General features: G+C 35.8%; 61 protein-coding genes and 1 other annotated feature (2 of these 62 only partly in view). Of the genes, 14 read left to right on the plus strand and 47 right to left on the minus strand.

Annotation, left to right across the window (positions count from 1 at the left end; translation table 11 throughout):
• The 6 genes from MHB70_RS21015 to MHB70_RS21040 form a co-directional block, all read right to left on the minus strand.
• On the minus strand, positions 1-256 hold the 5' end (the start) of the coding sequence (locus MHB70_RS21015; protein WP_001126732.1) for a GerMN domain-containing protein. 791 nt of this gene lie to the left of the window's left edge; 256 of the gene's 1,047 nt are visible here — the first part of the coding sequence; the start codon lies at positions 254-256; its stop codon lies off the left edge, out of view.
• A gap of 180 nt (positions 257-436) precedes the next feature.
• Positions 437-1,243 (minus strand): glutamate racemase, encoded by an 807-nt coding sequence (gene racE, locus MHB70_RS21020; RefSeq protein WP_000773999.1) that lies wholly within the window; start codon positions 1,241-1,243, stop codon positions 437-439.
• A gap of 323 nt (positions 1,244-1,566) precedes the next feature.
• Positions 1,567-2,238, minus strand: a complete 672-nt coding sequence (locus MHB70_RS21025; protein ID WP_061529667.1) for a type 1 glutamine amidotransferase domain-containing protein — start codon at positions 2,236-2,238, stop codon at positions 1,567-1,569.
• Between the two features lie 107 nt (positions 2,239-2,345).
• Positions 2,346-2,570 (minus strand): spore germination transcription factor GerE, encoded by a 225-nt coding sequence (gene gerE / locus MHB70_RS21030; protein ID WP_000659484.1) that lies wholly within the window; start codon positions 2,568-2,570, stop codon positions 2,346-2,348.
• A 165-nt stretch (positions 2,571-2,735) separates the two neighbouring features.
• Positions 2,736-4,031 (minus strand): purine/pyrimidine permease, encoded by a 1,296-nt coding sequence (locus MHB70_RS21035; protein WP_002109269.1) that lies wholly within the window; start codon positions 4,029-4,031, stop codon positions 2,736-2,738.
• A gap of 98 nt (positions 4,032-4,129) precedes the next feature.
• Positions 4,130-5,371 (minus strand): amidohydrolase family protein, encoded by a 1,242-nt coding sequence (locus MHB70_RS21040; RefSeq protein ID WP_000219583.1) that lies wholly within the window; start codon positions 5,369-5,371, stop codon positions 4,130-4,132.
• A gap of 225 nt (positions 5,372-5,596) precedes the next feature.
• Here MHB70_RS21040 and MHB70_RS21045 point away from each other — a divergent pair, with 225 nt between their 5' ends.
• Positions 5,597-5,746 carry a PspC domain-containing protein gene (locus MHB70_RS21045; protein ID WP_002003587.1) on the plus strand — a complete coding sequence of 50 codons (150 nt, stop codon included), beginning with the start codon at positions 5,597-5,599 and terminating at the stop codon, positions 5,744-5,746.
• Positions 5,747-5,814: 68 nt separating this feature from the next.
• Here MHB70_RS21045 and MHB70_RS21050 read toward each other — a convergent pair whose 3' ends face one another.
• Positions 5,815-6,387 (minus strand): helix-turn-helix domain-containing protein, encoded by a 573-nt coding sequence (locus MHB70_RS21050; protein ID WP_000658048.1) that lies wholly within the window; start codon positions 6,385-6,387, stop codon positions 5,815-5,817.
• A 100-nt stretch (positions 6,388-6,487) separates the two neighbouring features.
• Between MHB70_RS21050 and MHB70_RS21055 the strand changes: the two genes are divergently transcribed.
• Both MHB70_RS21055 and MHB70_RS21060 read left to right on the plus strand, forming a co-directional pair.
• A complete protein-coding gene (locus MHB70_RS21055; protein ID WP_001201643.1) occupies positions 6,488-7,453 on the plus strand; it encodes a DMT family transporter in 966 nt (321 codons plus the stop codon).
• Positions 7,454-7,594: 141 nt separating this feature from the next.
• Positions 7,595-8,260: an aquaporin gene (locus MHB70_RS21060; RefSeq protein WP_000913214.1), complete on the plus strand. Its 666-nt coding sequence runs from the start codon at positions 7,595-7,597 to the stop codon at positions 8,258-8,260.
• Between the two features lie 59 nt (positions 8,261-8,319).
• Here the strand turns inward: MHB70_RS21060 and MHB70_RS21065 are convergent, their stop codons facing one another.
• From MHB70_RS21065 to MHB70_RS21075, 3 genes are all read right to left on the minus strand, one after another.
• Positions 8,320-8,751, minus strand: a complete 432-nt coding sequence (locus MHB70_RS21065; RefSeq protein WP_000512996.1) for an Rrf2 family transcriptional regulator — start codon at positions 8,749-8,751, stop codon at positions 8,320-8,322.
• A 118-nt stretch (positions 8,752-8,869) separates the two neighbouring features.
• Positions 8,870-10,096: an ABC transporter permease gene (locus tag MHB70_RS21070; protein ID WP_001224994.1), complete on the minus strand. Its 1,227-nt coding sequence runs from the start codon at positions 10,094-10,096 to the stop codon at positions 8,870-8,872.
• Between the two features lie 2 nt (positions 10,097-10,098).
• Entirely contained in the window at positions 10,099-10,983 is an 885-nt protein-coding gene (locus MHB70_RS21075) for an ABC transporter ATP-binding protein (protein WP_000058105.1), read from the minus strand.
• Between the two features lie 342 nt (positions 10,984-11,325).
• Here MHB70_RS21075 and MHB70_RS21080 point away from each other — a divergent pair, with 342 nt between their 5' ends.
• On the plus strand, positions 11,326-12,153 hold the full coding sequence (locus MHB70_RS21080; RefSeq protein ID WP_000782783.1) for a 5'-nucleotidase, lipoprotein e(P4) family: 828 nt from the start codon (positions 11,326-11,328) through the stop codon (positions 12,151-12,153).
• Between the two features lie 29 nt (positions 12,154-12,182).
• Here MHB70_RS21080 and motB read toward each other — a convergent pair whose 3' ends face one another.
• Together motB and motA are read right to left on the minus strand one after the other, a co-directional pair.
• The gene (motB, locus tag MHB70_RS21085) at positions 12,183-12,968 is read right to left on the minus strand and encodes a flagellar motor protein MotB (protein ID WP_001256739.1); all 786 of its coding nucleotides are present in this window, start codon (positions 12,966-12,968) and stop codon (positions 12,183-12,185) included.
• Positions 12,958-13,752: a flagellar motor stator protein MotA gene (motA, locus tag MHB70_RS21090; protein WP_000344856.1), complete on the minus strand. Its 795-nt coding sequence runs from the start codon at positions 13,750-13,752 to the stop codon at positions 12,958-12,960. Before motA ends, motB begins: the two co-directional genes overlap by 11 nt.
• A 264-nt stretch (positions 13,753-14,016) precedes the next feature.
• Here motA and MHB70_RS21095 point away from each other — a divergent pair, with 264 nt between their 5' ends.
• Positions 14,017-14,796 (plus strand): M15 family metallopeptidase, encoded by a 780-nt coding sequence (locus tag MHB70_RS21095; RefSeq protein WP_000720189.1) that lies wholly within the window; start codon positions 14,017-14,019, stop codon positions 14,794-14,796.
• 38 nt (positions 14,797-14,834) lie between these two features.
• Here MHB70_RS21095 and MHB70_RS21100 read toward each other — a convergent pair whose 3' ends face one another.
• The 4 genes from MHB70_RS21100 to sdhC all read right to left on the minus strand — a co-directional run bounded on the left by MHB70_RS21100 (position 14,835) and on the right by sdhC (position 18,559).
• The gene (locus tag MHB70_RS21100; RefSeq protein WP_061529668.1) at positions 14,835-15,281 is read right to left on the minus strand and encodes an acyl-CoA thioesterase; all 447 of its coding nucleotides are present in this window, start codon (positions 15,279-15,281) and stop codon (positions 14,835-14,837) included.
• A 90-nt stretch (positions 15,282-15,371) separates the two neighbouring features.
• Entirely contained in the window at positions 15,372-16,133 is a 762-nt protein-coding gene (gene sdhB / locus MHB70_RS21105; RefSeq protein ID WP_001291830.1) for a succinate dehydrogenase iron-sulfur subunit, read from the minus strand.
• Complete coding sequence (sdhA, locus tag MHB70_RS21110) at positions 16,126-17,919, minus strand: succinate dehydrogenase flavoprotein subunit (RefSeq protein WP_000676745.1); 1,794 nt, start codon at positions 17,917-17,919, stop codon at positions 16,126-16,128. Before sdhA ends, sdhB begins: the two co-directional genes overlap by 8 nt.
• Positions 17,920-17,932: 13 nt before the next feature.
• Complete coding sequence (gene sdhC / locus MHB70_RS21115; RefSeq protein ID WP_000678354.1) at positions 17,933-18,559, minus strand: succinate dehydrogenase cytochrome B558; 627 nt, start codon at positions 18,557-18,559, stop codon at positions 17,933-17,935.
• Between the two features lie 299 nt (positions 18,560-18,858).
• On the opposite strand from sdhC, the gene MHB70_RS21120 reads away from it, so the two are divergent.
• Positions 18,859-19,308, plus strand: coding sequence for a YslB family protein (locus MHB70_RS21120; protein ID WP_000042215.1), 450 nt, complete (start codon positions 18,859-18,861; stop codon positions 19,306-19,308).
• 114 nt (positions 19,309-19,422) lie between these two features.
• On the opposite strand, the gene uvrC is transcribed toward MHB70_RS21120, so the two are convergent.
• From uvrC to MHB70_RS21160, 8 genes are all read right to left on the minus strand, one after another.
• Positions 19,423-21,207, minus strand: a complete 1,785-nt coding sequence (uvrC, locus tag MHB70_RS21125) for an excinuclease ABC subunit C (RefSeq protein WP_000544286.1) — start codon at positions 21,205-21,207, stop codon at positions 19,423-19,425.
• Positions 21,208-21,355: 148 nt separating this feature from the next.
• Positions 21,356-21,670 carry a thioredoxin gene (trxA, locus tag MHB70_RS21130; protein ID WP_000974757.1) on the minus strand — a complete coding sequence of 105 codons (315 nt, stop codon included), beginning with the start codon at positions 21,668-21,670 and terminating at the stop codon, positions 21,356-21,358.
• Between the two features lie 211 nt (positions 21,671-21,881).
• A complete protein-coding gene (gene etfA / locus MHB70_RS21135; protein WP_000101960.1) occupies positions 21,882-22,859 on the minus strand; it encodes an electron transfer flavoprotein subunit alpha in 978 nt (325 codons plus the stop codon).
• A gap of 36 nt (positions 22,860-22,895) precedes the next feature.
• Complete coding sequence (etfB, locus tag MHB70_RS21140) at positions 22,896-23,669, minus strand: electron transfer flavoprotein subunit beta (protein WP_001029031.1); 774 nt, start codon at positions 23,667-23,669, stop codon at positions 22,896-22,898.
• A 79-nt stretch (positions 23,670-23,748) separates the two neighbouring features.
• Positions 23,749-24,525 (minus strand): enoyl-CoA hydratase, encoded by a 777-nt coding sequence (locus tag MHB70_RS21145; protein WP_061529669.1) that lies wholly within the window; start codon positions 24,523-24,525, stop codon positions 23,749-23,751.
• Positions 24,526-24,536: 11 nt separating this feature from the next.
• Entirely contained in the window at positions 24,537-25,124 is a 588-nt protein-coding gene (locus MHB70_RS21150; RefSeq protein ID WP_000742218.1) for a TetR/AcrR family transcriptional regulator, read from the minus strand.
• A gap of 106 nt (positions 25,125-25,230) precedes the next feature.
• A complete protein-coding gene (locus MHB70_RS21155; protein WP_000414726.1) occupies positions 25,231-26,916 on the minus strand; it encodes a long-chain-fatty-acid--CoA ligase in 1,686 nt (561 codons plus the stop codon).
• A gap of 189 nt (positions 26,917-27,105) precedes the next feature.
• The gene (locus tag MHB70_RS21160; RefSeq protein ID WP_061529670.1) at positions 27,106-28,125 is read right to left on the minus strand and encodes a BclA C-terminal domain-containing protein; all 1,020 of its coding nucleotides are present in this window, start codon (positions 28,123-28,125) and stop codon (positions 27,106-27,108) included.
• A 356-nt stretch (positions 28,126-28,481) separates the two neighbouring features.
• Here MHB70_RS21160 and MHB70_RS21165 point away from each other — a divergent pair, with 356 nt between their 5' ends.
• Entirely contained in the window at positions 28,482-29,456 is a 975-nt protein-coding gene (locus MHB70_RS21165; protein WP_000722817.1) for an ABC transporter substrate-binding protein, read from the plus strand.
• A gap of 7 nt (positions 29,457-29,463) precedes the next feature.
• Positions 29,464-31,500, plus strand: a complete 2,037-nt coding sequence (gene fhuB, locus MHB70_RS21170) for a Fe(3+)-hydroxamate ABC transporter permease FhuB (RefSeq protein WP_001087100.1) — start codon at positions 29,464-29,466, stop codon at positions 31,498-31,500.
• 36 nt (positions 31,501-31,536) lie between these two features.
• Here fhuB and MHB70_RS21175 read toward each other — a convergent pair whose 3' ends face one another.
• Together MHB70_RS21175 and MHB70_RS21180 are read right to left on the minus strand one after the other, a co-directional pair.
• Positions 31,537-32,205: a hypothetical protein gene (locus MHB70_RS21175; protein ID WP_061529671.1), complete on the minus strand. Its 669-nt coding sequence runs from the start codon at positions 32,203-32,205 to the stop codon at positions 31,537-31,539.
• Positions 32,198-32,752: a sigma-70 family RNA polymerase sigma factor gene (locus MHB70_RS21180; protein ID WP_061529706.1), complete on the minus strand. Its 555-nt coding sequence runs from the start codon at positions 32,750-32,752 to the stop codon at positions 32,198-32,200. The genes MHB70_RS21175 and MHB70_RS21180 overlap by 8 nt, the downstream gene beginning before the upstream one ends.
• Before the next feature lie 185 nt (positions 32,753-32,937).
• Between MHB70_RS21180 and MHB70_RS21185 the strand changes: the two genes are divergently transcribed.
• Together MHB70_RS21185 and MHB70_RS21190 are read left to right on the plus strand one after the other, a co-directional pair.
• Positions 32,938-33,441, plus strand: coding sequence for a DinB family protein (locus MHB70_RS21185; RefSeq protein ID WP_000284956.1), 504 nt, complete (start codon positions 32,938-32,940; stop codon positions 33,439-33,441).
• A gap of 137 nt (positions 33,442-33,578) precedes the next feature.
• Positions 33,579-33,911, plus strand: a complete 333-nt coding sequence (locus tag MHB70_RS21190; RefSeq protein WP_001093291.1) for a YfjL-like protein — start codon at positions 33,579-33,581, stop codon at positions 33,909-33,911.
• A 62-nt stretch (positions 33,912-33,973) separates the two neighbouring features.
• On the opposite strand, the gene MHB70_RS21195 is transcribed toward MHB70_RS21190, so the two are convergent.
• The 7 genes from MHB70_RS21195 to MHB70_RS21225 form a co-directional block, all read right to left on the minus strand.
• Entirely contained in the window at positions 33,974-34,669 is a 696-nt protein-coding gene (locus MHB70_RS21195; RefSeq protein WP_061529672.1) for an ABC transporter permease, read from the minus strand.
• A 26-nt stretch (positions 34,670-34,695) separates the two neighbouring features.
• The gene (locus MHB70_RS21200; RefSeq protein ID WP_061529673.1) at positions 34,696-35,568 is read right to left on the minus strand and encodes a DUF4097 family beta strand repeat-containing protein; all 873 of its coding nucleotides are present in this window, start codon (positions 35,566-35,568) and stop codon (positions 34,696-34,698) included.
• Positions 35,569-35,603: 35 nt separating this feature from the next.
• Positions 35,604-36,308: an ABC transporter permease gene (locus MHB70_RS21205; RefSeq protein WP_061529674.1), complete on the minus strand. Its 705-nt coding sequence runs from the start codon at positions 36,306-36,308 to the stop codon at positions 35,604-35,606.
• 34 nt (positions 36,309-36,342) lie between these two features.
• Positions 36,343-36,504, minus strand: a complete 162-nt coding sequence (locus tag MHB70_RS21210) for a hypothetical protein (protein ID WP_165497421.1) — start codon at positions 36,502-36,504, stop codon at positions 36,343-36,345.
• Positions 36,497-37,420 (minus strand): ABC transporter ATP-binding protein, encoded by a 924-nt coding sequence (locus MHB70_RS21215; protein ID WP_000221075.1) that lies wholly within the window; start codon positions 37,418-37,420, stop codon positions 36,497-36,499. Before MHB70_RS21215 ends, MHB70_RS21210 begins: the two co-directional genes overlap by 8 nt.
• A gap of 126 nt (positions 37,421-37,546) precedes the next feature.
• Entirely contained in the window at positions 37,547-38,482 is a 936-nt protein-coding gene (locus tag MHB70_RS21220) for a HAMP domain-containing histidine kinase (RefSeq protein ID WP_061529675.1), read from the minus strand.
• Position 38,483: 1 nt separating this feature from the next.
• Entirely contained in the window at positions 38,484-39,176 is a 693-nt protein-coding gene (locus MHB70_RS21225) for a response regulator transcription factor (RefSeq protein WP_000018038.1), read from the minus strand.
• Between the two features lie 168 nt (positions 39,177-39,344).
• Between MHB70_RS21225 and MHB70_RS21230 the strand changes: the two genes are divergently transcribed.
• Positions 39,345-39,518: a hypothetical protein gene (locus MHB70_RS21230; protein ID WP_001293579.1), complete on the plus strand. Its 174-nt coding sequence runs from the start codon at positions 39,345-39,347 to the stop codon at positions 39,516-39,518.
• The gene (locus MHB70_RS21235; protein ID WP_001014310.1) at positions 39,519-39,713 is read left to right on the plus strand and encodes a YwbE family protein; all 195 of its coding nucleotides are present in this window, start codon (positions 39,519-39,521) and stop codon (positions 39,711-39,713) included.
• Positions 39,714-39,752: 39 nt separating this feature from the next.
• Here MHB70_RS21235 and MHB70_RS21240 read toward each other — a convergent pair whose 3' ends face one another.
• Positions 39,753-40,952, minus strand: coding sequence for a class I SAM-dependent rRNA methyltransferase (locus tag MHB70_RS21240; RefSeq protein ID WP_001255942.1), 1,200 nt, complete (start codon positions 40,950-40,952; stop codon positions 39,753-39,755).
• Between the two features lie 286 nt (positions 40,953-41,238).
• Between MHB70_RS21240 and isdG the strand changes: the two genes are divergently transcribed.
• Complete coding sequence (isdG, locus tag MHB70_RS21245; RefSeq protein WP_000587821.1) at positions 41,239-41,562, plus strand: heme oxygenase; 324 nt, start codon at positions 41,239-41,241, stop codon at positions 41,560-41,562.
• A gap of 66 nt (positions 41,563-41,628) precedes the next feature.
• On the opposite strand, the gene srtB is transcribed toward isdG, so the two are convergent.
• The 13 genes from srtB to zapA form a co-directional block, all read right to left on the minus strand.
• Entirely contained in the window at positions 41,629-42,393 is a 765-nt protein-coding gene (gene srtB / locus MHB70_RS21250; protein WP_002106599.1) for a class B sortase, read from the minus strand.
• Between the two features lie 32 nt (positions 42,394-42,425).
• Positions 42,426-43,196 (minus strand): ABC transporter ATP-binding protein, encoded by a 771-nt coding sequence (locus tag MHB70_RS21255; protein ID WP_000403763.1) that lies wholly within the window; start codon positions 43,194-43,196, stop codon positions 42,426-42,428.
• Positions 43,186-44,169, minus strand: a complete 984-nt coding sequence (locus tag MHB70_RS21260; RefSeq protein ID WP_061529676.1) for a FecCD family ABC transporter permease — start codon at positions 44,167-44,169, stop codon at positions 43,186-43,188. Before MHB70_RS21260 ends, MHB70_RS21255 begins: the two co-directional genes overlap by 11 nt.
• Before the next feature lie 27 nt (positions 44,170-44,196).
• Positions 44,197-45,078 (minus strand): heme ABC transporter substrate-binding protein IsdE, encoded by an 882-nt coding sequence (gene isdE / locus MHB70_RS21265; protein ID WP_002093211.1) that lies wholly within the window; start codon positions 45,076-45,078, stop codon positions 44,197-44,199.
• Between the two features lie 69 nt (positions 45,079-45,147).
• A complete protein-coding gene (locus MHB70_RS21270) occupies positions 45,148-47,877 on the minus strand; it encodes an NEAT domain-containing protein (RefSeq protein WP_341343694.1) in 2,730 nt (909 codons plus the stop codon).
• A 29-nt stretch (positions 47,878-47,906) separates the two neighbouring features.
• Positions 47,907-48,365, minus strand: coding sequence for an NEAT domain-containing protein (locus tag MHB70_RS21275; RefSeq protein WP_000476174.1), 459 nt, complete (start codon positions 48,363-48,365; stop codon positions 47,907-47,909).
• A gap of 23 nt (positions 48,366-48,388) precedes the next feature.
• On the minus strand, positions 48,389-49,087 hold the full coding sequence (gene isdC, locus MHB70_RS21280; RefSeq protein ID WP_000714743.1) for a heme uptake protein IsdC: 699 nt from the start codon (positions 49,085-49,087) through the stop codon (positions 48,389-48,391).
• 488 nt (positions 49,088-49,575) lie between these two features.
• A complete protein-coding gene (brnQ6, locus tag MHB70_RS21285; protein ID WP_061529678.1) occupies positions 49,576-50,901 on the minus strand; it encodes a branched-chain amino acid transport system II carrier protein BrnQ6 in 1,326 nt (441 codons plus the stop codon).
• A 114-nt stretch (positions 50,902-51,015) separates the two neighbouring features.
• Positions 51,016-51,271, minus strand: a binding site (T-box leader).
• 108 nt (positions 51,272-51,379) lie between these two features.
• Positions 51,380-52,069 (minus strand): 23S rRNA pseudouridine(2604) synthase RluF, encoded by a 690-nt coding sequence (locus MHB70_RS21290; protein WP_000700727.1) that lies wholly within the window; start codon positions 52,067-52,069, stop codon positions 51,380-51,382.
• 193 nt (positions 52,070-52,262) lie between these two features.
• Positions 52,263-54,623 carry an endonuclease MutS2 gene (locus MHB70_RS21295; protein ID WP_000893740.1) on the minus strand — a complete coding sequence of 787 codons (2,361 nt, stop codon included), beginning with the start codon at positions 54,621-54,623 and terminating at the stop codon, positions 52,263-52,265.
• 19 nt (positions 54,624-54,642) lie between these two features.
• Entirely contained in the window at positions 54,643-56,361 is a 1,719-nt protein-coding gene (gene polX, locus MHB70_RS21300) for a DNA polymerase/3'-5' exonuclease PolX (protein ID WP_000867522.1), read from the minus strand.
• A gap of 55 nt (positions 56,362-56,416) precedes the next feature.
• Positions 56,417-56,956 (minus strand): CvpA family protein, encoded by a 540-nt coding sequence (locus tag MHB70_RS21305; RefSeq protein ID WP_000565405.1) that lies wholly within the window; start codon positions 56,954-56,956, stop codon positions 56,417-56,419.
• A gap of 2 nt (positions 56,957-56,958) precedes the next feature.
• Positions 56,959-57,228: a cell division protein ZapA gene (gene zapA / locus MHB70_RS21310; RefSeq protein ID WP_000082703.1), complete on the minus strand. Its 270-nt coding sequence runs from the start codon at positions 57,226-57,228 to the stop codon at positions 56,959-56,961.
• 123 nt (positions 57,229-57,351) lie between these two features.
• Here zapA and rnhC point away from each other — a divergent pair, with 123 nt between their 5' ends.
• Positions 57,352-57,671: the beginning of a ribonuclease HIII gene (gene rnhC, locus MHB70_RS21315; protein ID WP_000071617.1), read on the plus strand. The gene runs 616 nt beyond the window's last position; 320 of the gene's 936 nt are visible here — the first part of the coding sequence; its start codon is at positions 57,352-57,354; the stop codon falls past the right edge of the window.

Consider the following 57,671-nt stretch of genomic DNA (forward strand, 5'->3'; position numbering starts at 1 on the left):
CATTCGCTTTCGGAGTAGGCATTGCGATTGTTTGCGGTACAACATATCCATTTTTATCAACTAAGTATATTTCTCTATTTATCGTTTGCCCTTGTTTATTTTTAGCCGTCCCTTTCTTTTCACCATCTGTATACGTAACTTTTTTTGGTGGATCAATTTGTTCGGTCGCTTTCTCCTGATTTATGAAGCCGCACCCTGTTAATAAAACAGCACTTACCGTAGCACCAATAACCCATTTAAAAGTGGATTTAGGCATGCCTTTCCCCCCTAAAAACTAAGTTTGTACTATTATGTATACGAGCTATTTCACGTTTTAGAACAAGCTGTGCTTCTTATAAAGTGAAACTTTAATCAGCAGGGTCTTACTGCCCGGCAAATAGCGGGATAAACAAAAAACCCCTAATTTCTCAGGGGTTCACTTATATGAATTCTATTATTATTCTTCTAAATGAATATGCTTCACATTTTCAATCGGCTGACCGAACCATTTTGATGCAATTTCTTTAAATAGGCCTATTTTCCCTGTTGTTAAGAAGAGATGATCACTTTGTTCCTCTCCCTCATTCAACATTTTACTATGATATAAAATTGTACTTACTTCACGCGCTGTTTCATCACCAGAACTAATTAGTTGCACTTTATCTCCCATTACCTTTTTAATAACAGGACCTAAAATTGGATAATGTGTACAACCTAAAATAAGTGTATCAATATCGGTATTTTTCAGCGGTTGCAATGTTTCTCTTACAACTTCATACGCCATTTCACTTTCGAAATTCCCACTTTCTACAAGTTCGACGAAAGGCGGACATGCTAAACTTTCTACCATAACACGGTTATTAATAGACTTTAACGCTTCTTCGTATGCACCACTTTTCACCGTTCCAATCGTACCAATAATCCCAACATGATACGTATTTGTCACTTTTAAAGCTGTACGTGATCCTGGGTGAATAACTCCCACTACCGGAATTGGTAATTGTTTCTGCATTTCTTCTAATACAACCGCAGTTGCTGTATTACACGCAATAACTAACATCTTGATATTTAAATCTAGTAAATGCTCCGTCATTTCCCACGTAAATTGACGCACTTCTTCTCGAGAACGTGGACCATAAGGGCAACGCGCTGTATCCCCTAAATATATAATACGCTCTTTCGGCAACTGACGAATTAATTCCTTCGCTACAGTTAAACCACCAACTCCTGAATCGATAACACCGATTGCTCTATTCAACTTCATCACCCGTTTTCTCATTCATCATCTTATTTTATCATTATATTTTACACACTTTAAGTTCGCTCACTTAAACTGCTTCTGTATGAAAATTTTCATTTGTACCTGTATAGACTAGGACCTTTTTTATTTTGCTCCTTTTTTTCATAATTTGCAAGACAGAAAAATAACCGACCTTCTATACGAAAGTCGGTTTCTTCTATATAAAGTGCATATTTACCTCGCTATTTGCCGGGCAGTAAGACCCCCACTAATTAAAGTTTCACTTTATTGCTCCATCTTTTTTTGGAAAGAAGACATTCCTATTAATAAGAAGAAATGAGCAGAAATTAAAAGGACGATAATTTATTTACAGCCCTTTTTATAGCCTTACCTATTTCCACGCTAGACTGCGGATTTTGCCCTGTAATTAAACGACCATCCACTACAACATGTGGCGTAAAATTAGGAGTGACATAAAACAAAGCCCCTTCTTCTTTCAATTTACTTTCTAGCAAAAATGGAACTCGCTTTTCTAAATGTACAGCTTTTTCTTCATCGTTTGTATAACCTGTTATACGCTTACCGGCAACAAAAAACGAACCATCTTTATTTTTCACACCAACTAAAGAACTTACCCCGTGACAAACAGCCGCTACAATCCGGTTATTGTTATACATATTCTCAATTAAATTTGCTACATATGGATTACCTGGAAAATCTACAATCGCCCCGTGTCCACCACCAAATAATACCGCATCATACTCTGAAGAATGGACAGTTGAAATCGCCCTCGTATTTTGCAATAAAGAAGCGACATGCTTAAATTCACGAGGTATGCCATTCGGAATAGATACTCTATCAATCGGCACTCTTCCGCCTTTTATAGAAACAATATCAACATCGAACTTAGCTTTTTTAAATAAAAGATAAGGAGCTGCGAGCTCTTCCAGCCACAAACCAGTCGGGTGTCCATTCATATCATGAGCACTTGTTGAAACTAACAGTATCCTTTTCAACATATCCCCTCCTTATTACCTATTTATGTATGAAACGTTTTTATCATTCATATAGCACGTGAAACAAACAGAAAAATAGCCGACCTTTCATATAAAAGTCGGCTGCTTTCTTATAGTTCGAGCTCTCCCATGCGAAGAAGCTCAACAACTGCTTGTGAACGTCCTTTAACCCCTAGCTTTTGCATTGCGTTTGAGATGTGGTTGCGAACTGTCTTTTCACTTATAAAAAGTTCACCTGCAATTTCTTTCGTTGTTTTATCTTGAACCAGTAATTCAAATACTTCTCTCTCTCTCTTTGTGAGTAAAGGTTTAGATTGATACGCTTTTTCCTTCAACTGGTATAACCCTCCTTGCTTAAGCCAGAGCTGTGTATGTGTAAGTTGGGTGTTTATTTAGTCAAGATATTGTATGAACGAAATGTGCAGGTGGTGAATAAAAATGGGCTTTATTTCCTATGTTATTTTAGACTTTTATACAGTGCGGACACTCTTTTTATCCACTTACTTTCCAGTACGCCATATTTGTTCTAGCAATATACTTACAACTGTACCTACAAATAAACCATTCCCGAATATATATTGCATAACAGACGGCAATGATTGGAGTGCTCCAGACGGTAAAAACATAACGCCGCTGCCAAATAATACTGCAACGCCTAAAATCATTATATTCCTTTCACTCATCGGCACTTGTTTTATATTATTAAATCCAATTCCAATTAACTGTACGAACGAAGCCATTAACACTGCAGATGCGACAGCGGATGGCAACGATGCTAAGTAACGAATAATACTCGGAAACAGCGACATTACGACTAGTAATATACATGCTAGTAAGAACGATCGTATATACTTTTGTTTTGTTAAACGTATAAATCCCGCTGTCGCCGGTAGCGGCACGACACCTACAGTTGAAAATACGGACGAAATGATATGTGAAATCCCTCCAACCCACGTACCATCCTTCAACTGTTTTTGTTCAATAGTCGCTTTATGAATCGTAGCTTGATTAATCGCTATAATAGCTGCCACTGTATTTGAAACTAAAATACATACCATAACGAAACTCGATACAGCCATCCCTGTATTCCACTTTGGAAGACCCCAAGCAAATATTTGTGGAAGTTGCACAAAATGAGTTACTTGAGATGGGATTGTCACTTTCCCTGCAATGAGAAAAATAATCCACCCACTAATTAATCCTATTAAAACGGCATAACTTTTAACGAAACCTTTTCCAAAATTAGATAGTATAATAACGAACAGAAATATACTAAACGCGATTATTGCTGTAAATCCATCAATTTGAGAAATAGTAGCTGTAATTCCTAGCATTCCTTTTAAAAATACACCACTTAATTGTAAACATAATAAAAGTAAAAACGTCCCTGTCACAACCGGCGTAAATAAAAATAAAATACGTCCAATAAAACCAGTTACTCCTAATCCTATTAAAATAACACCGGAAATGATCATTCCTAATTCCAAAATTTGCAGTGTACTATGTAATTGATCCTGTCCGGCCGTTGCATAAGCAAGTACGGTAAATACACCAACCCAAGATCCAGCTGGCCCATCCGCAATTGGTAGTCTATGTCCAATCCATCCTTGTAAAAAAGAAGATATACCAACTACAAAAAACGTACGCTGCATTAAATAAAATATTTCTTCCGTCGTAAGATGAAATAACCCACCAACGACAATTGGTAGTGCGATTGAATTCGCTAATAAAAATATAAACCATTGCAAAGTTCCCATAATATGATTTTGGTTATGTTGATTGTCCAAATTTTTCATCCCTTCTAGCTTTCCTATACGAAATATATTGTAAGAATAAAAAAGAAGAGTTCTATATTCTCAATTAGAACCCTCCTCAAATTATTTAAACGATTCTTCTACACAAGATTATTTAATTCCACCTCATTTAAACTTCCAACAACAATATCCCCTTTATACACGACTAAACGCTTTTCTGTTTGACGCGCTACCGCTTCAGCAGTACATGTTGCATTCGTTAAAACAAAGCTCGCTTCATCTCCTACATTTGGCCAAGCTCGTTTCCCTTCCTTGTTTAACGTTTCTTTTCCTCCCGTAATAAAGCGAAGTGCTTTTCCTAAAGACCTTTCGTCACTCCACCCAAAACGCTCTGCTAATCGATTTGCCTTTTGAAGCATATCGCCAGTTCCAAACGGCGACCAATGATCTGTAATACTATCATTTCCTAATGAAACTTTAACACCTTTTTTATCTAATAACGGAATTGGAATTACTTGTTTACCAATTGGCACCGTTGAAGTAATATCAATACTTAAAGCTGCTAGTCTTTCTGCCACTTCTTCAGCTTCTTTATCAGTAACACCACCAAGTCCAAGCGCATGACTAATTGTTACACGACCTTGCCACCCTGCTTCTTCTGTTAAGCTTGCCAACCTCTTCATCGTAAACGTTCCTAGATTATTCGCATCATGCAAATGAATATCAACATCTGCATTAAATTCTACTGCGATATCCATAATCGTATGTAATGATTTTTCGATATCATTATCCACTGTAGCTGGATCCACTCCACCGACTAGATTCGCACCCATACGCATCGCATCTTTCACAAGTTGTACAGAATTACTGCGCAATAATCCATGTTGCGGAAAAGCAACGATTCTACCAGACATCCGATTTTTATATGTTTCTAATGCAGCTAACGTCGCCTCCAAATTATGAAGTCCAATAATTGGATCAACATTACAATGCGTTCTAATATTCGTTGTACCATTTCGAAGTAGTAACTCTAGCATATTTTCCGCCCTGTCTTGAGCAGTTATTACTTGCTTTGGCAAAATCTTCTCTTCCTCATTAAAACGTGTAAAAATACTGTCTGCTGGCATACAAGCTTTCCAAGGCCCACTATAATATGTTTTATCAATATGAATATGCATCTCTTCGAAAGACGGCAAAATTAATAAGCGATTCACATCAAGAGTTACTATCCCTTCCTCTTGAACAATCCCTTCTATAATTTTTTTAATTCGTCCATCTTCAATGAGTAAACTACATAATTCTGTTTCTGTTCGTGAAATTGCCCCTTCTTCATATGTATACCTTGATTCAAGCATTACATTAGTCAACCAATATACTGTCATTTCTATTTCCCCACCCTTTATTAAAAATCGCCTCATACCTCTTACTATAAGTTTAATATCCGCTGAAAATTAAGACAATTAATATGATCGTTTCTCTAAAAAAATGTAATACAACCTCATAGTCTTCTCATAAATTTCCATATAGAATAGAAGTATATAGCTTCATATAAAAAAGGAGTTGATCGTTATATGTCAAAAAAATTATGTTAATCCGAAACTGATAAAATGCTATTTGGTATATGTGGTGGTTTAGGAGAATATTTTGATATTAGTTCTACTCTCATTCGTATCCTTTGGGTCATTGCTATTTTATGTTTTGGAACGGGATTTTTAGTTTACTTTATTTGTTTATTACTTATGCCACGTTCGTACTAATGGCATCACTTCCTATACTTAAGAAGAGCATATAAAAAATCACCTATAGAATTCTATAGGTGATTTTTTCATGAAGAGTATTTCATCGTTAAATGTAATACAGCCACTTCATCTTCTTCATTTTTATAGCTATGTTTCTTATTCGCTTCAAATTGAATGGAGTCAAACTCGTTTAATTCGTATACATCATTCTCCACTTGAATGGATACTTTCCCTTTCATTACCGTTACAAGCTCAATAGCACCTTCATGATGAGCTTCCGGTTCATATATACTATTCGCTCTTAAACAAGCACGGTGCATTTCCATCCCTGTTTCTTTCGTGTAACGGAACATCGTTTCTAAATGCCATGCTTGTCCTACATCTACTGCAAATCCTTCTCCGCAGCGCGCAACAGCTACAGGTTCTCCAACAACCATTAATCTCGATAAAGGTATCGATAACCCTTTCGTTATTTTCCAAATGACAGCTAACGTTGGATTCGTTTCACCTCTCTCAATTTTCCCTAATGTTAATTTACTAACTCCTGTTTTTTGGGCTAATTCTTCTAAACTTAATTTTTGTTCATTTCGAATTTGTCTTAATAGCTGACCTACTTGCTGAATGACTTCTTTCGTTTGCATATCTTCATGTTCTTTCATCTATAAAACCACCTTAAAGTATAAAATAGTTTACTTTTATTATCTTAAAGTATATTATACTATACATAATTATTTATTTCCAAAAGGAGTGTTATATTTCATGCGTGCAATATTATTAGGCCTCTTATCATCAGCCTTTTTTTCTGCAACTTTTATTATTAATAGAGCAATGAATGTATCTGGAACGAGCTGGGCTTGGACAGCTTCCTTCCGCTTTTTATTCGCTCTCCCTATTTTATTCCTTATCGTTTTATTTCGCAAAAACTTAGGTGGGTTATGGGCAGAGTTAAAAAAACATCCATTCGCATGGATCGGATGGGGTTCCGTTGCAGGGATTGGTTTCTATTCTTTATTAAGTTTCGCAGCTGTCTTCTCTCCGGCTTGGCTCGTTGCCGGAACTTGGCAAGTTACGATATTAGCAGGTTTACTTTTATCACCACTATTTTTCGTAAAAATAGAAACGAAGTCAGGTACAAAACTTGTACGCGGAAAAATTCCGCTTCGTAGTTTATATGTAGCATTATTTATTTTACTAGGTGTAATTTGTATGCAAACAACTGCAGCTGGACACATTACAATAACTCAGTTCATTTCAGGGTTTTTACCTGTCGTATTAGCTGCTTTTTTATATCCGTTCGGCAACCGAAAAATGATGGAACTTGTGGGGGGACGTCTTGATACATTCCAGCGTGTATTAGGAATGGCAATAGGCAGTCTTCCTATTACAATTTTACTTGGTATATACGGATTTTCTACTACTGGTATTCCAACATCCAGCCAAATGCTGCAAGGATTTTTGTTAGCTTTATGTTCCGGCGTCATTGCGACGATGACATTTTTCTTTGCCACTGACTTAGCAAAAGACAACCTCGCTTTACTTGGTGCCGTTGAAGCAACACAAGCTGGAACGATGGTCTTTACAGTACTTGGTGAAATTGTGTTCTTGAACGGTTCATTCCCTGGTGGCCTTTCCCTATTTGGAATGATTATTATTATGTTAGGAATGGTTGCAAATAGTATTTTAAACCGTTCTGTTCCAGTCATTAAACAGAAAAAGTCGGCATAACAAAAGATATGGTTCTTCTTCATAGAACCATATCTTTTTTATTGTCCCCCTATTTCGCCTTATCAGAATAGTATTTCATTGGCTGTTTATACGAAAACCTATGTTATAATACGTTTCATGCGCATTAATAGGAGGTAAATTATGTTAAAAAAAGCAATCGCTGAATTTATTGGTACATTTGTACTTGTATTATTCGGAACTGGAGTAGCTGTCACTGGCGGCGGAATTGAAGGAATTGGAACATTAGGAATCGCTATGGCTTTCGGTCTATCTATTGTAGCTATGGCATATAGCATTGGAACAATTTCTGGATGTCACATTAACCCAGCAGTATCGGTAGCTATGTTCATTAACAAAAGAATGAACGCTATGGAACTTTGTTATTATGTATTAGCTCAAATTTTAGGTGGTTTATTAGGAACTGCAACGTTAGTAACGATTTTACGCTCTGCTAAAACACCTTTAGATAATTTAGGACAAAATGGTTTCGGAACTCTTGGTTTATCTGGAGCATTTTTAGTTGAGTTCGTTTTAACTTTCGTATTTATTTTAGTTATCATGGCTGTAACAGGTAAAAAAGGAAGTTCTTCTTTAGCGGGACTAGTAATTGGTTTCACATTAGTTTTAATTCACTTATTAGGAATTCCTTTAACTGGAACATCTGTTAACCCTGCTCGTAGTATCGCACCAGCTTTATTTGTTGGTGGAGAAGCACTTTCTCAACTATGGGTATTCATCGTAGCACCAATTCTTGGTGGTATCGTAGCAGCTATCGTAGGTAAATTCATTTTAAATACTGAAAAATAGAATTTTCAATATTTCTGAATAAAAAAAGGCGAGCCCTCATTATGAGGAAGCTCGCTTTTTTATTCTTTTATTTTAGACTTTAAATTTGTAACTAATTGCTCTACCGTTACATTTGCAAGTACGTTTTCCATCGCTTCTTGCGCTTGCATTAAAATAATTTCTAATACTGATTGAATATTAGCTCCTACTGGACATTCAATGTTGGGATTTTCATGGAAGGAAAATAGATGTCCTTCTTCTACAACTTCCACTGCTTTATATACATCAAGTAATGTAATTTCTTCTAAATCACGAGCAAGTGTCGTACCACCTTTACCGGCTTGTACATCAACAAGTCCTGCTCTCTTCAACATTCCTGTAATGCGACGAATCACAACTGGATTTGTATTCACACTACCAGCAATCCATTCAGAGGTACAGCGAGAGTTTCGATCTATCGCAAGTAAAGTCAACATATGAACACCTACTGTAAAACGACTACTAATTCCCATCTGCACACCCTCCTTTGTATTCATTCTATTAAAAGACAACTCTTACTATTATATACTATTTTTAATTTATACATAAAGAAAAAGCATGATTTCAATAGAAAATCATGCTTTTCTCTCATTATTGACGCTTAATAAATTTTGCTAAATCTTTAAATTTCACTTTGTCTGAGTAATTCATTACACCATTTACATAGATACGACTTGTAACAGCGTTTAATATACCAATCGTCGCCAATAAGACTACTAATGTTATCGTAATTTCTAACATGCCTGCTTCACCGGCTACAATACGTGAGAAGGTAACCATCGGTGTAAAGAACGGAACGTAAGAACTTACAACAACGATAGTACTATTCGGATCACTTAATGATTTAATACTAATGAAGAATGCAGCCATAATTAAAATCATTATCGGGAAAGATACAGCTTGTAAATCCTCCGTCTTAGAAACAACAGCGCCAGCTGCAGCGTACATCATCGCATAAAGTAAATATCCCGTAATGAAATACACAAGGAACATACTTATAACTTTTGCATCTAATTTTGTAAAGTCAATTGGAATTCCAAATAATGAGGCGTTTTCTAAATCGACCCACCCTAACAAATAAGGAATAAGATAACCGCACGCTAATATGACCAGTTGTAATAAAGCTGTTGAAACAACTGCTAATATTTTCGCATACATCATCGTAAGCGGTTTTACTTTCGGCAGCATGACTTCCATTACACGTGACGCCTTTTCTGATGCAATATTCATTGCAATTGTATTTCCGAACGCGACAATAAACATATATAAAGCAAATGTAAAGAAATAGGCAATTCCGAAAGAAGAAGAGCGATCTTTTATTGCTTCTTGTTTCACTGAAATTTCAGTTTGCAATTGCTGTGCAATTTTTGGTGAAACATTATGCTTTGCAATTGTCACCATTGTATATTGTTGTTTGAAATAACTTGCCATGATTGCAGAAGTTGCTTGGCTAGGAAATCCATTATACATATACGTAACCTCTGGAGCTCCATTCTTTTCTATTACATGAAACAAGCCATCCAGCTCACCGTCTTCTACTTGTTTATGCAGTTTATCAAAATCTGCTTTTGAACCAACCGTTATTTTTGCTGATGGTAATAGCTTAGTTAACTCTTCTTTTTGTACGTTGTATGTGGAACTTTCTGTTACAACTGCAATTTTATCTTTATCCTTACTTTTATCATTCCCTGAAGTAAAATGATTAAATGCAAAAATCCCAAATACAACTAAAAATAATATAGCACTCGTAATTAATGATTTTTTAGATAAAAACGCTTCTCTAAAATAAAATGAAAATACATGAGAAAATTTACGCATCGTTATTTCGCCCTCTCTACAAAGATTTCATTTAACGTCGGCTCTAACATTTTAAATTGGCGCAAGGTAACACCTTGTTCTTGCAATTGTTGTAAAATCTTTAGAGCTTCTGCATCGTCTTGTACTTTTATATAAAGAAGGCCTTGTTGTTTTTCATATGAAACATGTATAGCTTCTAATCCCTTTTCATTCTCTGCTGTATCTTCAATCGTTAAATTACGGAAACCATATTCTTTCTTAATATCACTTAACTGTCCTTTGACAACTGCTTCGCCTTTTTTCAAAATACATACATGTTGGCAAAAAGCTTCTACTTGTTCCATACGATGACTGGATAAAATAATTGTCTTCCCGCTCTGTACTTGTTCTTCAATAATGCTAGCTAACATCCCAGCATTGACTGGGTCAAGTCCGCTAAACGGTTCATCTAAGATGAGAAGTTCAGGATTATGAAGAAGAGCAGCAATTAATTGAATTTTTTGCTGATTCCCTTTTGAAAGCTCTCCTGCCGTTTTAAATTTGTATTCTGGAATTGCTAATCGCTCTAACCAGTGGTCAATGGCAAGATCTACTTCTTTTTTCGTCATTCCTTCTAATCTACCAAAATATCGCAGCTGGTCTATTACTCTACTTTTTGTATATAAACCTCTTTCTTCTGGTAAATAACCAATCGTTACCCCACTAGTCCCAAATGATTTTCCATCCCATGTAATAGAGCCTTCATTAGGCGTTAATAATCCGAGAAGCATTTTGATTGTAGTTGTTTTCCCTGCACCATTTCGTCCAAGTAATCCTAGCACTTCACCTTTTGGTAACGAAATTTGCAAACCGTTAACTGCTTTTGATTCCCCAAATAGTTTCGTTAAGTTTTGAATTTGTAAACTCAAAGTATAAAGCCTCCCCTTTATTATCATTCGTACTCTCTTTCAAAGATTATGTTTATTTAGGATAAAATATAGCACTACGCTTCATCCTCTTATATATAACATTACCTTTAATCCATCATTTGTTCTATTTAGTTAAAATTGTAAATAATAAAGGTTTATTTGTCAATTATAATTGTCATTACGACAATAAAACCTGTCAAAATGACTATCATTATTTTGCTCATCTTTCTAATATAGGACACACTACTATATATACAAAAGACAATATGCAAATGTTCATAAAAAATTTTTATATTTTAATATATAATATAAGATGATTTTCTAACATCAAGGAGGATACATATGAAGATGAAGAGGGGCATTACCACTTTATTATCTGTAGCGGTTCTATCTACATCGCTTGTAGCATGTTCAGGAACGACAGAGAAAACAGCGTCCAAAGAAGAAAAAGTAAAATTAACAGAACAGCAATTAATGGCTGATTTATGGTATCAAACAGCTGGCGAAACGAAAGCACTTTACTACCAAGGGTACAATATCGGTCAATTGAAGCTGGATGCAGCTCTTGCAAAAGGGACAGCAAAAAAACCTGCTATCGTACTTGATTTAGATGAAACTGTTTTAGACAACAGTCCTCATCAAGCAATGAGTGTAAAGACAGGAAAAGGCTATCCTTACAAATGGGATGATTGGATTAATAAGGCTGAAGCTGAAGCCCTTCCAGGCGCAATTGATTTCTTAAAATATACAGAGTCTAAAGGTGTAGATATTTACTACATCTCAAATCGTAAAACGAACCAACTAGATGCAACTATTAAAAATCTTGAGCGCGTAGGTGCTCCTCAAGCAACGAAAGAACATATATTATTACAAGATCCGAAAGAAAAAGGGAAAGAGAAACGCCGTGAACTCGTTTCTCAAACACATGATATTGTCTTATTCTTCGGTGATAACTTATCTGATTTCACTGGTTTTGATGGTAAATCGGTAAAAGATCGCAATCAAACAGTTGCAGATTCAAAAGCACAATTTGGTGAGAAATTCATCATTTTCCCTAATCCAATGTACGGTGATTGGGAAGGCGCTTTGTATGACTATGATTTCAAAAAATCAGATACGGAAAAAGATAAAGTCCGTCGTGACAACTTAAAATCATTTGAAGCAAAATAAAAGAGGATGGCATTTGCCATCCTCTTTCTTTATTGCATATTTCTCGTTAAAGGTAAAATAAACACTTCTACACGTCTATTTTTTGCTTTTCCTTCCGGTGTATCATTTTGTGCAATCGAACGGTATTCTCCATAACCAATTGCACTAAATTTTCCTGGTTGCAAATCTTTATTTTGAAGTAATACCTGCATAAAATTAACGGCACGCTGTGTACTTAACTCCCAGTTTGATGCAAACTGAGCATTTGCGATAGGAACAGTATCTGTATGACCAGATACTGTAATCTCACGAGGTGATGCGGAAACAAGCAGGTTAGACATCTCTTTTGCAATCCCTAACGATTCTAATTTCACATCTGCTTTCCCCGAGTCGAATAGTACATTTTCTAATATTGTTACCATTAATCCTTTTTCAGTTAAATCGGTTTTAAAAGAAGACGATAATTGCTTTTCCTCAATATATTTATCAATACCTTTTTGTACCGCTTTTAATTCATTCATTTCTTGCTGCTTTACTTCAGCCTCAGCATTCTTTTTAATCTGCTCAGATTCTAAACTATTTGCTGACAACTCTTTCTCTTCATTCGGCTTCTGGTCACTTAAAAACTCTTTATTTCCTGTTCCACCTGCTAGTTCACTCCGAAAAGCTACTGCCATCTGTTTAAACTTCGCAGCATCTATACTACTCATTGCGAATAATACGATGAATAATGCAAATAACAACGTTAACATATCAGAATACGGAATTAACCACGTTTCATCGATATGCTCATCATGTTTTTTCTTTTTACCTCTTCTATTTTTTTTACTCCGCATTTTTTTCTGCTCCTATTTCTAGCTTTTTACGCTCAGTTGCAGAAAGTGCACCTAAAATACGGTTCTTCATAATAAACGGATATGTACCTTCTTGTAACATTAATAAACAATCAATAATTAAACGTTTTTTCTCGATTTCAGCTGCAGATTTTTGCTTTAACTTATTTGCAAATGGATGCCATAGTACATAACCTGAAAAAATACCAAAAATCGTTGCAATAAACGCACCTGAAATAGCATGTCCTAACTTGTCAATATCAGTTAAATTACCAAGCGCAGCTACAAGACCAATAACAGCACCTAAAACCCCTAATGTCGGTGCATACGTACCAGCTTGTGAAAAAATCGCCGCTCCTTTTGCATGCCTTTCTTCAATTGCTTCTAATTCAGCTTCTAAAATCTGCTCTAAATCTTCTGCGGATACGCCATCAATCACAAATTTCATACCACGTAAAAGAAATTCATCTTGAATTTTGTCTAATTGTTGCTCTAAAGACAAAATACCGTATTTTCTACTTTCAGATGTCCAATGAACAAATAATTCTAGCAACTGTTCGTAACTTAAATCCTTTTTATTTGAACCAAAAAGAACTTTAAATAATTTTGGAACCCTTTTTAGTTGATTCATCGGAAATGCAATACAAACTGCGGCAAATGTACCGATGAAAATAATTAATGCTGCGGCAGGATTCAATAAGGCTGTTACGTCAGCGCCCTTGACGACCATCCCTACTACTACCGCTACAAATCCTAAAATGAGTCCAATAATTGTTGCAAAATCCATTCCCATTCACTCCTAGTCTATACAAGAAGTTCTTTATTCTCGATAATCGCTACATCTTCTTATGTATATATATTACATAAAAAATTCAATTCATGAAAGATAAGAAATGAATTATATGAAAAAATACTACAATTTCACACATTTTCTGACATTTTCTTTGCATTTTCATTACGTTACGGCTCTTATATTTCTTTTTCAACAAACTAAACTTATAATAAAAACAATACATATTTTATTAAGAAAGGACTGTGATTACAAGGCATCATGAAAAAAATAATAATTATTTCTGCCGCTACTATTGTAATCGGTATCACATCTTTCGCTTATTTCAGTTCTGAATCACCATTACAAAATGGGGCGAAAGCTGTCGAAAGTCAAAAACATAGTAATCATCCAAAAGAAGAGATTCCTGCTTTTCCAAAAGCTGATCATAATGAAAAAAAACTAGATGATAATTTTTCCGTTGTAACAAATCCGGATTCTGCTCTTGTATTAGTCAATAAACATCGTAAATTACCAGATGGGTATATTCCAGAAGATTTAAAGAAACCGAACGTACCATTTACTAGTCCAAAAGATAAAGAGAAAACATTACTTCGTAAAGATGCTGCAGATGCGCTTGAGAAAATGTTCCAAGCAGCGAAAAACGAGGGGATAGAACTTACAGCAGTTTCAGGTTACCGTTCTTACAAACGTCAACAGTCATTACATAATACCTATATTAAGCGCCAAGGAAAAACTGAGGCTAATTCGGTAAGTGCAATTCCAGGAACAAGTGAGCATCAAACTGGTCTAGCAATGGATATTAGCTCAAAATCTGCTAAATTCCAATTAGAACCAATCTTTGGCGAGACAACAGAAGGGAAATGGGTTGCAAAACACGCCCATGAGTTTGGATTTGTCATTCGTTATTTAGAAGATAAAACAGAAACAACAGAGTACGCATACGAACCATGGCACTTACGCTACGTTGGTAATCCATATGCCACATACATATATAAACACCATCTAACATTAGAAGAGGCAATGAAGGATAAAAAATAAGAGAGCGATTCGCTCTCTTATTTTTGTATTCTCTTCTATTATTTTAGTAATTTCATCTTCCATTCTTCAGGCCATGGCTCGCCTCTTCCTGTTTTTTTCGATGCTTGTACCATCATACCGCGTCCAACTAAACAAACTTCCCCTTCTGCATTTTTGACCATATAGTGCAAATCTAAAGAAGAATTCCCAACTGTTGCTGCCTTTACATATACTTTCAACTGCTCATCAAAATATATTTGTTTGATGAAATTACATTGTAAATCTGCAACAACGATCATCGTTTCTGATGATTCATTTGTCCATTCTTGCATAAATCCAAGTTCTTTAAACAATGCGATACGTGCTTCTTCAAAATATGTAAAAGCAATGACATTATTTACATGTCCAAACATATCTACTTCACCGAAACGAACTTTTACAGGATTGTAAAACGAAAAACCACTTTCCCATTTCTTAAAGTCTTCAATATAAGAAATTCTCTTCATCGTTTTCTCTCCTTTTCAATTACTAATATACAGAATAAACTGAAAAATAACCTTATAAATATTGCCCCTTCAAATGAAGAGGCATATTTATTAATAGTTATTATCGCTACCAAAGAAATCTTTGAACGATTGAATTGTTGTATCACGGTTTAATGCTGCGATTGAAGTTGTTAATGGAATACCTTTCGGACATGATTGCACACAGTTTTGAGAGTTACCACAGTTTGCAAGCCCTCCATCTCCCATAATTGCACGTAAGCGATCTGCTTTGTGCATTTCACCTGTTGGATGCGAGTTGAATAAACGAGCTTGTGATAACGGTGCTGGTCCAATAAAGTCAGATTTACTGTTTACGTTTGGACATGATTCTAAGCAAACACCACATGTCATACATTTTGAAAGCTCATAAGCCCATTGACGTTTCTTCTCCGGCATTCTTGGTCCTGGACCTAGGTCATACGTACCATCGATTGGAATCCAAGCCTTAACGCGTTTTAATGCGTTAAACATACGACTACGGTCAACTTGTAAATCACGTACAACCGGGAATGTCTTCATCGGTTTTAAGCGAATTGGCTGTTCTAATTGATCAATAAGGGCTGTACATGATTGACGTGGTTTTCCGTTAATAACCATCGAGCAAGCGCCACATACTTCCTCTAAACAGTTCATATCCCATGCAATCGGAGTTGTTTGGTTCCCTTTTGAATCAACAGGATTACGGCGAATTTCCATAAGTGCCGAAATAATATTCATATTTGGACGATATGGAATTTCAAACTCTTGGTCAAACTCTTGTGCATCTGGTCCATCTTGTCTCGTAATGATGAGGCGGATTGTTTTCTCAGACATGTTGCTTATCCCCCTTCTCTTCACCCTTAGCAGCTACATCATGTTTTGAAGAATAGTCACGTTTACGTGGTTTAATTAATGAAACATCCACTTCTTCGTAATGGAATGCTGGTGCATTTCCTTCTCCCTCAAATTTTGCCATTGTAGTTTTTAAGAAGTTTGCATCATCACGATTTGGGAATTCCGGTTTGTAATGCGCTCCGCGGCTTTCATTACGGTTATATGCCCCAATTGTAATAACACGAGCTAGCTCAAACATATTTGCAAGTTGACGTGTAAATGAAGCACCCTGGTTACTCCATCTTGCTGTATCGTTAATGTTAATGCGTTTGTAACGCGCCATTAACTCTTCAATTTTTGCATCTGTTTCTAATAACTTTTTATTTTCACGAACTACTGTAACGTTATCTGTCATCCATTCTCCCAGCTCTTTGTGAAGAACATATGCATTTTCGTTACCATCAAGCGTTAAAATATTGTTAAATTTCTCTGTTTCGATTAATTCATTTTGCTCATATACACTAGAAGAAACAGCATCAGATGATTTAGAAAGACCTTTCATATACTCAATTGCGTTCGGTCCTGCTACCATACCACCGTAAATTGCTGATAATAGTGAGTTCGCACCAAGGCGGTTACCACCGTGCATAGAATAATCGCACTCACCTGCTGCAAATAAACCTGGAATGCTTGTCATTTGCTTATAATCAACCCATAGCCCGCCCATTGAATAGTGAACCGCTGGGAAGATTTTCATTGGTAGTTTACGAGGATCATCTCCTGTAAACTTCTCATAGATTTCAATAATTCCACCAAGTTTAATATCTAGTTCTTTCGGATCTTTATGAGAAAGATCTAGGTACACCATGTTTTCACCGTTAATACCTAGTTTTTGCTCTACGCAAACATCAAAGATTTCACGCGTTGCAATATCACGAGGTACAAGGTTTCCGTAAGCAGGATATTTCTCTTCTAAGAAGTACCATGGCTTACCATCTTTATATGTCCAAACACGCCCACCTTCACCACGTGCAGATTCACTCATAAGACGTAACTTATCGTCTCCAGGAATTGCCGTTGGATGGATTTGAATAAACTCACCGTTCGCATAATATGCACCTTGTTGATATACAGCAGACGCTGCTGTACCTGTATTGATAATAGAGTTAGTTGATTTTCCAAAGATGATACCAGGGCCCCCTGTTGCCATAATCACGGCATCAGCTTGGAAACTTTTAATCTCCATAGTTTGTAAGTCTTGTGCAACGATTCCTCGGCACACACCTTCATCATCAACAACAGCTCGTAAGAAATCCCAACCTTCATATTTCGTTACAAGTCCTGCTACTTCGTGACGACGTACTTGCTCATCTAATGCGTATAGTAATTGCTGTCCAGTTGTTGCACCAGCAAATGCTGTACGGTGATGTTGTGTTCCACCAAAACGACGGAAATCAAGAAGTCCTTCTTCCGTACGGTTGAACATAACACCCATACGGTCCATTAAATGAATAATACCAGGTGCTGCTTCACACATTGCTTTAACTGGTGGTTGGTTCGCTAAGAAATCCCCACCATAAATTGTATCGTCAAAGTGGATCCATGGAGAATCCCCTTCACCTTTCGTATTTACGGCACCGTTAATTCCGCCCTGAGCACATACAGAATGTGAACGTTTTACTGGTACTAATGAAAACAGTTCAACATTTACTCCTGCTTCTGCCGCTTTAATCGTTGCCATTAAGCCAGCCAAGCCACCGCCGACTACTATAAGTTTCCCTTTCATGCTCTCCCACTCCTTACTGGTTTGCTAGCTGTGGATCGATGAACGCTAATAATGCACTCACACCTACATAAGATAGACCTAAGAAAATAGCTAATGTTACATAAGTAGAGATTCTTTGTGAACGTGGAGACACTGTAATTCCCCAGCTAATGCAGAATGTCCATAGTCCATTTGCAAAGTGGAAAATTGTTGAAACAACACCAACTAAATAGAATGCAAACATAGCTGGATTGTTTAAAATATCTGCCATCATATCGTAGTTTACCTCTTTACCTAACATTGCTTGAATACGAGTTTCCCAGACATGCCAAGAAATGAAGATCAGCGTAACGATACCTGAAATTCGTTGGAAGACGAACATCCAGTTACGGAAATAACCGTAAGATACCGCATTGTTCTTAGCTGTAAATGCAATATATAAGCCATATATAGCATGGTACAGTATAGGTAAAAAGATGATGAAAATTTCTAGCGCATACCGGAATGGAAGGAGCTCCATAAAGCCTGCAGCTTTGTTAAAAGCCTCTGCTCCTCTTGTTGCAAAGTTGTTTACAATTAGATGTTGCGTCAAAAAGACACCAACCGGGATGACCCCCATTAATGAGTGCCACTTACGAAACGTATACTCGCGGCCTTTCATGTCCCCATTACCCCCTTGAATGTTTGACTGCTGTTTTCAGATTAATTTACAACAATAATGTTTTTTCACTATTGGCATAAGAAAAACTGAAAAAATTATTCGAAATATTTCAGCATAATTTGATACCAAGTTCATTTTACTCCTATTTTTGTCGAAGCGTCAAGAAAACGTATACATAATTTGCATATAATTTGCCAATTCTTTTTTTCTTCTTATATATTCAGATTTTCCTAAAGAAAAATCTGTTTTTATAAATGAGAAATGTTATATAATAAGCCCTATAGAAAGAGGGGAATATTGTGAGCAAAAATACAATCGATATAACATCTTTAGAAGATGTTTCATTGAACGCCTTCGCTTATGAATTGCTACGTGAAGAATTACTACCTGATTTAATTGGTAACGATTTAGATGGTATTTTATACTGGTCCGGTAGAAACCTTGCAAGAAAATATCCGCTAGAAACAATTGAAGAAGTCATTCAGTTCTTTGAAAAAGCTGGTTGGGGCACTTTAAGTATTATTGAGCATAAACGTCGTGAAATGCAGTTCCAACTTAAAGGCACTCTCATTGCTGAACGTCAAAAACAAAACAGACATTCTTCTTATCAATTAGAAGCTGGATTCATTGCTGAGCAAATTCAGAAGCAACGAAACGTCGTAGCAGAGTCATACGAAGAAAAGAAAAAACGTTCAGACTCTATTACATTTCTTGTGAAATGGGATATAAAAGATCTCATTGAAGTGTAGCCTTACCTACAGTCAACTAGACATATAAGTTTAGTTGACTTTTTCGTATTTTCATTCAGATGCGTTTATTTTAAATCTTCAGAAATTATACCAAAAAACAGAAGACGTTGTAAACTACAACGTCTTCTTATCTGTTAAATACGTATAAATTGTTTCTGCGACATTTTTCGGCATACCCGCTTCGACAAATTCTGCTACAGAAGCTTCTTTCATCTTCTTTAATGAACCAAAATGTTTTAACAATACCTTTTTCCGTTTATCACCGATTCCTGGAATATCGTCCAGTGCTGATTGAATGACAGATTTCCCGTGTAATTGACGATGGAATGTAATCGCAAATCGATGCACTTCATCTTGAATGCGCTGCAATAAATAAAATTCTTGGCTATTCCTCTCAAGTATCACCGGTTCAGGTGGATCCCCAATAATTAAATGGGATGTTTTATGTTTGTCATCTTTTACAAGGCCTGCCATCGGAATATATAACCCAAGCTCATTTTCTAGAACATCACTTACAGCTGCCAGATGACCTTTTCCCCCGTCAATAATGATTAAATCTGGTAATGGTAAATTCTCTTTAAGCGCCCTTGTATAACGGCGCCTCACAACTTCTCTCATAGACTCATAATCATCTGGTCCTTGAACCGTTTTAATTTTATATTTCCTGTACTCTTTCTTCGCTGGTTTCCCATCGATAAAAGCAATCATTGCAGAAACGGGATTTGTTCCTTGAATATTTGAGTTATCAAACGCTTCAATACGATACGGTGTTTCAATCCCGAGCTGCTTTCCTAACTGATCTACAGCTTTAATCGTTCGCTCTTCATCACGTTCAATTAAGTAGAATTTCTCTTCAAGTGCAATTTTCGCATTTTTATTTGCTAATTCTACAAGATCTTTTTTCTTACCACGTTTCGGCTGCGTCGCTTCAACTTCTAAAAAGCGCTCTACTAATTCTGAGTCTATACTTCCTGGAACAACAATTTCTTTCGGTTTAAAATGACTGCTGTTTTCATAAAATTGACCGATAAACGTTAAAAATCCCTCTTCTGGTTCATCATAGATTGGAAACATAGAAACATCACGTTCAATTAGCTTTCCTTTTCGAACGAAGAAAACTTGAACGCACATCCATCCTTTATCAACTGCATATCCAAATACATCACGGTCCACTAAGTCACTCATAATCATCTTTTGTTTTTCCATAATTGCATCTATATGAGCAATTTGATCTCGCAATTCTTTCGCACGTTCAAATTCTAGTTTCTCTGAAGCCTCATACATCTTTGTTTCTAATTCTGAACGAATTTCTTTATGTCCACCATTTAAAAACTTAATAATTTCATCCACAATTTCTTTATTTTGTTCTTCCGTCACTTCTTTCACACAAGGTGCTAAACATTGGCCCATATGATAATATAAACACACTTTATCGGGCATGTTTGAGCATTTGCGAAGCGGATACATGCGATCTAATAGTTTTTTCGTTTCATGAGCTGATTGTGCATTCGGATAAGGGCCAAAATACTTTCCTTTATCCTTTTTTACGTTACGTGTAATGAGTAAGCGCGGCTGTTTTTCAGCGGTAATTTTAATAAAAGGATATGTTTTATCATCTTTTAATTGAATATTATATTTTGGATCATACTTTTTTATTAAATTTAACTCTAAAATAAGAGCCTCCAAATTTGAAGAGGTTACGATATATTCAAAATCTACAATTTCTCCTACAAGCCGAAGTGTTTTCCCATCATGCGAACCAGTAAAGTACGAGCGCACACGATTTTTTAACACTTTTGCCTTCCCGACATATATAACCGTTCCTTGCTTATCTTTCATTAAATAACAACCAGGTTGATCTGGTAAAATAGCCAATTTCTCTTTCAAATGTTCGTGCACTCGCCTACCTCCATTTCTACATGCTTATCATTGCAAATTCAAAATAAAAACATACAATGACAAAACACCCAACATACGTTCTTTTATTGTAACGGAAAGGTTTAAAAAAGGAAAATAAAAAAAGCTACCAAATGGTAGCTTCTTTCTTTTAGAAGTGTTTAGAAACTAATTCTACTAACGCTTCTTTCGGTTTGTAACCTAACGCTTGATCAACTACTTTACCGTCTTTTAATACGAAAAGAGCTGGAATGCTCATTACTTCAAATTGACGAGCAGTTTCTTGGTTTTCATCAACGTCTACTTTTACTACTTTTACTTTTTCACCTAGTTCTGAATCGATTTCCTCTAATACAGGAGCGATCATTTTACAAGGTCCACACCAAGGTGCCCAGAAATCTAATAATACAACACCTTCGCTAGTTTCAGCTGCGAAGCTTTGGTCATTTGCGTTTATAATTGCCATTTTATTTCCTCCTTCAAGTATATTCTACCAAGAGTATATCATTAACTTATATACGTGGCGAATAATATGTATCGTTATGTATTGTAACAAAAAAATGTTCCTTTATACTATATAAAAATATGGATGAAATACTAAAAAGGTGAGGGACAGGGGATCCCTCACCTTTTTCTATATATAGGGGTACTTCACTTGGAACTCAAGGGTACTCAAATCATGAATGTACTTTTAACTTTTTAAACTCTTCTGTTAAAAGAGGTAAAACTTCGAATAAGTCACCAACAATACCATAGTCAGCTACTTTGAAAATACTTGCTTCTGGATCTTTATTAATTGCAACGATTATTTTTGAGTTAGACATACCAGCTAAATGCTGAATCGCACCAGAAATACCGCATGCAATGTATAGATCTGGCGTAACGACTTTACCCGTTTGACCAATTTGTAATGAGTAATCGCAATACTCAGCGTCACAAGCACCACGAGATGCTCCAACAGCGCCGCCTAGTACATCAGCTAACTCTTTTAATGGCTTAAATCCATCTTCACTCTTCACACCACGTCCGCCAGCGATAATAACTTTCGCTTCTGAAAGATCAACGCCTTCTGCAGTTTTACGGACAACATCTTGAATAATTGTACGTAAATCTTTCACATCTACTGTAATAGAAGACACGTCACCTGTGCGAGACTCGTCTTTTTCAAGAGTTGCAATGTTATTTGGACGCACTGTCGCAAATAAGATACCATCTGTTACAATCTTCTTCTCAAACGCTTTACCAGAGTAAATCGGACGAGTGAAGATAACATTTCCACCTTCAACTTCTAAAGCAGTTACATCAGAAATTAGACCAGCTTCAAGTTTCGCTGCTAATTTTGGTGATAAATCTTTACCAAGTGCTGTATGTCCAAATACGATACCTTCTGGCTTTTCTTCAGCATATACAGCTAAAAACGCTTGTGCGTAACCATCAGATGTATATGATTTTAATTTATCATTTTCAACTGTCACAACGCGATCTGCACCGTAATGAATCAATTCATTTGCAAAAGAGGCAACGCTGTCTCCAACTAGAAGACCTACCACTTCACCGCCTTCTGCAATTGTTTTTGCTGCTGCTACCGCTTCAAACGAAACGTTACGTAGCGATCCGTCACGAACTTCACCCATTACTAATACTTTACGAGCCATAGATTTTCCCTCCTGCATATATAATTTCGTATTTTATTAGATTACTTTCGCTTCTGTATGGAGCAACGATACAAGTTCTTTTACTTGATCTTGCAGCTCGCCTTGTAACACTTTTCCTGCATCTTTCTTAGGAGGCAAATAGATTTCAATTGTTTTTGTCTTTGCTTCCACATCATCTTCTTCTAAATCTAAATCATCTAATTCTACTTCTTCCAGTGGCTTTTTCTTCGCTTTCATAATACCTGGAAGCGATGGATAACGCGGTTCGTTTAAACCTTGTTGTGCTGTTACTAAAACTGGTAATGACGTTTCAATAACTTCTGTATCACCTTCAACGTCACGCTCAATCTTCACGTTTGTACCATCAATCTCAAGTTTTGTAATTGTCGTTACGTACGGAATATTTAGCGCTTCAGCTACGCGTGGACCAACTTGTCCAGATGCACCGTCAATCGCAACGTTTCCGCCTAAAATTAAATCTGCATCTTTATCTTTTAAATATTCAGCAAGTACTTTTGCTGTTGTAAACTGATCGCCATTTTCAACATCATCTTCAATATTAATTAATACCGCTTTATCACAGCCCATCGCTAATGCTGTACGAAGTTCTTTCTCACTATCTTCGCCACCAACTGTTACGACAGTAACTTCTCCACCTTGTGCGTCTCTTACTTGAATTGCTTCTTCAATCGCATATTCATCGTAAGGGTTGATGATGAATTCCGCTTCGCCATCGTAAATTGCACCGTTTTTAATTACGATTTTTTCTTCTGTATCAAATGTTCGTTTCATGAGTACGTAGATGTTCATTCCATTTACCCCCTTATTTTTTCAGAAAGATTCTATCAATTTTAAAATTCTGTTAATTTATATTAAAAAAATAATTGAACTACCTACCACTAAACGAAGGCTTACGTTTTTCTAAAAACGCTGCTACACCTTCTCTTCCATCTTCACTCGTAAATACTTCACCGAAGATTTGAGCTTCGCGCTGTACACCTTCGTAATAATGAGACGATTTTGTCGTTTGCAATAACTCTAACACAGCACGAGTTGTTGCTAGACTTTTTCCAGCAATTTGTTTTGCAACTTTAAGTGTATCGTCTAAAAGTGTTTCTTCAGAAAACACTCCGTTAACAAGTCCCCATTTTAATGCTTCTGCACCAGTAATTGGTGTACTCGTTAACATCATTTCACAAGCTTTCGCTTTCCCAACATAACGTGGTAAGCGCTGTGTACCTGCAAAACCAGGAATTAATCCAAGTGTTAATTCAGGTAAACCAAGTTTTGCACTTTCAGTTACAAAGCGCATGTGGCAAGACATAGCAAACTCAAGGCCGCCGCCAAGTGCCGCTCCATGAATTGCCGCGATAACTGGTTTTGAACATTTTTCAACACGCTCAAATGTAACTTGTCCAAGCTGTGCTAATTCTGTCGCTTGCTTCGCTTCAGTAAGAGATGTAAATTCTTTAATATCTGCTCCAGCTGAGAAGAAGCGCCCTTCACCGTGAATAACAACAACACGAATGTTATCATCCTTCTCCACTTGATCAATTAACTCAGTAACGTCATGCATAACTTGTGAAGACATCGCATTCGCTGGCCCGTGATTTAACGTCGCCACCGCAATATGGTCTTCAACTCTTACAGATAGGAATTTCAACATGATCCCTCCCATTATTGACGATAACCACAAGCCGCAATAAGTAGCCCATGTACCGTTTTTGAAAGTGCGACCAGATCATACTTATGATCGCTCATTACCCAATTGGTCACAACTTCATCTACTGTTCCAAAGATCATTTGTCTTGCCACACGAACATTTAAGTCCGCCTGAAACTCACCTTGCTTTATTCCTGTCTCTAAAATTTCATCCATAACTTGTAAGTAGCCTTTTAATACTTCATTTATTTTAAGGCGCAAGTCTTGATTGGACTGTCTTAGCTCTAATTGCGTAACGATAGCAAGAGGATCATTTTGTGATAACAGCAAGAAGTGCGTTTCTACCAACATGAATAACTTCGCTACAGCGCTTTCAATTCCTGCTGTTTTTTGACGAATTGTTTCAACAAATTCTCCCATCTTCTCTTGGAATAAGGATATTAATATATCTTCTTTATTTTTAAAATATAAATAAATCGTGCCATCAGCTACCCCAGCTTGCTTTGCAATTTTAGAAACTTGCGCTTGATGGTATCCATTCTCTGCAATCACAATGACTGCCGCATCAATAATTTGATTGTATTTCGGTCTATTTTTCTTCACTTTACTGTCCCCTTCAAGAAGATGACTGAATGAATAGTCATTCATATTCTTATAATACTGACTATTTAGAAAAGTGTCAATCCTATTTTTTCAAAAAGAAAGGGCCTTAGCCCGTTTGCTCATCCTCATTCTTCCTCTTCTCTTCATCTATTAGGACGCGGCGCAAAATTTTCCCTACTGTCGTTTTCGGCAATTCATCTCTAAACTCGTATACTTTCGGTACTTTATAAGCCGCTAAATATTTACGTGCAAACTGATCTAATTCCTCTTCAGAACATTCAGCGCCTTCTTTCAAAACAACAAATGCTTTTACAGTTTCCCCTCTGTACGGATCAGGAACACCGATCGTCACTACTTCTTGCACCTTTTCGTGTTCATATAACACTTCTTCTACTTCACGAGGATATACGTTAAAACCGCTAGCAACAATCATATCTTTCTTACGATCTTTCACATAGAAAAAGCCATCCTCATCCATGTATCCTACATCACCTGTATGAAGCCAGCCATCTTGCAATACAGCCGCCGTTTCTTCTGGCTTATTCCAATACCCTTTCATAATTTGTGGGCCTTTAACAACTATTTCACCGATTTCACCTGGAGGTAATGCCTCTCCTGTTTCAAGTGACATGATGATTGACTCCGTATCTGGCCACGGTACCCCAATACTTCCTGGCACACGTTTTTCCCACAAGAAATTCCCATGTGTAACGGGTGATGACTCCGTTAATCCATAACCTTCTACCAGTTTACCACCTGTAACGCTCTCAAACTCCTCCTGTACTTCTACAGGAAGCGGTGCAGAGCCACTAATACAAGCCTGAATAGAAGAAATATCATATTCTTTTAAAAGAGGGCTATTTAATAGAGCAATATAAATGGTCGGCGCTCCTGGAAATAGTGTAACTTTATGTTTTTTAATTGCTTCAAAAACCATTTTCATATCAAACTTCGGAATAAGCACCATTTTATACCCTTGCATAATACTTAAATTCATTACAGCTGTCATTCCGTATACATGAAAAAACGGAAGGACACCAAGGATCACTTCTTCTCCCTCTTTACAATTATATAACCAATGTGCTCCCATTAAAGTGTTCGAAACGAGGTTTTTATGCGTCAGCATAACCCCTTTTGGAAATCCTGTCGTTCCCCCCGTATACTGCAAAAGAGCTAGATCATTTTCAGGATCACAGGGAACCTCAACATCAGCAGTACTTTCCCTTTCTACTGATTTCCATAGATGAATCGTTTCGCTTTCCGACACATTCACAACAAGATTCGCCTGCTTTTTTTGTACAAATGGATAAAGTAAATTTTTAGGGAATGGTAAGAAATCTGCAATACGAGTTACGATAATGTGCTCCAGCTTTGTGGCATTTTGAACATTAGTAACTCTCGGAAACACTAAATCAAGGCAAAGAATGACTTTTGCCCCAGAGTCATGAAGTTGGTACTCAAGCTCTCTTTCTGTATAAAGAGGATTCGTTTGTACGACAATCCCCCCGGCAAGCAAAGTACCATAATAACCGATTACAGATTGCGGACAATTCGGCAACATAATTGCAACTCTATCTCCCTTTTCAACACCAAGACTTTGCAGATAATTCGCAAACTTCTTTACCTTGTCATGGAAATCTGAAAATGTAACATCTTTACCTAAAAAATGAAGCGCTTTCTTTTCTGGATAACGAGAAGCTATTTTCTCTAAATATCCATGAAGTGGCTGAATATCATAAGAAATAGTACTAGGAATTTCCTCTGGATAACTTTTTAACCAAGGTTTTTCCACCTTCATTCCCCCTTCAAATACATAAAAAATAAATGAATGTTCATTCATGATAGTTGTTTTCATTATATTATAGTCATAACAACGTTACAATCATAATATTCTGACTTTTATATAACTATGCCTTACCTCATTAACTTCTTATTATATGTACAAACTCTCTTACTCTTAAAAGAGTAAGAGAGTTATTATTTAACTTAGTCTTATAATTGTTAATACCGCTCCTGGAGTAGTCGTTGATAACGTCGCAACAGCTAACAAGCCAAATAATTGCAAACTAATTGCACTCCCCGCCGCAAGAGTCGTAATAATTGTTGCACTAAACGATGTGGTTGCTACTGCAGGGGAATTGATCGTCCCAGCAAGCGGTGCCCCATTAATTGTAATTCGCGAACTGACTAATAATGAAGCCGTTATATTAATCGAATATGAAATATAATAATTCCCTGCATTTGCAGCCGTAAATACTGTGTTCCCCCCAGACACTGTAATACCTGGACCGATATTCTGATTGTTTGGAAGCGGGACATTTGTTCCACCAAGTAATACCGATATTGCTGTACCCGACGTATTATTTGCAAATGCGTATGTTGCCGTTATACTTGTGCCGGTTGCTCCTGTTGGGCCTGTATCACCGGTTGCCCCCGTTGGACCTGTTGCTCCTGTTGCTCCTGTTGCTCCTGTTATCCCTGTCGCTCCCGTTGCTCCTGTTGAGCCTGTATCACCGGTTGCTCCCGTCGGACCCGTTGCTCCTGTTGAACCTGTTGAACCTGTTACTCCCGTCGGACCCGTTGCTCCTGTTGAACCTGTCGCTCCTGTTGCTCCTGTTGCCCCCGTTGGACCTGTTGCTCCTGTTATTCCTGTCGCTCCTGTTGGACCTGTTGCTCCCGTTGCTCCTGTTATTCCTGTTGCTCCCGTTGGGCCTGTATCACCGGTTGCTCCTGTTGAACCTGTTGCCCCCGTTGGACCTGTTGCTCCTGTTATTCCTATCGCTCCTGTTGGACCCGTTGCTCCTGTTATCCCTGTCGCTCCCGTTGCTCCTGTTGGGCCTGTATCACCGGTTGCTCCTGTTGAACCTGTTGCCCCCGTTGGACCTGTTGGACCAAGCTTAGGTACTGTCCCATCGCAACTAAAACAACATGAATCAACATGTACACCATTTTGATTATTACACCCACAATATCCATTTGTATTATTGAGCCATGAAGACATGTTGATCCCTTCCTTCAAATTCAATCTTTTCAGTACAAACAACGAATTATAAAACAACTATCCAATAATAAAGAAATACTTTATTCCGTACATTCTAATAATTATTACATGCGACACCCTTCCCTTTTGCTTGTACATTCGCCTTCCTGCTTAAACGAAATTCCTTTTCTGCATTTTCATATACATATAGATTTCAACCTCATATATTGAAATCTGTATAATTCGTTATTTTTCGTCAAAATTTTAAAAATATATTGACACTTAAAATATCATCATAGTATGATTTGGATGTTGTAATTGATAACGATTTTCAATATCGTACATTGCAAATTAAATAATTTATTTGGGGGCAGAAGATGAAGAAAATTCTCAGTATTTTCATAGTAATTCTTCTATTCGCTGTTGGATGCGGACAGCAAAAAGAGGAGAAAAAGGAAACAAAAGCGGACAATAAAAATCAAACTATAACAATTAAACACGCTGAAGGGGAAACGAAGTTAGATAAACCAGCGAAAAAAGTTGTTGTACTTGAGTGGGTATATTCAGAAGACTTATTAGCACTTGGTGTTCAGCCAGTAGGGATGGCAGACATTAAGAATTATAATAAATGGGTAAATACAAAAACAAAACCGAGTAAAGATGTTGTAGATGTAGGGACACGTCAACAACCAAACTTAGAAGAAATTAGCCGTCTAAAACCAGATTTAATTATCACAGCATCATTCCGCGGTAAAGCAATTAAAAACGAATTAGAGCAAATTGCTCCTACAGTTATGTTTGATCCATCAACTAGCAACAACGATCATTTTGCTGAAATGACAGAAACATTTAAACAAATTGCAAAAGCTGTTGGAAAAGAAGAACAAGGTAAAAAAGTATTAGCTGATATGGATAAAACATTTGCTGATGCAAAAGCAAAAATTGACAAAGCAGGCTTAAAAGATAAAAACATTGCAATGGCACAAGCATTTACTGCTAAAAACGTGCCAACATTCCGCATCTTAACTGACAATTCTACAGCTTTACAAGTTACAAAAAAATTAGGTTTAACAAACACTTTTGAAGCGGGTAAATCAGAGGCAGATGGTTTCAAACAAACAACTGTAGAATCATTACAAAGTGTACAAGATTCAAACTTCATTTACATTGTAGCGGATGAAGATAACATTTTTGACACTCAACTAAAAGGCAATCCTGCTTGGGAAGAATTAAAGTTCAAAAAAGAAAACAAAATGTATAAATTAAAAGGCGACACTTGGATTTTCGGTGGTCCTGAGTCTGCAAAATCTTTAGCAACACAAGTAGCAGATGTAATGACAGCGAAGAAGTGATTACACGATGAATAGCTTACAACATACACTTCGAGCAAGTCTTGTATTCGGAGGAGGAGCAGCTCTCTTGCTCCTCCTTTTCTTTATTCATATCGGACAAGGTCAAGCAAATATTTCCTATAGTATGATTATCGATGCTCTTATCTCACCGAACCAATCACTAGAGCACCAAACTTTAATCATGCTTCGATTACCTAGAGCCGTAATTGCTATTTTAGCTGGAGGTGCTCTTGCTGCATCTGGGGTCATTTTGCAAACATTAACAAAAAACCCACTTGCTGAATCAAGTACAATGGGAATTCACTCTGGCGCATATTTCTTTCTAGTAGCGGCTACAATTTTCTTACCGAAAGGTCTGCAAATTAACTCACTTCTTTTCACATTTATCGGTGGTGCTATTACTGCTTTATTTGTATACCGTATTTCTGGTGGGAAAAAGGGAACCCCACTTAGAATGGCATTAGCTGGGATGGTCGTTACATTAATGCTTTCTGCTTTTACTGGAACGATGCAGCTTTTCTATGAAAATGAAACGGCTGGTTTATTTTTATGGGGAGCTGGCTCTCTTATCCAAAATAACTGGGATGGCGTTCAATTTGCTTTTCCATTTATCATTATTTCTTTCCTAGTTTTACTATTTATGTCTCGTAAACTCAACATCCTCTTACTTGGTGACGATGTTGCTGTTTCTCTTGGTGAAAAAACAGCAGTAACACGTCTTATCGCCTTCATTGCTGCAATCTTTTTAACAGCAGTAATTGTCACTGTCGTTGGACCGATTGGGTTTGTTGGCTTAGTTGCACCACACTTAATGCGCCTTATTGGTTACCGGCAACACTTTACTCTTCTTCTTTCCTCATTCTTATGGGGAGCAGTATTATTACTTGGGGCAGATGTCGTCGGTAGATTAATAGATCCAACTGGTGCAGAACTTCCTGTTGGAGCAGTCACAGCAATGATTGGGTCACCTTGGCTTATTTATTTAGTGTATCGTATGATGAAGTCGAAACAATATATGAATGATAACGGTGCGAATGCAGCTGGAGCTAGTTCCCGCTATTACTCTTATAAAAAGGTAATCATCATATCTATCACGCTTTGTATTGTGACGATTGCTCTTGGTGTTACAATCGGTAGTAATGCTTATATCGAAAGCATTACAAATGTTATAACAGGGCAATTAACGCAATTTGATAAAAATATGATGATGAACCTTCGTTTACCAAGAATGCTCGTTGCCGCTATTGCTGGCGCATGCCTTGCAATAAGTGGGCTTGTCTTCCAAGGAATATTACGAAACCCACTTGCCGACCCTTCGATTATTGGTATTTCGTCTGGAGCAGGTGTCGGTGCTTTAACTATTATGTATGTTTTCCCTGCACTTCCAGGTTTCTTCCTACCAATTGGTGCATTTATCGGCGGACTACTTGCAGTTGGAATTGTCCTCTTCTTCTCATGGAAAGCAGGATTTAGTCCAACAGCTCTTGCTTTAATAGGGATTGGTATTTCGGCTCTCGGCTCAGCAATTATTCAAATCTTTATCGTTAGAGCGAATTTGAATGTTGCTGCTGCTTTAACATGGCTATCAGGCAGTACGTATGCAAGAGGATGGAATCACTTAGAAAATATCATTCTATATCCATCACTTATTCTTATACCAATTATCTTTTTCTTAATGAAACAACTTGATGTCCTTGTACTTGGAGACGATTTAGCAACTGGACTCGGACAGCCTGTAAATAAAACGCGTCTTGCTCTAATTGTACTAGCGACACTTCTTGCATCTATAAATATCGCGGCTGTCGGTACAATCGCCTTTTTAGGCCTTGTCGCTCCTCACTTAGCAAGAATTGTTGTTGGTATGAATCATCAAAGATTATTCGTTTGTTCCGCTCTGTTTGGAGCAATCCTTCTTTCTGTTGCTGACTTACTTGGACGTACAATCGCATATCCGAAAGAAATTCCCTCTGGCCTTGTCGTTGCTGTACTTGGGGCACCTTATTTCTTATGGTTGATGAGGAAGAGTGGGAAGAAAGTTAATTAAAAGACGGCTTCATATATATGAAGCCGTCTTTTCCTATTATGGCATAAAATTAATATAAGCTTTGTACAGAATATACATAACAAGTGCATACATGATTATATTGAATACACTTCGTTTTAAAGTTAACTTTCTCTTTAATTTCTTATCCTGTAATTTTAGTTCTATTCCATTTGCTACTTTCAGTCTACCTACCATTTTAAATAACTCTCTGTAATCATCAGCATTTCCCAATAATACGTACTCCTTATCATTTTTATACTTTATATGTAGAAATTCACTCCCACCTTTACGGTCTAATATTGTTCTCATAGAAGCTATTTCATTTAATACACATACTTTTATATCAACTTCATTATAATAACGATCCACAAAAAATACATACAACCGTTTATTTGTAACGATTAGCACAGTATTAATACCGAAGTTCATCGCAAGAACGTCTACCCCTAATGTCATGGCTGTGCCTGTCTGCCAATTTTTCACACGAGGATTTTCGACAAGCATACTATATAAAATCTCTTCGCTTCCCTGTAACTCTTCTTGTACAACCTCATAACAACGTTTCATTAAAATTGTTTTTGTTACAACTTCTTTTGTACGATTTATTTTCTTTTTATCTATTTTCTCATCATTTCTATAATCATCTACAAAATTATCGCTATACTGCAAGTTATTTAATTCCTGAAGTAACTTTTCTTTATTCATTTCTTCCCCCCTCCAACAGCTTCTTCAATTTCTTTCTCCCTCTTGAAAGCCTGCTATATACCGTATCTCGTGTCATACCGAATTCAAGCGCTATTTCTTGTACGCTATATTCATCTAAATACCTTTTTATAAAAATTTTCTTATCTTCTTCATTCAATTCTTTAATTAAAACGTAAAAATTATAATCTCGCTCTTCTTTTGTTAAATTGACATTTTTTCTATCTTCATATATTTCTTGCTGAAGCTCTTGTAATTGATAAGCCTTATTACTTTTTCGTTTATAATCAATAGCTTTAAACTTAGCGACAGATATAAGCCAGTTTCTAAACTTCCCACGATTTTCATCATAACTACTAATGTTGTACCAAACGATTAATAAAATATCGTCAACACATTCGTCCACTAATACCTTGCTCTGTGCCGTATCTAAAACACTATGAACCACCTTATAAATTAAATCCCCATATCGATCAATTGCTGTATGTAATGCTAACATGTCTTGTTTTCGAAGACCTTCTACTATTTCTATATCCTTCACCCTTATCACCACTCTTTATCCCCTTCTTTATTCATTATATATACGAATGAACACATTCGTTTCCTGACACTTTTACAAATATTTTCTAATTGTTTTCATATTGTAGCAAATACTTAATTAATTATTTCTTGTGGAACAGGGATTATATTATCTCTCACGAATTTAATCTATGAACAAAAATAGGAGGGATAACAATGTACCAAACAATTGAAGGCTTCTTTCAATCATGGACTTACGAAGCAGAGTCTACTCAGAAAATGCTTAATTCATTAACCGATGCATCTTTATCACAAGAAATTGCGCCTGGGCATTGGACATTAGGAAGAGTTGCTTGGCATATCGTAACGGCAATTCCTGTTATACTATCTGGCACAGGCCTAAAGTTTGAAGGAGAAACGAAAGATTATCCTGTTCCAACTTCTGCAAAAAAAATTGCAGATGAATACCATAAAGTGAATGCAGCTTTCGTTGAAGCACTTCAAAACGAATGGAATGATAAAGATTTAGCAACGATTAATGATTTCTTTGGTCGTCCTATGCCGAATTCTATATTTTTAATGACACTTATTAATCATCAAAATCACCACCGCGGACAAATGACGGTTTTAATGAGGCAAGCTGGCTTAACAGTTCCTGGCGTATATGGTCCTGCAAAAGAAGAATGGGCTGCCGCTGGAATGGAAGTTCCTAAAATGTAAAAACAAAAAAAGACAAGGTGTTTACACATCTTGTCTTTTTCTGTAACTTGTTTCATGTGAAACTATTTTTTCTAAATGGTTGTTTTATGGAAAAGATAGATTAAAATGAATACATATTACGAAGAGGAGTAACCAAATTGAATACAAAAAATAAAAAAATAGCTATGGGAACTATTTTACTAACTTCTATTATTGGAGTGATTAGTGTATCTCTTTATTTCACCTATTATGGCACCCCTTGGGGAAAACAAGCAGCAATTACGGAATCAAAAGAATATATTACAAAATATTTTAATCTAGATGCAGAAGTCAAAAATACTTCTTACGATGCTAAAATGAATAGCCATGCAATCTCCTTTGAAACAAGTACCGACGGAGAGTTTACTATCGAATATAAAAGTCCTAATAACTTTAACATTTCTCCAGGAGTGCAAGAGTATTTAAGCACACACTCTAAATTTACAGAGTAGTAACGAAGCATACATATACAAAAAAGAGTTGGTGTAACGCCAACTCTTTTTTCTTATTCTTGTCATACAGTTATATCTTCCTTCTCTATATTTTTAATTCCGTAATATGCAATCACAACTCCAATTGCTGCGAGTGCTAGTTGAAGGGGAAGAAAAGTTGCTATAGGAAACATTGGGTTGCCATTCATTGCAATTGATACAACGATAAGAGATGAAACAATTGTAGTTGGCACTGAACGTTTACGCATTCCAAAATATAATGGGATTAAACTCATTCCCGCAGTTGCAACGGCTAAAGGAACCAGTTTTATTCCTTCTTGCATCAATTGATCTACTGTAAATGAATTAGGAAGAATTGAAAAATAACTATCTATACCAAAGAAAACTCCTACTACTAAAATGTTAGATACAATAACTGTTATAAATGTTACTATTGCTGCAATAGCCAACTTACTAATCATCAATTTCTTCCGATTAATAGGATAAGAAAACATAAGTAGTATTGTTTTATTTTTATATTCACCAATTATTAGCCTTGCGATTAATACACTACCAAAAACAATAAACGTTGCTCTTACTATTGTGCTAGCCATTAACAATATCGTCTCTGGATTCCTTATTTCTGCATCACCTTCTACTTGAGCGATGATGCTCACAAAGATTATTAATGCCAGTATAACAATATTTGCAATAATTGCTCTCTTCACGTACCAACCAAGCTTAAACTTTTTCAATTCTAGCTTCATTAAATGTAGCATGATAGTATCCTCCTTCCTCCTAAGATTTAATCAATATAAATGACTCCTGTTTCATTTAAAATCTTCGCTTCATTTTTTGCCTCACCAATAGTTCCTTCTTTTATTTTTTCTGTACTTTTATCTTTCTTAAATCCTTTTAAATCCACTATTACGTCAGCCGAATTACTTTTAGCCATAAGCTTCAATGATGCCGGGACACCTTTATACCGTACGCCAATATCCCCTGATTTTGTTTCTACAAATAATGATTTTCCTTCTGTCATATCTTTCAGTAATACTTCCCCAGATGTTGAAGTGATGTTCATATTTTCGTTTTTTACATTTTTTACATAATTATCACCAGTAGTGGAAGTTATATTTACTTCTTGTAATGAACTATCTTTTAACATTAAATCCCCGCTTTCGGATGTAAATTCACCCTTCTCTGCCGATAGTCCTGTAATCATTCCATCTCCAGATTTGCCTCTTGTCACGATGCTTTTTACTACTATATCGTTTATTTTCACATCACCCGATTTATTATTTAATACAATTTTATCTATTTCTTTCTTCGGAATAGCTATAGATATACTATTTTTCTTCCTAAACGTAAAACCATAAAAAAATCTGTTCACCTTTTGTTTTTGCTTAATCACAAGTTTATTTTCATCATTTTCTATTTTGACGGGATCTATCTCTTTATCTGCTTGTTCACCTTGAGCGGAAATTACTATTTTATTAGCGTCTGTACTTTTGAATTCAATATCCCAGTTTTCATTGTCTACTTCTATTTCTTTTATATTATTGATTTCAAAAGACTTTTCTTTCTTAAAATCTTTCCCCTGAAATACCTTAATACCAAAAACTATACTAGCAATTGTAATGAATAATATTGCAATTACTATTATTTTTTTCACCATTCATACCCCAGTTCGTTTTTTGTTTTAGGCTTGCTTCACGCCACATCGATCTTGTCGATTTTACGAAACGATAGATAACTAATGAAAATTCCTAATAAACAGAGCACGATTGGGATAGCTATAAAATCAAACATACTTACTTGACCGTTTCCAGAACCAAAGTTACCACTAATCAGCATACCAATTATTACTGCCGAAGTAATCGTTGTCGGTGTCGATTTCTTTCTCATTCCAAAAAACAAAGGAATTAAACTTATCCCAGATATCATAAATGCACTTATAATAGTACCTGGAACGATAGCTATTATTTCACCTATCGTAGCAGGTGTTTCAATCAGTCCCATCATTGGACTCACAAAATATACGAGCAAACTAATAATGAAAGTCGCGATAATCGTGCTCACAAAACAAAAACAAAAAACAATTGTTAATTTCGCACTCATTAGCATTTTCCTTTGTAGCGGATACATAAATGATAGTTGTATCGTTTTGTTCTTATACTCATCAATTACTAAACGTGATAAAATGACCGAACTAAAAATAATGAATGTTATCCTAATAAAAATATTTGCTAAAGCCATGTTCTGTGTGAAGTCAGAGAAGAGCACGTCTCCCTCGGCTTTCATTCCCAATGCCATAAGGCTTACTACAGCGAAAATTGCTATAATACAAATTGCTACACTTTTAAAGTAACTAGATAATTGATGTTTCTTCCATTCGAGCTTCATTAATTTAAACATATAAACCACGCCTCCATTCTTTATATACCTGTCTCTACACTGCTAACATTCTAATTCCAGCAGTAACTACGCTTAACATTCCTATCACTAGTAGAATTAACAACCATTTCCGCTCTGGTTTCCTATAATATAAAATTCCACTTATTAGCATTACGATAAATCCACTTACCAGGTTCAGCCACAGTTCATTAAGCATGAATACCCTCTCCATCCATTACATTTAAGAAATATTCTTCTAAGGAACTATGTTTCTTATTAATACTTTCAATTTCCACATCGTTCATAATAAGTGCTTTTGAAATGGCCTGCTGAGACGCTGACGTATCATACACACGAATCATGGTTCCACTCATTATTTTGTAGTTTTTTATACCAAGTTTATCTTCTAAAATATAAGCTGCACGTTTCACATCAGGAACAGTGATTTCAATGTACTCTGTTTGTTTTCCGTTAATACTCTTCATTGAAACTTCTTTTATTAGTTTTCCATTTTGAATCACACCAATTGTATCCGCCATTAGTTCCATCTCACCTAAAATATGACTAGAAACTAATAATGTAATACCGTATTCTTTGCAGAGCATTTTAAATAAGTCTCGTAACTCTTTAATACCAATTGGATCTAAACCGTTAATTGGTTCATCTAAAATGAGCAATTCTGGCTTTGTCACGATTGCCCTTGCAATACCGAGTCGTTGTTTCATCCCTAATGAAAAATCTTTTATTTTTTTATTGTCTATGCCGTGTAGTTTCACTAAATGTAAAGCATGATCAATGCCGTTTTTATCGTAATAGCCCATATATTCACAATGTAATTCTAGGTTTTCCTTCGCCGTTAATTTATCATAAAAGATTGGATATTCGATAATTGTTCCCATTCTTTTTAATACTTCATAAGATGTGTCTGTTAACTTCTCACCGAAAATTTCAATATCGCCGCTCGTCGGTTTTATTAAATTTGCAATCATTTTCATAATTGTTGTTTTACCAGCACCATTCGGTCCTAAGAAACCGTATATCTCTCCTTTTTTCACATGCATGTTAACGCTAGAAATAACTTCTTTTCCTTTAAACACTTTCGTTAACTGGTTCGTTTTTAATATATATGTCATGTCATTTTCCCCTTTCGCGCTGCTCTATATTTCTATAATAGACAACGGAAATCTCTTTTTTCTTACTCGTTCCTTACAAATTCCTTACGCTGAAAAAAAAGCTTGTAGAATTTACTTCTCTACAAGCTAAAACTTCATCTTTGTTAATACAACTGTAAAAATCGTTTTTTCATATGGCTTACTAGAAAGATGAATCTTTCCATCCATCGCTTCCACAAGCCTTTTCGTAATCGTTAATCCCAGGCCGCTTCCTTGGTACAATTTATTTCTTGAGTCTTCAAGTGTATACATACGTTCAAACACTTTATCAATATGAGATTCATCAATTCCTTTTCCTTTATCCCATACGTCTATATACACACTCGTTTCATCATCTCTTAACGTCATACCGAGTGTCTTTCCAGCCTCTCCATATGTAATTGCATTTGATATTAAATTATTTAACACTCTGCCTAATACTTCTGTATTTCCAAGTGCATATATATTTCTTTCAGGTATATCAATATGAACATGAAATCCTTTCGTCGTCACTAAATCATAAAAAGATAAAATCTTCTCGCGGCAAACTTCATTCATATTTACTTTTGTTATCTCTATTGCCTTGTCACCAGATTCTAATTTTGCTAAATCAAAGAACTTATGAATTAGTTCCATCACTTCCAGCGTTTTTATATGAACCTTTTCAAGTAATATTTTCTGTTCTTCTTCACTTATCGTTTTATCCTTATTTAACATTTCTGTATATCCAAGAATAACTGTTAGTGGTGTTTTCAAGTCATGCGAAATATTTGAAAGCATTTTTCTCATCGAAATTTCTACTTTTGCATGATCTGCATTCGTTTTCTGTTTTGCATCTAATAATTGATTAATTGCCACTAATAATTTTTGCAATTCTAGATCATCTGTCATAACGAGTAACGTCTCGCCTGTTTTTTCATTTACAATACTTTCTAATTTTTCATATGTGTATCGTAAGTTTTTGCTACTATTTTTTCTCATCTTATATTGTATGTAAATGATACATAACAATATAAAAATAATGCCCATTAACAGATTGGTCATATTACATCACTTCCAACTTATAGCCGATGCCCCATAACGTTTTAATATATTCTGGATTAGATGGATCACTTTCAATTTTCTCACGCAATCTTCTCATATGAACATTAATAACGTTATCATCACCGTAATATTCTTCATTCCAAACTAACGTATAGATTTGTGCTTTTGTAAATACACGATTTTGATTCTTTACGAACAGTTTTAAAATCTCAAATTCTTTTAAAGTAAGTTTGAGAGGGTTCCCGTTTTTTTCTACAGTAAAATTAATTGGATCGATTGTTAAATCACCAATCTGAATCATCTTTTCTGTTGTTTCCGTAGTCGAATATTTTGTAGACCTCCGAATACCCGCTTTTACACGTGCAGCTAATTCAATCATAGAAAATGGCTTACAAATGTAATCATCTGCCCCAAGTCCTAATCCAACAGCTTTATCAACATCTGTATCTTTTGCTGACATCATTAAAATTGGAACGGCACTTTTTTCTCGAATGATTCGTACAACCTCTAAGCCATCTAGCTTTGGCATCATAATGTCGAGGATAATCAAATCAAATGAACCTTTTAAATATGTATTTACTCCCTCTTCTCCATCAGACGCGATTGTAACTTGAAAGCCCTCTTTTATTAAATACTTTTCCACCATCTCTTGAATTGAGATATCATCTTCAACTAATAAAATATGATGTGACATATTTCTATCCCCTTTTTACAAACGTTAACAATTCAATTGTATCGTAACTACTACAGACTGGAAACAATTATATGAATTTTCAAACCAACTTCCCTTCCTTCCTTAACAATGATATGATGAAATTCACTACGATTGTTCATAATTAACTTTATATAAAGGAGACTTATCATGTCAGAGAATAAAAAAGTAAGCTTAGCTGATTTAATGCGCGAACAACTTGCTAAGAAAAAGCAAGGAAATGGAAATGGCCAAAATGCAAAAAGTCAAAGCCAAGAAACGAAAAAATTACAAAACCAACAAACGAAAAAAACAAACAACCAACGTAGACGTACAGGTGTATAAATGAACGGACAAAAACGTTCTAATATCGCACCCGGTCTTGAAGTTGATATTGTATTAAAACAAGATCAACGAACAGGCAAATTAACACGTGGAATTGTAAAAGATATTTTAACAAACTCCCCTTCCCATCCGCATGGCATTAAAGTGCGATTGCAGGACGGGCAAGTCGGTAGAGTACAAAATATCGTTCAATAAGAAAAGGAGCTCAAGTAAACCCGAGCTCCTTTTTCTTTATTAGCCTTTAATTTTTTCGATGAAAACTACTTTTAAGTAGTCTCCCTCTTTAAATTGATCAATTGTACGAAAATCTTCTGGTAAAGAATGTTCTTCTAATATTTTGTATTTACCGTTCATTTCTTTAAATGCAGTATCGATAAAGCCTTTAAACTTTTTCATATCAAATGCGCTACAATTTGTAGAAGCAACGATAATACCGTTATTTTCTGTAATCGCGATCGTTTCTTTTAATAAGTTTTTATAATCTTTCGCTGCGCTAAATGTATACTTTTTAGAACGTGCAAAGCTTGGAGGATCTAATACAACCATATCGAACTTCATTTTTTTCTTCGCAGCATATTTAAAGTAAAGGAATACATCTTCTACAATAATATCTTGTGCTTCGTAATCAATTTCGTTGACACTAAATTGTTCAATCGTTTTACTTAAACTACGATTTGCAAGGTCCACACTCGTTGTTTTAGTCGCTCCACCAAGTGCTGCAAATACAGAGAAAGCACCTGTATAAGAGAACATATTTAACACAGTTCTTCCTTGTGCATATGTATCACGAATTTGTTTTCGAACGTTACGCTGATCTAAAAATACACCAACCATTGCTCCGTCATTTAAATAAACCGCAAAGTTCACCCCATTCTCTTTTACGATAAGTGGGAACTCACCGCGCTCTCCTGCTACGAAATCATCGCCTTCAATGTATTTCCCTTTCGTATCAAAACGCTTTTTCTCATAAATACCTTTAAAGTTTGCTACTTTTTGAAGTGCCGCTATGATTTCATCTCTAAAAGTATAAATCCCTTCACTATACCAGCTCACTACGTAATAACCGTCATAATAATCGATGATTAAGCCGCCAAGACCATCACCTTCACCATTTAGGACACGGAATGCTGTCGTATCATTTGATTTGTAAAACTGTTTTCGTTTATGTAAGGCAGATTTGATTTTACTTTCAAAGAAAGATTGATTAATTTGTTCACTCTCTTTTCTCGTTAAAATCCAGCCGTATCCTTTATTTTGTTTTCCATAATAGCCTTTTCCGATAAATTGGTTCTTCTCATCTACTACTTTGATGATTGTCCCTTCTTCACGAATATCGTTTAAATTTTGAATTGCATCTTTTAAAATAAGCGGATATCCACTTTTAATTTCTTTTATAAATTTCGGTTTTATTTTTATAGTTACTTCAGATCGCATGTAATGTCTTCCTTTCCATTTGAATGCTTTCTATTAGTAGGAAGCATGTAAAAAACGAGGCCGAAAAACAGCCTCGTTTCACTATACCATATTATCGCTTTGCTAGTACAACCCGCTCAGCCCTACACCTAATCGCAATATATTTACTAACTTATGAAATAAACATCATACTTTCAAAAAAAATTTATATATTTCATTATTGCCATTGACAATGATAATGATTTTCATTATCATTTAATGTATATGAGTTCTTGAAAATATAGCTAGATTTATAGGAGGAATACACATGATTATTGTTACAAATACAGCTAAAATTACAAAGGGAAATGGACATAAATTAATTGAGCGTTTTAATAAAGTAGGTAAAGTTGAAACGATGCCAGGATTTTTAGGATTAGAAGTTCTTTTAACGCAAAATACAGTTGATTATGATGAAGTAACAATTAGCACTCGCTGGAATGCAAAAGAAGATTTCCAAGGTTGGACAAAGAGCTCAGCATTTAAAGATGCTCACTCACATCAAGGCGGAATGCCAGAATATATTCTTGATAATAAAATTGCTTACTATGATGTAAAAGTTGTACGTATGCCAATGGCTGCAGCACAGTAAAAACAGTTATTTTTTAAGTATAGAATATGAGGAGCGCTATCACTTCTCATATTCTATACTTTTTCTTTAATTTCTTTTCACTAATTTTGCATGTACAACTAGCCTTCCAGCCTCTGGATCAAGCGCATAGTCACATGTAGAAAGTGTTACAATTTCATCATTAGCCGTCAATTCTGTATCCGTTTTGTACAGTGATTTTTCTTGAATTTCCTTTAAGAACGATGTATATGCTGCATCATTTTCAAAATCCGTTTCAATGTAATAAAAGTCCGTTGTTGTCGTATATACTGAAAAAACTTCAACATCGTATCCTTCAAATAATGTATCGTAATATAATTTACGATGGGACATGAAGAATTCTTCATCCAACATTTTTTTTAAACTACCAAACATAGAACCGTCTTTCATACGATGGCCATATAAAATCGTATTTCGATTTTGAGATTTCACATCATTACGATGGTCCATAAAAATGCTTCCTGCTCTCATATCTTCACCTTTGTAATTACGAAATAAATAGTAATCATTATCCTTCGCTTGAACGATTGGATAATTAATTTGTGTATCATCCATCGTAATCCATCCAACTATCTCCGGATTAATTTTTTGGAGAGCTTGAAACTGCTTACGTACTTCCCCATCCTCTGATTTTTCTTCCATTGGACTTCTCTTATAAATATGTTGCGCTTCAGCCATTACTTTACGATTTTCATAATAATCCATGAAAATCCCACCCAATTCATACATTGAATAGAAAAAGATTCCTAAAAACACAATGGTAAGTATGCGTTGAAAAAATGAATTCTTTTTCCGTTCTTTCTTACTATTCAAATTATCACCTCAAAACGGATTATGCTCAGCCTTTAGATTCCCATTGGTACCATGTATAGTCCTGTATCTTCATCCTGCTTTACAACGACATCTACACCATATATTGCTTTAACCATTTCTTCTGTTATTACATCATTAGGATTACCTTTCGTAACAATCTCTCCATCTTTCATAACGATAATATGATCACTGTAACGAATGGCTTGATTAATATCATGTAATACCATTACAATCGTTAGTCCATACACTTCATTTAACTCTTTCACTAACTCTAATATTTCTATCTGATAATAAATATCTAAATATGTTGTCGGCTCATCTAAGAAAAGCATTGGTGTATTTTGAGCTAATGTCATTGCAATCCAAACTCGCTGTCTCTCTCCGCCTGATAAAGCATAAATTGGCTTATCACGCTTACTTTGTAAATTCGTACATACTAGTGCACGCTCAATTGCTTCTCTATCTTCATCTGTTTGCGGAGAGAAAATATTTTTATATGGCATACGCCCAAAGCTTATTAGATTTTCCACTGTAATATCTGCTGGAGCCTCATTTTGTTGATGGACAACAGCTAACTTTCTAGCAAACTCTTTCGGTTTATATTCACTAATCGCTTTCCCATCAAGTATTACTTCTCCACTGCTAGGAGCGTGATTTCTAGACATAACACTAAGTAATGTTGATTTCCCACATCCATTTGGGCCAATAATTGTTGTAATTTTCCCAATTTCTATTTCACTACTAACAGACTTTAAACGATTTGTTACGTTATCGTATGAAAAGGTTACATTTTTAATTTCCATGAACTTTATCACTCTTTCTAAGCAAGAATATTAAGAATGGACCACCAATAACTGCCATAATTGTTGCTGCTGGAATTTCATTAGGTGGCACAATTAACCTTCCAATTGTATCTGCCGTCAAAATTAATAACGCCCCTGCAAGAGCAGAAAATGGAATTAATACTTTATGGTCTGAACCGACTAATTGTCCTGAAATATGCGGAACGAGTAATCCTACAAAAGCAATAACACCTGCAATCGCTGTTGATACTGCCGCTAAGAGTACTGCAATGGCAGAAATAATAAGACGAACTCTCGTCACGTGCAAGCCTAAGTTTTTCGCAGTCTTATCTTGTAGCGATAATAAGTTACACCAAGCTCCTACGAACAGAGCAAGAATAAGACCAATCGTTCCATAAGTCACCATTATTTCTACATCGCCCCACGTCTTCATTGTTATGTTAGAAGTCGTCGTTTGCTTAATACTCTTAATAAAATATCCACAAATCGTAACGAATGATTCATTTAATCCAGTAAACATTGCATTAATAGCAATACCAATTAAAATAATGCGGAGTGGACTTAATCCAGACTTCCATGAAAAAGAGTAAACGAGATAACACGCAAGCGCACCGCCTAAAAATGCGAATACTGGTGTCCAGAAAAAGAATTGTGGAAACAACGTAATAATAACGAGTGTCATAAAACTTGCTCCAGAAGATATCCCGATTACACCAGCATCAGCAAGTGGATTTTTCATAACAGCTTGAAAAAGCACACCTGAAACAGCCAGAGCTGCTCCAGTAAATAGTGCAATAATAATACGTGGGAAACGTAAATCTTTAATCACTTCAACATCTTCATTTCCCCCTGTAAATATCCCTTGTACAAGCTCAACAATACCTACTTCTAAACTCCCTTTCATCGCTGACAATGATGTCATAACAATAAGCAATGCAGTAACAATGAGGAAACTCCAAGTTTTTTTATTCATTCCACTCTTCCTTTATATTAAAATACATCACGGATACATCATTTTTTTCAATTCATCTAACGCTTCAATTGCTGCTAAATTGCCTGTCGTTCCAAATAAACGCTCTTCTAAATCGTAAACACGGTTATTTTTAACTGCAGCGAAGTGCTTCCAAATGTCATTCGTTTTAAATTCTTTATCGAACATTTTTACAACTTCATCAGGCATACCATGAGCTGCTCGTAAAATAATATCTGGATCAGCTTTCTTTAAGTACTCTGTATTAGAAGCTAAATACTCTACTCGTTCACCTTGTACAATGTTTTTACCACCTAGTTGTTTCACTAAATCTCCAATATAAGAATGCTCTGTTGCTACTAAATAACTTCCTGGCACACCTAACAAAATAAGTACTGTCGGTTCTTTCTTTCCTTTTACTTCTTTTTGAATGCTAGCAACCTTTTTATCTAACTTAGTTACAACTTCTTCAGCCTGCTTTTCACGTCCATATTTCTTACCTAAATCGCTAATAGAATTTTGCATATTTTTCAAGCTTGTTAAATCTAAAAAGTTTGCTTTCATACCCACACCATCAAAAACTGGCTTTAATTCATATTCAAGTGTTGTCACAGATAATACTTCTGACGGCTTTAATGATTTTACCTTTTCCATATCTGGACTCATTGGATTCCCAACTTCAGGTAAACCTTTATATCGCTTTGGTAAAGTTTTAGAACTTGTTGGAACGCCGACTAAATCTACTTCTAACGCATCCATAATTTCAGTAACAGCCACTGTTGTTGCAACAATGCGCTCTTTACTCTCACTCTTTACCTGCTTTGCTGTTTCTTTTTTGGGTGATGAGCACCCGGCTATACTCATTAACAAAATGATAGCCATTAGTACACTTGCAATTTTCTTCACTCTCAATCACCACTCCTTTCCATACAATATGAAACAAGTCTTGATGCACGCGAACATGCATCAAGACTCCAAAAATTACAATCTACCCGCTCTATATTTACGAACTAGTAAAGCAAGTGAACCTAGCAGTAACACCATGTATAAACCAAGTTGTGCTGTATCTGCAGTTTTTGAGTTTTTCTCTTTTTTTGCATCATTATCTGTAGCGTTGTTTTTCTTCTTATCATCTGCATTTCGATTAAAATCAGGATTACCTACTGTTTTTACATTATCTACTTTCGGTGTAGTCACTGGATTTTTTGGTTCATTTTTTGGATCCTCTTTAATAGTTCCTAACGCACCGATATTATTTGTATCAAATTGAATTTGTACATCGTAGAAATGATGGTAGTTCATCTCATCGATGTCTACCTTTACTTTTGCGTTTAATTTTTTAAATAGATCTTCTACTTCAAACTGTACTACTCGCGTATTTGCATTTTTATCTTCGCTTATTACTTTCGCATCAGCGAATAGCTCATTGTTTTCCGTTTGGAATTTCGTAATCCACACGCTATTTTTCAGCGTCATCTCAATGTATTTTTTACCATCTTTTACGATTAATTTCGCTGGATTTACAACATAGTCATGCATCTTTGAAATCTCATCTGTTTTATCTTTTAATACTTTAAATGTAATATCATATTGACCGTCTACTAAATTTTTCGGATCAACTATTACTTTCGGTTTATTATTTCCACCTTGGTTATCATTTCCGCCTTGGTTGTCGTTTCCACCTTGGTTATTGTTTCCGCCTTGCTTGTTGTTTCCGCCTTGCTTGTCGCTTCCACCTTGATTCCCTAAAGCTTTAATACTATCTTGATCAAATACAAATTGAACATCGTAGACATGGTGATAATTCATTGAATCAATATCTACTTTTACTTTTGCATTTAATTTTTTAGACAAATCGTTTACTTCTACTTCTACTACTCTTGTATTTTGTTCTTTATTTTCACTTAACACTTTTGTATTAACGAAAGAACCATTCTTCTCAAATTCAAATTTCGTAATCCATGTACTATTTGTTAATGTAAACGATACATATTTCTTACCATCTTTTACTTTTAATACACCTGGACTTTTTGTGTATGTGTTCATCATTGAGATTTCATCTGTTTGATTTTTTAACACTTTAAAGCCAATGCTGTATTCACCATCTTTAAGAGCTTTTGGATCAATTGTTGTGTTATTATCTTGGTTGTTGTTTCCGCCTTGGTTATTGTTTCCACCTTGGTTGTCGTTTCCGCCTTGGTTGTCGTTTCCGCCTTGGTTGTCGTTTCCGCCTTGGTTGTAGTTTCCGGCTTGGTTGTCGTTTCCGCCTTGGTTGTCGTTTCCGCCTTGGTTGTCGTTTCCGCCTTGGTTATTTAACGGCTTAATGCTACCTTTATCAAATGCAAATTGAATATCGTAAAAATGGTGATAATTCATTGAATCGATATCTACTTTTACTTTTGCATTTAACTTTTCCGATAAATCCGGTACTTCTACTTCCACTACGCGTGTATCAGCTTTTTTATCTTCACTTATTACATTTGCATCAACAAACGAACTATTTTTCTCAAATTCAAACTTTGTAATCCAAGCACTATTCGTTAACGTAAAGGATACATACTTCTTACCATCTTTTACTTTTAACACACCTGGACTTTTTGTATATGTGTTCATCATTGAAATTTCTTCTGTTTGATCTTTTAATGTTTTAAAATTGATGCTGTATTCACCATCTTTAATTGTTTCAGCATCTGGATTTTTATTATCGTCTGGTTTTTCTACTTCTGGTTTTTCTACTTCTGGTTTTTTCTCTTCATTTTTAATTTTTTCAAGTTTATCTTGTTCAAATAAAAGTTGTACATCATGCGTTTGCTTATAATTTCTTGATGCCATTTCGATAAATACTTTTGTATTTAGTTTTTTAGATAAATCGTTTACTTCAAACTCTACTACTCTTGTATCTTTTTCCTTATCCTCACTCACTACTTTTGCATCAACAAATGCACCATCTTTTTCCGTTTGGAAATTTTTAATTAATGAGCTACTTTTTAGTGTTATAACGGCTTTTTTCTTACCATTTTCTACTTTTAATACTCCTGGATTTACCATGTAACTATTCATCTTGGATTCTTCATCTGTTTGATCTTTGAACACTTTAAATGGAATGCTGTACTCACCATCTGTAATTGTGTTAGAATTTGGTTGTTGATCTGGGTCAGGCTTTTGGTCGGGCTTCTGACTCGGATCAGGTTTTTCATTTGGATCTGGCTTATTAGCTGGGTCCTCTTTTTCATTTGGCTTTTCTACATGAACGGGTTTAATACTATTTTGATCAAAGACAATGCGTACATCATAGTCATGATGATAATTTAAAAAATCAATATCTACTTTTACTTTTGCATTTAATACCTTCTCTACATCTTCCACATCAAATTCTACTACTCTTGTATCTTTTTCTTTATCTTCACTAATTACATTTGTCTCAACAAGTTGGCCTGCTTTTTCTGTTTCAAACTTCGTAATCCATGAACTATTCGTTAATGTAAAGGATACTTTCTTTTTCCCATCCTTCACTTTTAAAGTTCCCGGGCTTACTGAATATTGATTCATCATCGATTCTTCATCTGATGTATCTTTTAAAACTTTGAAGCCAATTGAATATTCACCGTCAGCTAACTTGGTAGCTGCTTGAACTGCAAGTGGTTGTAATGTTGATACAAATGTAAATATCATTAGACACATTGCAACAACAATCTTAAGATACTTGTTCAATGAAATAACGCTCCTTTATAAAAAATTAATTATTTAACACTGTTCCCATCAAATACAAAGCGAATATCATATGAAGCATTGTAATTAATAATTGGGATATTAATTTTCACCTTGCCGTTTAGTTTTTTTGACAAGTCAGCAACTTCAAATTCTACAACTCTAGTATTATCTGTTTTGTTTTCACTTAACACGGTTGTTTCTATAAATTGACCATCTTTTTCTACTTGGAAACTTTTAATAGAAGAACTATCTTTCACTTTAAATGAAACATATTGTTTTCCATTTTTAACTGTTAATGTTGCTGGGCTTTCAAAATAACTATTCATTCTAGATGATTCATCTTTATCGCCTTTCCATACAGTAAAAGCAATATTATATTTCCCATCAGCTAGTTTTGTAGCAGCCTTTGCATCTTGTGAACCTAGTGTTGCGATAAACGTAAATAAAACAGCAAATACGGCAATAATCATTTTAAATTGTTTAAACATATATTCATCACCCTTCGAAATATTTATTTGTTTAGCTTCGCTTTACGAATTAAGAAAACACCTGAAACAAGAAGTAACGCTGCAAAGAATCCGATACGTGCTTCGTCTCCCGTTTTTGGATTATCTGTTTTTTCAGCTTTTCCACTCTCATTTGTTTCTTTATTCGCTTCTTTATTCTCTACTTTCGTTTTTTCTTCTTTTACTTGTGTATCTGTTTTCGCTTGGTCATTATTTTTTGTTGCAGCAACTACACCGTTATCGCCACCTACAGCTTTTACATTTGCATCAAACGCAAAACGAATTGTATAGTGGTGGTCATAGTTTGCACTTGGTACAACAACATGAATTTTTACTCCCAACGGCTTTGATAGATCATCAACTTTAAATTCAACCGTTCTTTTATCAGCCCCTTCGTCCTTACTCACTACTTTTGCATCAACAAAATTTCCATTCTCCGGTGCTTTAAATTCTGTAATCCAAGCACTATGGTTCATTGGAACTTGAACTTTCATCTCACCATTTTTTACAACTAACTTAGCTGGCTTTTCAAAATAATCATTTGCCATTGAAGCTGACTCGTTTTCCGCTTTTTGTATTACGTAGTTAATATCATACGTACCGTCAGCTAATTTTGCTGAAGCTTGTCCGAACGGCACTACAAGAAAAGCTAGCATACATACAAATGTCATAATAAAAGCGGGTAATACAGAAAACTTTTTCATTTTTCTTGTTTCCTCCTTGTTTATCTTGCATTTCACTTTTTAAAAATGATAATTATTCTCAATTTATAAGAAAAAAATAACCTTTTCCACCTATATTTAATTAGCATTCTTTTATGTAACATAAGTATTATTGATTATCATTCTCATTGAATATTAAAAATAATATCTCACCCTATTCCTTATACGAAGGCATAGAAACTGAGAAAAAATTATAAAACTTATTCATTGATTATCATTCTCAATATAAATCAAAAAAAATAAACTATCCCTTTTCCTCTTCTTTCACCTCTTCCCATAACAACACTATAGTTATAGAAACCCCTTTCCTTCACTTCCCTTCCAATATTTCCACAACTAAGTCAATCTTAGCCTACTCATAAATTTTTTGTCAACTATATTACGTATAAAATTTTTAATATCTGAATTTCTCTATATGTGGCTTTTTCTACAAAAAAAAGAGACTTTCTATTATAGAAAGCCTCTTTTCTCTATTTTTCTACAGCAATTTCCTGCTTTTGAAACTTAGAAACTATATAACCAAATCCTATACCGATTATGCCTGGAACTAACCAACCAATTCCTACACTATATAATGGAATTTTATCTAAAATAGGTGCTAATGCTGCAATTTGAAGGTTTGCATTGTGTAATCCATCAAAGAAACTAATTGCGAACGCTCCTACAATACCACCCACATACATCGCTAATGGAAGACGAACGTAGTTTTCAACAAGTGATAATACGATAAGAACGATTCCAATTGGATAAATGGCGATTAAGATTGGTAATGCTAATGCGTTTAACTGCGTTAAACCAAGATTGGCTACCATAAATGCTAGTACACAGAAAATGAAAACGACTTTTTGATATGAAAGCTTTGGTAATAAGGAAGAGAAATATTCTCCACAAGCTGCAACAATACCTACAGAAGTTGTTAAACATGCTGCTGTAATTGCGATACCTAGTAATAATGTTCCGTAACTACCAAATAAATGATTTACAACGTTTGTTAAAATAATGCCTCCGTTTGCGCCCATTCCAAGCGATACACTAGAAGCTCCAAGATACGCAAGCGCTAAATACACAAGTAGTAAACCAAGTGCTGCAATAAATCCTGCAAAGATTGTTACTTTCGCAATGCTATTCTTATTTGTAACACCTTTTGCTTTTAAAGCATTAATGACAACATTTCCGAAAACAAGTGCTGCCAGTCCATCTAAAGTTAAATATCCGTCAATAAAACCTTTGAAAAGAGGAGCACTATACGCTTCTGTCGGTGAACCAAATTCTCCAATTGGTGTAATAAGTGCTTTACCTACAATAATTGCAATAACAGCTAATAAAATTGGAGTTAACACTTTACCGATGCGTCCCACTAATTTTGAAGGATTTAAAGCTAAATAGAAAGTTACCGCAAAGAAAATAAATGTAAAGATAACAAGTGGATAGGATTGGCTAGCTATCTCACTTGGTAAAAATGGTGCAACACTCATTTCATAAGCAACTGTCCCTGTACGCGGAACGCTTACGAATACGCCTAAGCATAAATAAATTACAGTGATAAAAACAAGTGCGAAGATAGGATGCACACGTCCTGCTAGCTCATTAATATCTCCCTTTAGAGCTATAACGATTACCCCTAATAAAGGCAATCCAACACCTGTTACGATAAAACCAAATAACGCGATCCATACATCTGTTCCAGCACCTTGTCCTAACGCTGGTGGAAAAATCATATTACCTGCACCGAAAAATAGTGCAAATAACATTAAACTTATTGCAAACATCTCAGAAAATTTTAAAGATGATTTCATTTCTACTAACCTCCTAAATAATTAATTAACAAAATATTCTGAATTAAAATCCGTCAAATCTCCTCTTTCAAGCATACTTCCCCGTAAAAGAACGCAAAAAACACCCGTCCCTAACAAAGGGACGAGTGTTGAAATCGTGGTTCCACCCTTATTCTAATAAAATAAATTTATAACGAAATAAGCTCATTTTATAGCTCGTGTAAATTGATAACGGTTTTATCCGCCAAGAATTACAATGCATCATGCATGCAGTTCACTCTTGAAGTTTAGAGGTGGTAAGATTGTCTTTTCGTATTAGGAAGCTCACAGCCTAAGGCTTCCCTCTCTGAGAATCGTAGAAAACAACTCATGTCCTCATCATTACTTTTATAAAATATCTTGTCGAAACTTGTTGTTTTTTATTATATGGGCTATTTTTTAAAAAATCAATAGTTTTATTTTTTCTGACAAAAAAATATAGGGAGAAAATTTTTCCTCCCTATAACTGCCCTATTAAAATTTCTAACTCTTCAGCTGTAACGCTCCGCCACTTTCCCACTTCAAGCTCATGTAATTCTATATTCATAATGCGCACTCGCTTTAGCTTTGTTACAGTAAACCCGAAAGCACGGCTCATTCTACGAATTTGCCTGTTCATTCCTTGTGTTAAAACGATGCGAAATGTAGATTGGCCGACTCTCGTCACTTTGCATGGCTTCGTCATTCCATCTTTAATCTTTACACCGCTGGACATCTCATCAATAAACCAATCTGTAAAAGGTTTATCTACCGTCACAACATATTCTTTCTCATGCTCGTGATCTCCGTGTAAAATTTGATTCGCAATCGCGCCATCATTCGTTAATAAAATAAGTCCTTCCGATGCTTTATCTAATCGTCCAACGGGAAAGATTCGCTCTGGGTAATTGATATAATCAATAATATTATCTTCAATATGATCGGCTGCTGTACAAGTAATTCCAACTGGTTTATGAAAAGCGATATACACCTTTTCTTTCTCTTCTTTTGCAATAACCTGCCCATCAATCGTTACAACATCATCATCGCTCACGAGAGCACCGTGCGTACAAATTTCGCCGTTAATAGCCACGCGTCCAGCTTTAATAAGACGATCTGTTTCGCGTCTTGAGCAGGATTTTGCTTCGCTTATGTATTGGTTGATTTTCATATTTTGTTCCTTTTCGTATATTAAAAGCGTCAATCTATGGCAATATCATTATGCCACGATTGACGCTCCTTCACTTCGCAAAAACAACTAAATAAATAACCCCAATCACCAAAAATATTCCACAACAAGCTAACAATGCTTTTGCAAGTTTGTCCATAAACATATAATGGTTTCCCCTTTGTTTCGTTGTTTGCTATTTTAATTCGACAACTGTTACACCTAGGCCTCCCTCGCCCATGTCACCGTAACGGTAGTTTTTCACGCCGCGATGTTTTTTCAAGTAATCTTGTACACCTTGGCGAAGCGCTCCTGTTCCTTTACCGTGAATGATTGACACACGAGGATAGCTTGCAAGCTGTGCATCGTCTAAATATTTTTCAACGCGCATCATTGCATCTTCGTAACGCTCACCGCGAAGGTCAAGCTCTAACGACACGTGATAATCTCTACCCTTCACACTTGCAACTGCTTTTTTCTCTGTTTGCTTCGGTGTATTAATGTATTCCATATTGGATTCTTTCACTTTCATCTTCAGAATACCAATTTGTACGCTCCACTCTGTATCACTTACTTTTTCAAGTAATTGACCTTTTTGACCGAACGTTAATACTTTTACTTCATCGCCTGCACGTAATTGTTGTTTTGGCGCTGTGTTTTTCACATTCACTTTTTGTTTCTTCACAAGCTCTGGCGCTGCACCTTCTAGGCGGCTCTTCGCTTCAATAAGCTCGTGATCTTTCACGTTTACAAGCTGCGCTTTGCGCAATTGACGAAGTTCGTGAATAATGCCCTCTGCTTCTTTCTTCGCAGCTTCGACTTTTTCTTCCCCTTCTTTTTGCGCTTTTAATAATTTTTCATCACGCTCTTCGTTAAATTCAATAATTTGACGCTGTAATTCACGATGAAGTTTTTCAGATTGCTTACGAAGCGCTTCTGCTTCGTTCCAGTCACGCTCTGCGTTCTTTTGACTTTCTTCTAACTTCGCAATCATATTTTCAATTTTATTTGTATCCGTACTAATATGGTTACGCGCTTGATCAATAACGCGATCAGATAATCCAAGGCGCTTCGAAATTTCAAAGGCGTTACTACGTCCTGGTACACCGATTAATAATTTATACGTTGGGCTTAATGTGTTCACATCGAACTCAACACTCGCATTAATAACTTGCTCACGGTTATATCCGTATGCTTTTAATTCCGGGTAATGCGTCGTTGCAACAACGCGAGCACCACGATTACATACTTCATCTAAAATTGAAATTGCTAGTGCAGCCCCTTCTTGCGGGTCTGTTCCAGCACCTAATTCATCGAATAAAACTAAGCTTTCAAAATCAGCTTTTTCTAAAATATCTACAATGTTCACCATATGTGAGGAGAACGTACTTAAACTTTGTTCAATCGATTGCTCATCACCGATATCAGCGAAAATATTTTTAAATACACAAATCTCTGACTCATCCATTACTGGAATATGAAGACCAGATTGCGCCATTAATACACAAATACCAACCGTTTTCAGCGTAACTGTTTTACCACCTGTATTCGGTCCTGTAATTACAATTGTTGTGAAATCTTTACCGAGCATAATGTTATTTGGCACAATAATTTCCGGATCAATAAGCGGATGACGCGCTTGTCTTAAATCCATGTAGCGCTCGTTATTTACGATTGGCTTCGTTGCTTTAATTCGCTTCGCATAAAAAGCTTTTGCAAAAATGAAGTCAAGATTTGCAACTACTTCTACGTTAGACAAAACAATATCAGCTTCTACTGCCACTTCTTCTGTTAACATTAATAAGATGCGTTCGATTTCTTGTTTTTCTTTCACACGTGCTTCTTGAAGTGCGTTATTTAATTCTACAATTACTTGTGGTTCAATAAATAACGTTTGTCCAGAAGCAGATTGATCGTGAACAATACCACCATATACACCGCGGTATTCTTGTTTTACCGGGATTACGTAACGTTCGTTACGGATCGTTACAATCGCATCAGATAACATCTTTTGTGCGTTTGAAGAACGCGTCATATTCTCTAACTTTTCACGAATACGGCTTTCCGCAGTACGAATTTGGTTACGAATACCACGTAGTTTATCACTTGCGCTATCGACTACTTCACCGCCATCACCGATACAATTTGTAATTTTCTTTTCTAAGTCATATAAAGATACAATTTGAGCGACGTGAGTTTCTAAAATCGGAAGCTCGACACCATTATCAACCATATCTTCGATAAAACGTTTCATATTGCGACTACCATACATCGTATTTGCAATATCAAGTAGTTCATTTGGGCTTAACATACTTCCGATTTTTGCACGCTTCACATTTGAGCGAACATCAGTAATACCACCTAATGGCGCACTCCCTTTTAAACGAATGACTTTCGCCGCTTCATCCGTCGTATCTTGTAGTTCTACAATTTCTTCAAAATCAGTGCTCGGTACTAAATTCTTCACTTTGTCACGACCAAGTGAAGAGGCTGTATGTTCAAGTAATTGTTCTTTTACTTTATTGTATTCTAATACACGCAACGTTCTTTCTAACATGTTGCAGGTCCCCCTTGTGTTACTTATTACGTTTAATATAGTCTAATAAACGTTCAATATCCCACGTGTTAATCACGTTATCTTTTTGAATCCAACCTTTACGTGCTGCTGCTACACCTGTTTCCATGTCTTCTAACATTTCAAGTGTATGAGCATCCGTATTAATCGCTACTTTTACACCAGCATCTTGTGCTTGTTTTAATAATTTCGCGCTTAAATCTAGACGGTTTGGATTTGCATTTAATTCTAAAACTGTATTTGTTTCTTTTGCGAGTTCAATTAATAAATCTGTGTCTACATCGTAACCCTCGCGACGTCCAAGAAGGCGTCCTGTCGGGTGAGCAATCATTGTAACATGTTTATTCTCAAGTGCAGCGCGAAGACGCTTCATAATCGTTTCACGGTCTTGTGAGAAGCTAGAGTGGATAGCTCCAATAACATAATCTAATTCTGCTAATACTTCATCATCAAAATCAAGTGATGCATCCGGTAAAATGTCCATTTCAATTCCGCGTAAAATTGTAATGTCTGAATACTTTTCATTCATGCGTTCAATTTCTTTCGCTTGTTCACGAAGACGCTCTTTCGTTAAACCGTTCGCTACTTTCAAGTATTGTGAGTGATCAGTAATCGCCATAAACTTATATCCACGGGCACGACATGCCTGTACCATTTCTTCAATAGAAAAAGCACCGTCACTCCACGTTGTATGCATATGTAAATCACCTTGTATATCAGAAAACTGAATTAAGTTTGGATACTCTTTAATTAATTCAATTTCTTTTCCATCTTCACGCACTTCTGGTGGGATAAATGGAAGACCGAAATGAGCAAAAAATTCTTCCTCAGTCTCGAATGTTTTTACTTCACCTGTTTCCAATTTCTCTACACCGTACTCACTAATTTTTTCGCCTTTATCTTTTGCAATTTGGCGCATTTTTACGTTATGGTCTTTTGATCCTGTGAAATGATGAAGCGTTGTAATAAACTCTTCTGGTTTTACTAAACGGAAATCGATTGAAATATCATATTCGTATTGAAGACGAACAGAAACTTTCGTATCTCCACTTGCAATTACTTCAATCATATTATCGAATTGCAATAAATGTTCACGTACTGCTGCTGGTTCTGTCGTTGCAATAATGAAATCTAAATCCTTCACTGTCTCACGAACACGGCGTAAGCTACCAGCGCGAGAAAAACGAATTACTTCGGTAATATTCGACAACTTCTCCTCTATTTCCCCGGCAATAGGTAATATCATCGCAATCGGTAAACGTTCTGGACGAGATCCTACTTGATCAATTGCTTCTAATATCTTCTCTTCTGTTTTCTTACCGAAACCTGCTAAAGCTTGTACTTTATTTTCCTCACAAACAGCTTTTAACGATTCCATATCCACAACACCAAGTTCTTTGTATAACTTAGCTACCTTTTTACCACCAAGGCCCGGAAGTTTTAATAAAGGTAACAAACTGCTTGGCACTTCTTTTTCAAGTTCTTGTAATACTTCAGATGTTCCCGATTCTATATATTCTTGAATAACTGCTGCCGTTCCTTTTCCGATACCTGGAATCTTTGTGAAATCTTCAATTTCAGAAAGACTACGATCATCACTTTCTAGTGCTGCTGCTGCTTTACGAAATGCAGATATTTTAAATGGATTCGCACCCTTTAATTCCATAAAAAGCCCGATTGTCTCTAGTAATTTAATAACTTGTTTTTTATTTACTTTCATCATTGCCCCGCCTTTCTTTCATAGAAAAAAACTTCTCTTTCCGAAAAAAGAGAAGTTATACTCTGCTACCTGTCTGCCATAGCTCCTTCACCTTTTCAGAGAGAATCGGTGTATCGTCTACAATTATTTTGCTAATTGATGATTTTTGTAATGGTGTTTGTATTTGTTCAATCGGAAGAATATTTCCAACAATAATTAAAACAAACAAAATAATATATACTTCTAAAAATCCGAGGATTGCCCCCGCAAACGCATTTACTTGCTTTAACACCGGTATTTCTGCAAACATATTTAACAAATTACCAAGTAATGAAAGTGCGATTTTTGTAATAATAAATAATACGATAAACGCAATTGCTTGATAAAATACTGTCTCAATATTATTTGCATCAATCCATTCTGGAACAGATACATTTTTATCAAATGGATACGGAATAAATTTCGCAAGTGCTGGCGCTAAATCTTTACAGTACCAGTATGCAACAAGGTATGCGATAATAAAGCTTGTTAACTTTACAAGTTGTAAGATAAAACCTCTGCGTAATCCGAGGAAAAATCCCATAACAAGCAGTAAAATGATAATAATATCAATCATGTTTATTCCATTCCTTTTTTTGTCATACTTTCTTTCAACTTCTCATGTTCTTCTTTTAATTTTATGTAATCGTGTATGACGTTTACCGCCGTCAATACCGCTAGTCTACTCGTATCAAGCGAAGGATTCTTGGCATTGAGTTCGCGCATTTTATCATCCACAATCGCTGCTACCATGCGGATATGACTTGTACTTTCATCGCCAACAACTGAATACTGTTGGCCATATATTTCTACATTAATTCGACTTTTATTTCCCTTTTGTTGTGACAACTCACCGGCCTCCAATCACGTACAGAATCCTAAAGTTTATCATACCATGAACCATCATAATATGGAAACAGAAAGAACAATCCGATATGATAAAAATAACAATATAAAAAAGGAGCGACCATTTTGTCAAATTCTATCGTAATACAAACAAGTTCTACAGTAATTGAAGACATGAAACAACAATATAAACAAGCACTTAGCTCAAAAATTCCGCAAGGCGGTATCTTTATGGCAAAGGTGCCATCTTGCACGATTACAGCATATAAATCTGGAAAAGTAATGTTCCAAGGTGGACGTGCTGAAGCAGAAGCTTCTCGTTGGCAAACTGTCTCTCAAACACCGAAAACAACTGTAAAAAAATCGGTCGATTCTCATCGTTTTGCACCGCCTGCTTCCATCGGTACAATGTCTATAGCAGGATCAGATGAAGTAGGTACTGGTGA

Source organism: Bacillus sp. FSL M7-1020, assembly GCF_038050415.1.
Classification (GTDB): domain Bacteria; phylum Bacillota; class Bacilli; order Bacillales; family Bacillaceae_G; genus Bacillus_A; species Bacillus_A toyonensis.

What these genes read in the sequence shown, in the direction of transcription:
- racE (WP_000773999.1), bottom strand. Translation starts at nt 1,243, where the DNA reads ATGAAGTTGAATAGAGCAATCGGTGTTATCGATTCAGGAGTTGGTGGT.
- MHB70_RS21025 (WP_061529667.1), bottom strand. Translation starts at nt 2,238, where the DNA reads ATGTTGAAAAGGATACTGTTAGTTTCAACAAGTGCTCATGATATGAAT.
- MHB70_RS21035 (WP_002109269.1), bottom strand. Translation starts at nt 4,031, where the DNA reads ATGAAAAATTTGGACAATCAACATAACCAAAATCATATTATGGGAACT.
- MHB70_RS21040 (WP_000219583.1), bottom strand. Translation starts at nt 5,371, where the DNA reads ATGACAGTATATTGGTTGACTAATGTAATGCTTGAATCAAGGTATACA.
- MHB70_RS21045 (WP_002003587.1), top strand. Translation starts at nt 5,597, where the DNA reads ATGCTATTTGGTATATGTGGTGGTTTAGGAGAATATTTTGATATTAGT.
- MHB70_RS21050 (WP_000658048.1), bottom strand. Translation starts at nt 6,387, where the DNA reads ATGAAAGAACATGAAGATATGCAAACGAAAGAAGTCATTCAGCAAGTA.
- MHB70_RS21055 (WP_001201643.1), top strand. Translation starts at nt 6,488, where the DNA reads ATGCGTGCAATATTATTAGGCCTCTTATCATCAGCCTTTTTTTCTGCA.
- MHB70_RS21060 (WP_000913214.1), top strand. Translation starts at nt 7,595, where the DNA reads ATGTTAAAAAAAGCAATCGCTGAATTTATTGGTACATTTGTACTTGTA.
- MHB70_RS21065 (WP_000512996.1), bottom strand. Translation starts at nt 8,751, where the DNA reads ATGGGAATTAGTAGTCGTTTTACAGTAGGTGTTCATATGTTGACTTTA.
- MHB70_RS21070 (WP_001224994.1), bottom strand. Translation starts at nt 10,096, where the DNA reads ATGCGTAAATTTTCTCATGTATTTTCATTTTATTTTAGAGAAGCGTTT.
- MHB70_RS21080 (WP_000782783.1), top strand. Translation starts at nt 11,326, where the DNA reads ATGAAGATGAAGAGGGGCATTACCACTTTATTATCTGTAGCGGTTCTA.
- motB (WP_001256739.1), bottom strand. Translation starts at nt 12,968, where the DNA reads ATGCGGAGTAAAAAAAATAGAAGAGGTAAAAAGAAAAAACATGATGAG.
- motA (WP_000344856.1), bottom strand. Translation starts at nt 13,752, where the DNA reads ATGGATTTTGCAACAATTATTGGACTCATTTTAGGATTTGTAGCGGTA.
- MHB70_RS21095 (WP_000720189.1), top strand. Translation starts at nt 14,017, where the DNA reads ATGAAAAAAATAATAATTATTTCTGCCGCTACTATTGTAATCGGTATC.
- MHB70_RS21100 (WP_061529668.1), bottom strand. Translation starts at nt 15,281, where the DNA reads ATGAAGAGAATTTCTTATATTGAAGACTTTAAGAAATGGGAAAGTGGT.
- sdhB (WP_001291830.1), bottom strand. Translation starts at nt 16,133, where the DNA reads ATGTCTGAGAAAACAATCCGCCTCATCATTACGAGACAAGATGGACCA.
- sdhA (WP_000676745.1), bottom strand. Translation starts at nt 17,919, where the DNA reads ATGAAAGGGAAACTTATAGTAGTCGGCGGTGGCTTGGCTGGCTTAATG.
- sdhC (WP_000678354.1), bottom strand. Translation starts at nt 18,559, where the DNA reads ATGAAAGGCCGCGAGTATACGTTTCGTAAGTGGCACTCATTAATGGGG.
- trxA (WP_000974757.1), bottom strand. Translation starts at nt 21,670, where the DNA reads ATGGCAATTATAAACGCAAATGACCAAAGCTTCGCAGCTGAAACTAGC.
- etfA (WP_000101960.1), bottom strand. Translation starts at nt 22,859, where the DNA reads ATGGCTCGTAAAGTATTAGTAATGGGTGAAGTTCGTGACGGATCGCTA.
- etfB (WP_001029031.1), bottom strand. Translation starts at nt 23,669, where the DNA reads ATGAACATCTACGTACTCATGAAACGAACATTTGATACAGAAGAAAAA.
- MHB70_RS21145 (WP_061529669.1), bottom strand. Translation starts at nt 24,525, where the DNA reads ATGTTGAAATTCCTATCTGTAAGAGTTGAAGACCATATTGCGGTGGCG.
- MHB70_RS21160 (WP_061529670.1), bottom strand. Translation starts at nt 28,125, where the DNA reads ATGTCTTCATGGCTCAATAATACAAATGGATATTGTGGGTGTAATAAT.
- MHB70_RS21165 (WP_000722817.1), top strand. Translation starts at nt 28,482, where the DNA reads ATGAAGAAAATTCTCAGTATTTTCATAGTAATTCTTCTATTCGCTGTT.
- fhuB (WP_001087100.1), top strand. Translation starts at nt 29,464, where the DNA reads ATGAATAGCTTACAACATACACTTCGAGCAAGTCTTGTATTCGGAGGA.
- MHB70_RS21175 (WP_061529671.1), bottom strand. Translation starts at nt 32,205, where the DNA reads ATGAATAAAGAAAAGTTACTTCAGGAATTAAATAACTTGCAGTATAGC.
- MHB70_RS21185 (WP_000284956.1), top strand. Translation starts at nt 32,938, where the DNA reads ATGTACCAAACAATTGAAGGCTTCTTTCAATCATGGACTTACGAAGCA.
- MHB70_RS21195 (WP_061529672.1), bottom strand. Translation starts at nt 34,669, where the DNA reads ATGCTACATTTAATGAAGCTAGAATTGAAAAAGTTTAAGCTTGGTTGG.
- MHB70_RS21200 (WP_061529673.1), bottom strand. Translation starts at nt 35,568, where the DNA reads ATGGTGAAAAAAATAATAGTAATTGCAATATTATTCATTACAATTGCT.
- MHB70_RS21205 (WP_061529674.1), bottom strand. Translation starts at nt 36,308, where the DNA reads ATGTTTAAATTAATGAAGCTCGAATGGAAGAAACATCAATTATCTAGT.
- MHB70_RS21210 (WP_165497421.1), bottom strand. Translation starts at nt 36,504, where the DNA reads ATGCTTAATGAACTGTGGCTGAACCTGGTAAGTGGATTTATCGTAATG.
- MHB70_RS21215 (WP_000221075.1), bottom strand. Translation starts at nt 37,420, where the DNA reads ATGACATATATATTAAAAACGAACCAGTTAACGAAAGTGTTTAAAGGA.
- MHB70_RS21220 (WP_061529675.1), bottom strand. Translation starts at nt 38,482, where the DNA reads ATGACCAATCTGTTAATGGGCATTATTTTTATATTGTTATGTATCATT.
- MHB70_RS21225 (WP_000018038.1), bottom strand. Translation starts at nt 39,176, where the DNA reads ATGTCACATCATATTTTATTAGTTGAAGATGATATCTCAATTCAAGAG.
- MHB70_RS21230 (WP_001293579.1), top strand. Translation starts at nt 39,345, where the DNA reads ATGTCAGAGAATAAAAAAGTAAGCTTAGCTGATTTAATGCGCGAACAA.
- MHB70_RS21235 (WP_001014310.1), top strand. Translation starts at nt 39,519, where the DNA reads ATGAACGGACAAAAACGTTCTAATATCGCACCCGGTCTTGAAGTTGAT.
- MHB70_RS21240 (WP_001255942.1), bottom strand. Translation starts at nt 40,952, where the DNA reads ATGCGATCTGAAGTAACTATAAAAATAAAACCGAAATTTATAAAAGAA.
- isdG (WP_000587821.1), top strand. Translation starts at nt 41,239, where the DNA reads ATGATTATTGTTACAAATACAGCTAAAATTACAAAGGGAAATGGACAT.
- MHB70_RS21255 (WP_000403763.1), bottom strand. Translation starts at nt 43,196, where the DNA reads ATGGAAATTAAAAATGTAACCTTTTCATACGATAACGTAACAAATCGT.
- MHB70_RS21260 (WP_061529676.1), bottom strand. Translation starts at nt 44,169, where the DNA reads ATGAATAAAAAAACTTGGAGTTTCCTCATTGTTACTGCATTGCTTATT.
- MHB70_RS21275 (WP_000476174.1), bottom strand. Translation starts at nt 48,365, where the DNA reads ATGTTTAAACAATTTAAAATGATTATTGCCGTATTTGCTGTTTTATTT.
- isdC (WP_000714743.1), bottom strand. Translation starts at nt 49,087, where the DNA reads ATGAAAAAGTTTTCTGTATTACCCGCTTTTATTATGACATTTGTATGT.
- brnQ6 (WP_061529678.1), bottom strand. Translation starts at nt 50,901, where the DNA reads ATGAAATCATCTTTAAAATTTTCTGAGATGTTTGCAATAAGTTTAATG.
- MHB70_RS21290 (WP_000700727.1), bottom strand. Translation starts at nt 52,069, where the DNA reads ATGAAAATCAACCAATACATAAGCGAAGCAAAATCCTGCTCAAGACGC.
- MHB70_RS21295 (WP_000893740.1), bottom strand. Translation starts at nt 54,623, where the DNA reads ATGTTAGAAAGAACGTTGCGTGTATTAGAATACAATAAAGTAAAAGAA.
- polX (WP_000867522.1), bottom strand. Translation starts at nt 56,361, where the DNA reads ATGAAAGTAAATAAAAAACAAGTTATTAAATTACTAGAGACAATCGGG.
- MHB70_RS21305 (WP_000565405.1), bottom strand. Translation starts at nt 56,956, where the DNA reads ATGATTGATATTATTATCATTTTACTGCTTGTTATGGGATTTTTCCTC.